This window comes from Microbacterium maritypicum MF109 (assembly GCF_000455825.1).
In the GTDB taxonomy this organism is placed as follows: Bacteria; Actinomycetota; Actinomycetes; order Actinomycetales; family Microbacteriaceae; genus Microbacterium; species Microbacterium maritypicum_A.
The window spans coordinates 110603-165719 of sequence record NZ_ATAO01000217.1 but is presented as its reverse complement, the minus strand read 5'-3'; the positions used below and the strand labels follow the sequence as shown (position 1 = coordinate 165719).

Sequence of the window (55117 nt, the reverse complement as noted above, 5' to 3'; positions counted from 1 at the left end):
GTGGCTCATCCTCGGGCAGGACGCGACACCGCTGCGGATGCTCGCCGTCGGGCTCGTGATCGCCGCGAGCGTCGGCACCACGCTCGGCGTACGGAGGGACCGTCGCGACGGCGGCCCCTCCGGCCCCTTCACCGCGCCGATACCGCTGCCCGACTGACCGCGGGCGTCGGCAGCGGGAACCGCCGCCGCAGGATGACACGCTGCACGAGCGTCCACACCACGGTGACCGTGAGATACAGCGCGGCAGCGAGCGGGACGAACGCGGCGAAGACGGCGGTGAGGTAGTGCATCGCCGAGACGACGCGCAGCATGGCGGGGGAGTTCAGCGGAGAGTCGTCGCCCTCCACCGGTGCCGGACGGAAGACGCGACGGGTGATCTCGGCGACGACGATCATCACCGCCAGCAGCACGCCGAAGACGAGGAACGTGGCAGGGGTCGCCGTGCCACCGAAGAGCGCCGACACCAGGCTCGTGCCGAGCGGCGCGCCGAACAGGTCGTGTGCGAGCAGCTCGTTCGGGTGCCCCGCGATCTCCGGTCGGAGGAACAGCGTGTAGAGGATGCCGACGACCGGAGCCTGCGCCAGCACGGGAAGCATCCCGGCGAACGGCGACGTGTTCTCGGCCTTGTACAGCGCCAGCGTCTCCTTCTGCAGGCGCTCGGGGTTCTTCTTGTGGCGGCGCTGCAGCTCACGCAGCTTCGGGGCGAGGCGCGCCCTGGTCTGCTCGGCCTTGGCCTGGGAGATGCCGACGGGAATGAGCAGCGCCCGCACCAGCAGAGTGACGAGGACCACCGCGAGGGCGGCCGCAGAGGCACCGGCGAGGGGGGTGAGGAGGTCGGAGAGCCCGGTCAGGGCGCCGTAGGCGGCGTCGAGGAGGGCGGCGAGAGGGGGGAAGGCGAAGATGTCCATGCGGGTGTCCGTTCGTGGCGTCGGGAAGGGTCGGCGAAAGCCGCGTGGTCCCGTCGTGTGAACGGACTACGCGGCGGTCGCGACTCCCGGCGCCCGAGGGCGCGGATGCCCGGCGGCATCGGGATCGCTCTGCGTGAGGAGGGTGCCGATGTCGATCGCGCGCAACGGATGCGGGGTGTCGGCTGTGGCTCCGGGGCGCACGCTCAGCACGATGGCGAGCGTGAGGGCGGTCACGGCCAGCAGCGCGATCGCGAGGCCGAGGGCCGCCGCATCCGGCATTGAGACGAGACCGAGCGCGGTCGCGACGAAGCTCAGCATCTGCCCGAACCACTCGCTCATGTGCGCGCTCCTCCCTGCGACGAGGATATCACCGGGGCCCGGGCTTCACCTCGGCTTCGAATCGCGCGAATCGTCGCATCGGCGGCTCGAATGCAACCGTTCGCGATTCGAACGGGGACGGTGCTTCCGCCGCGGGCGTAACGTCGAAGCATGAGTGACCTGCGCGCCCTGCTCGGCATCGATCATCCGATCATCCTCGGCCCCTTCGGCGGGCTCTCCTCGACGGCGCTCACCGCGGCCGTGAGCGATGCGGGCGGACTGGGCTCGTTCGGCCTGTACGGATACGACGGCGACCGCATCCGCGCGACCGGGGCCGAGCTGCGCTCCCTGACCGATCGACCGTTCGCGGTGAACATCTGGCTGCCCAGAGGCGATGAGGTCGAACCGAACCCGCAGCACACGGTGTTCGCGCAGGCGCTTCAGCCCTTCTACGAAGCCGTGGGGGCCGAGGTTCCCGGCAGACCCGAGCGCTATACCCCCTCCCTCGATGAGCAGCTCGACGCCATCTGGGAGATCGACCCCGCGGTGCTGAGCGTGGTGTTCGGGGTGCCCTCCGACGCGCTGGTGGAGGAGGCCCGACGTCGCGGCATCCGGCTCGTGGGCACGGCGACCACCGTGGCGGAGGCGGTCGCGCTCGCCGCAGCAGGAGTGGATGCCGTGGTCGCCACCGGCGCTGAGGCCGCCGGCCATCGGGTGTCGTTCCTGCGCCCTGCCGAGGAGTCGCTCGTCGGGACGTTCGCCCTGATCCCGCAGGTCGTCGATGCGGTCGACGTGCCCGTGATCGCCGCGGGAGGCATCGCCGACCGGCGCGGTGCGGCCGCGGCGTTCGCTCTGGGCGCCACCGGTGTGCAGGTCGGTACGGCCTTCCTCGCGACGGCGGAGTCGGCGGCGAACCAGGCGCACCGTGACGCGATCCGCTCGACCGCCGCCGACGAGACCGTGCTCACGCGCGCGATGAGCGGACGCCTCGCCCGGGGTGCGCGCAACCGCGTGGTGCGGGCGATCGAGGCGAGCGGCACGATCGCGCCGTTCCCGATGCAGAACTGGCTCACCGGACGTTTTCGCACGGCGGCCGGCGAGCAGAACCTGGGCGCGTTGCAGTCGCTGTGGATGGGGCAGGCCGCGCCGCTCGTGCACCATGGCGTCGCCGCGGACGTGTTCGCCGAACTGCTCGCGGGGGTTCCGGGGGCTCCTTGACGCTCGCTGACGCTCGCTCTGCGGCGTTCCGGTCGCAGTTCCTGCCGCGCTGACGGCCTCGGAGCGACAGGAAGTGCGACCGGAACCCTCGCGAGCCAGACGCTGCTCTACGAGCCAGACGCTGCTCTAGAGGATGACGGTGGACTTGCCGTGCACGATCACGCGGTCCTCGGCGTGCCACTGCACGGCGCGGGCGAGCACCAGGCGCTCGACATCGGCACCGCGGCTCTGCAGCTCGGCCGCCGACTCGGAGTGGGTCACGCGCGTGACATCCTGCTCGATGATCGGTCCTTCGTCGAGATCGGCGGTCGCGTAGTGCGCGGTCGCGCCGATGAGCTTGACGCCGCGATCCTTGGCGCGCGCATACGGGTTCGCCCCGATGAACGCGGGCAGAAACGAGTGATGGATGTTGATCACCGGGGCTTCGAGACGGGTGATGAAGTCGTCGGTGAGGATCTGCATGTAGCGGGCGAGCACGACCAGGTCGACGTTGCCGCGCAGCAGTTCGAGCTGTCGCTCCTCCATCGCGGACTTGTCGCCGGAGGGGATGTGCACGAACGGCACCCCGAACGAGCGGACGGCCTCCGCCAGGTCGGGGTGGTTGGAGACGACCATCGTGATGTCGATGTCGAGCTGTCCCCGCTGGGTGCGCCAGAGCAGCTCCATCAGGCAGTGATCGTACTTCGAGACGAAGATCGCGACGCGCTTGCGACGGGCGACATCATGCAGCGACCACTCCATGCGGAAGCGCTCGGCGACGACCGCGATGTCGGCCTCCAGCGCGGGACGCGCGGCCGCCAGCCCGTCGAGGTGGATGACCGTGCGCTGGAAGAAGCGGCCCCCCTCGGAGTCGGTCGAGTGCTGATCGAGCGAGATGATGTTCGCCCCGTGCTGCGCGAGCACGCCGGCCACGGCGGCGACGATGCCGGGCTGGTCGTCGCAGGCGATGAGCAGGCGGGCGGTATCGGGCTGAGACATGGGGGCTCCTCGAGGGTGTGCATCGATTCTGCCGTGGATGCGCCGAGCGGGCGAATCGCGAAAGATCACCCGCAGCGCGTCACCCGCGAGGCGGCGGGCTCACCTACCCTGAGAGCATGGAAGCGAGCGACCTCGGTCTGGTGCTGATCCCCCTGCTGGCGGTCGCCGCGCCGTTGCTCGCGCGTGGTGTGCGACCCGTGGTGCGGGTGCCCATCGTCGTGTTCGAGCTCGTGCTCGGCATCCTCGTCGGCCCGGCCGTGCTCGGCTGGGTCGAGCCGGGACCGCTGCTCGAGAAGCTCAGCGACTTCGGCCTGGCACTGCTGTTCTTCGTCGCCGGAACCGAGATCGACTTCAAGATGGTCGCAGGCAAGCCGCTGGCGCGCGCATCGCTCGGGTGGCTGCTCAGCGTCCTGCTGGGCATCGGGCTGGGGTTCTTCTTCGCGCCGGGGGAGGGCATGGTGGTGATCGGCATCGCGCTGAGCTCGACTGCGTTGGGCACGCTGATGCCCATCCTGCGCGATGCCCGCGAGCTCGACACCCCCTTCGGCCGTGCGATCAGCGCGATCGGCGCGGTCGGCGAGTTCCTGCCGCTCATCGCGATCTCGATCTTCCTGAGCACGCGGACGACGCCGATCGCCACCGTGATCCTCTTGACCTTCGTCGTGCTCGCCGGTCTCGCCGTGCTTCTCGCCAATCGTGTGCCGCATGGACGGCTGCACCGTATCGTGCGCGCCACGCTGCACACCTCCGACCAATTCGGCGTACGCTTCGTGATCCTCCTCATCGCCGCGCTCGTCGGCCTCAGCGTCATGCTCGACCTCGACATGCTGCTCGGCGCCTTCGTGGCAGGTGCGATCTGGCGCATCATCATGGCGCGCGCCCCGAAGAAGGACGCGGAAGAGGTCGAGAGCAAGATCGAGGCGATCGCCTTCGGTTTCCTCGTGCCGATCTTCTTCCTCTACACCGGCGTCACCTTCGACCTGCAGGCGCTGCTCACTTCGTCGTCCGCGCTCGCACTGGTGCCGATCTTCCTGGTCGCCCTGTTGGTGATCCGTGGATCGGCGGCGCAGCTCTCTGTTCCGCACGGTGCGAGCGTGCGCGATCGGGCGGCCCTCGGACTCCTCGCCGCGACCGGCCTGCCGATCATCGTCGCGGTGACGGCCATCGGTGTCGACCAGAAGATGCTCGACACCGGCACGGCCGCGGCGCTGGTCGGGGCCGGCATGCTGTCGGTGCTGCTGTATCCGCTCATCGGCATGACGCTCCGCGGCGATCGCGCCGAGGTCGTCGGGCCGACGCACGCCGCCGAATCCACGCAGGGAGAACTGTGACCACCGCATCCGCCCTCCTGACCCAGGCCGCGAAGGACCTGAAGGACGCTCCGAAGGAGGGCCTCGGCGAGCAGCGCGACTCCCGGTGGCGCGGGCGTCGCATCGTGCGGGTCGGCGCGGCCTGGCACCTGGGCGTGCTGCTGCTGACCGATACGCATGCGCTGGCCACGAATGAAGTGTTGCGCGCCGCCGACCCCGGCCGCCGCGGCTACACGGCCGAGTCGGCGAGGGAGCGCGCCGAGCGCCGTGCCGAGGCCCTGCGCGGCGGCTTCGACGAGGGCGACGTGGTGCACGTGGGGTGGAGCGTGATCGACGTCGATGCGGTGGATGCCGGCGGTTCCTCGGGGCCGCTCGCCCTCATCGATGCGGTGCCCTCCGTGCGGTGGAGCACCGCCGGTGGATTCATGCCGCTGGAGGCATACCTGCGCGAGCGCGTGGCGCTGCTGCGCGACTCCGCGTCGAGCTGACGCCGGCGAAGCGACTCCGGCGGACCGACTCAGGCGAAGGTCTCGGCGAAGCGGCGCAGGAGTGCTGCGCCCTCGGTGACGGATGCGGCGAGCACCTGCTGCTGAACCGCGTCGAACTCGTCGGGGTCGAAGTAGCCGGTGGTGCGGTAGAAGGTCATCCGGTCGGCGAAGTCGCGAGGGGTGGGCTCGGGGTGGAACTGCGCCGCATACAGGTGCGTGCCCACGCGGTAGGCCTGTACAGGGCAGACCTCGTTCGTCGCCAGCAGCACCGCACCGGGAGGCACGTTCGCCGCGCTCTCCTTGTGCGCGGTGAACACGGTGAGGGCGGAGCCGCTCGGACCGAAAACCGGGTCGAGCGCACCCTCGGGGGTCGTCTCGATCACGGTGGCGCTCGCGGGCTCGGGGGTGTCGGTCACGACGTCGCCACCGAGCATGCGGGTGACGACTCCGATGCTGAAACAGGTGAAGAACACCGCGATCTCCGCCGCCATCGCCGCATCGGCGAGAGTCCGCAGATCGGCTTCGACGCGCAGCTGCTCCGGGGCCTTCACGGCGTCGGAGACGTTGAAGGGCGAGCCGCCGACCACGACGCCGCGGTAGCCGCGCAGGCGCTCGATGTGCAACGGCGTCTGCAGCAGGTCGAGCCGGTCGACCACGTCCACGCCCAGCGCCCGCCGGAACGAAGCGTGCTCGGCATCCGCCGCCCCGATCTCGGGACGCACGCAGATGTAGAGAAGCGAGGCCATCAGGAGATTCTAACGAGCGTGCGGCGGTCGGCCGTCGCGGTCGTCAGCGCGAGGAGTTCGCCGTGCGGCCGCGGACGATGCCCACGAACGTCTCGACATCGGGCGTGGTGCGCTCGCGGGGCCAGACCAGGGCCACGGTCGAGGTCGGTCCGTCCGTGAGGATGCGGTGGTCGGCGTCCTTGCGGTGGTGCTTGCGGGCGAGCGACATCGGGACGATCACGATGCCGACTCCGGATGCTGCGGTCGCGATCGCGTCATCGGTGGGGAGCGCCGCGAACGTCGCCGGGAGTGCGCCCGGGAGATCGAGGGGACCGAGCACATCGTCGGTCAGCGCGATCACGATCTCGCCCTCCAGGTCTGCCGCCGTGAGGTCATCGGCCGCCATCAGATGCGAGTCCGCTGCGGCGACCACGACGGGGAGCTCGTCGTAGAGCGGGATGATGTGCAACGACTCGTCCAGGAGGGGCAGGCGCACCAGGGCGGCATCGAGATCGTCCAGCGCTGCCCGCGAGGACGCCGCCTCGATCTCCACGAGTTCGAGCGGAACGTGCGGCATCCGCTGCTTCCACGCATCGACCCACTTGCCCGGCGTCGCGCCGGGCACCGCGCCCAGACGGAAGGTGCGCGGTGCCTCGGGTTCGGGCTGCGGAGAGTCGAAGACCACCTTGGTGGTCTTCTTCTTCGGCTTCTGCGGGGGGAAGCGCTCGGCAGGAGCGGCCTTGTTCCGGCGAACCGGTGTGCCGCGGCTTGCGCCCTTCGCGGGCCGTCTTCCCTGATTCGCCATGGGGACCAGGCTACTCGGCGAGCGGCCCCGACACCTCCGGCGACGCAGCGGGGGTCGCGGCCGCGAGCTTGCGCTGCGCCCGGCGGATGAGTCCCGTGGCGCCGCCGACGAGCAGCAGCACGCCCGCGGTCAGCAGCAGGATCGTGATGATCGTGGGCGGGGTCAGAGTCAGGAGCGCGTCCGCGACCGCTTCGCGTCGGGCTTCGTCGGCGAGCGCCCAGAGGGCACCTCCCGCGATGGCGGCGAACAGGAGCCCCCAGATGATGGCGGCCCAGCGGGTGCGGGGCGGGGTGGTCGTCTCGGTGATCGTCGGCGTGCTCATCACTGGTCTTCCTTCGCGGGCTCGATGACGATGACGGCGATCTCGCCGCTGGTCTGATGGATGGTGACCGGCTGGACCGTGGTCGTCGAGGCGTTCTCCGCGGCGATCTTCACCGACACGGATGAGCGTCCGTCGCGTTCCTCGACGGGCCAGACGCCGCTGTCGACGATCCCGCCTCTCTCCTCGTCCTGCCGCGTCCAGGAGACAGTGGCCGTATCGACGGTGGCGCGCAGATCGAGCTCCACTCCCGGCTGCACGTAGATGAAGGTGTTCCCGGAACCCTTGTCCACGACGATCGACCGGGGGCCGTCGTCGTGCGGGTTCAGCGTGACGTACACATCTCCGAAGGGCTGGCGCACATGAGCGGGCGCGTTGTTGCCGATCGAGGCATAGCCGAGTGTGACGCCGGGGAAGGCCGAGAATGCACCGGCCACCAGTCCGCCCACCAGCGTGAGCACTGTCGCGAAGGCCAGGAAGCCGCTCCGCCGACGGAACGCCCCGGCGACGATCATCCCGAGGGCGAGGATGAGGGCGGCGGCGAGCAGGCCCAGTGCCCCGCCGAGGGCTTCCCCACCGGCGACGAGACCGACGGCGGCACCCGTGATGATGGCGAGGCCGATCATGGTCGCGGCGAAGGCGAAGCCCGCTCGCGGGTTCGATGCGCGGCGGATGCGGCGGCGCTCGGCCGCCTCCGCGGCGAACACGGCGGCCTCAGCCTGTCGCTCGCGGCGCAGCTGGTCACGGGCGGCCCGTTCGACATCCTGCTGCTGGCGGCGCCATGCCTGATCCTGCTCCTTCCAGGCGGCGTGCTGAGCGCGCCAGGCCTCGAGCGCGAGAGGGTCCTGGGATCCGGGCGGCAGCGGGGCCGGCGGCGCCGGCGGGGTCAGCCCGAGCCCGGCATCCGGTGCGGCGGGCTGCGTCACGGTGTCGGCAGCGGGGAGCGCCTGCGTGGAGAGAGTGGCGTCCGCCTCCTCGGCGGTACCCGAACCGTCGAGGGGAGCGGACGCGGCCGGGGCCGTCTGATCTGCAGACGCCATCGGCAGATCGGACGCGGAAGCACCCGGGGTGCGGCTGGCAGCACGCACGATCAGGAAGAGCAGACCGGCGACGAGCACCAGCCCGAGGATCCAGCTGATGAGGGACAGAGCGGACCAGCCGTCGTATCCGAGCCCGAACAGGCGGCCGGCGAGGGGCGCGGTCGGGAACAGGCCGATGACGGCCATCGCCAGGATGCCCCACTGCACGGGCTGGTAATCGCGGCGCAGGAGGTCGCGCACGTGCACACGTCCGTCGATGTCGGGCAGCAGTGCCCAGGCGGCGGCGTAGAGGAAGATCGTCGGCAGTCCGAACAGGGCCGCGACCACGAGCACACCCCGCACGATCAGCGGGTCGATGCGGAGGCGGGCGGCGATGCCGGCGGCGACACCGCCGAGCCAGCCCTCGGAACGGGCGACGCCGAGACCGGCGACCCAGAGCAGGAAGCGATCGGCACCGCGCGGGATGTCGGTGCCCGGAGCGCCGACGGCCGGAGCGGCGGGGTCGGCGGGGGGTGGGGGCGCAGTCGGAATCGTCATGCTTCGATCCTGGCGGCGACAGCGGGATTGCTGCCATGGGGGGAACCCCTGAACGGACCCTGATTCCGGGCAGGGGAGCCCCCGGAGTACACGTGCGGATGATTGGATTGCCACATGTCCTCTTCGGCGCACGTTCCCGCGCGACCCCCGCGTGCCGCGGCACCGCCGCGCCCGCCGTTGAGCCGCGATCGCGACTGCCTGGTCGCCGGCGTCAGCACCGGGCTCGCGCGTCATCTCGGCGTGCGGGTGTGGACCGTGCGGGCACTGTTCATCGCCCTCACCCTGTGCGGCGGCGCAGGAGTGCTCCTCTACGCCTGGTGCTGGATGTTCACGCCGTGGGAGCAGGGGGAGGGTGCGCCGACGAGGCGGATGCCGGTGGCCTGGCTGCTGCTCGCTCCCGCGGCCGTGGGAATGCTCGTCGTGCTGGTCTGGCGCGGGGGCAGCGACTGGTTGAGCGGATCGATCCCGCCGGACCTCGCCGCGTTGGTCGTGGGCGGTACGGCGGCGCTCGCGACGGGTGCCGGGCTCTGGGCCACGCTGATCGACCGCACGGACACGGCGCGAGGACCCCGGCACACCATGAGCATCCGGATCCTCTCGATCCTGCTGCTGGCTCTGCTGTTCACGATCCTGCTGTCCTGGCCCGTCGCCCGATCCGGCGTGGCACTCGTGCTCCTTCCTCTGGCCGGACTCGCGGCCGTGGTGTCGTCGACGTTGATCCCCCGATGGCGTGAGCTCTCGGGTGAGCGCGTGCGCCGCATCCGCGAGGAGCAGCGCAGCCAGATGGCCGCGCACCTGCACGACTCGGTGCTGCAGACGCTGGCGCTGATCCAGAACAGGGCGGGGGCCTCCAGTGAGGCCGCACGCCTCGCCAGGGCGCAGGAGCGCGAGCTGCGCGCGTGGCTGTACGACGGGGACGCCCCTGCCGACAGCGACCTTCCGACAGACCTGCGCGACTATGCGGGAGCGCTCGAGCTCGACTATCCGGTGCGCATCGACGTGGTCTCGGCCGGACTGTCGACCGAACGTGCGAGCGGGGAGCTCGCGGCGGCCGCCAGGGAGGCGATCCTGAACGCAGCCCGTCATGCGGGTGGCGAGATCTCGGTGTACATCGAGGGGAGCGCTTCGGGCGTCGACGTGTTCATCCGTGACCGAGGTGCAGGGTTCCGCCTCGACGACGTGCCCAGCGATCGGCTGGGCGTGCGGGAGTCGATCATCGGGCGCATGCGGCGTGCGGGTGGCAGCGGAGCGGTCCGCAGCGACGAGAACGGCACCGAGGTGCACCTGCGGATCATGACGGGCCCGCTCCAGGATCGCCCGGCCGCGCGGCCGGCACCCGCTCGGGAGGAACAACGTGGCTGACAGCATCCGGGTCGTGATCGTCGACGACCACTCGATCTTCCGCTCCGGCCTGCGTGCCGATCTCGACGCGGGCGTCGACGTGGTCGGCGAAGCGGCCGACGTGCCCTCCGCCATCACCGTGATCGGCGCGACACAGCCGGATGTCGTGCTTCTCGACGTGCATCTCCCGGGCGGAAGCGGCGACGATGCGGCCGGCGGTGAAGCCGTGATCCGCGGTTCGGCACCCACCGGCGCACGGTTCCTCGCGCTGAGCGTCTCGGATGCGGCGGCCGACGTGGTGCGGGTGATCCGTGCGGGGGCCAGGGGCTACATCACCAAGGGCTCGTCCGGCATCGAGGTCAGCAGCGCGGTGCGGGCGGTGGCCGAGGGAGACGCCGTGTTCTCGCCGCGACTCGCCGGCTTCGTGCTGGACGCGTTCGGGGCGGTCTCCGGAGAGACCGCCACCGCGACCGACGAGCTCGACCGGCTCTCGGCGCGCGAGCAGGAGGTCATGCGCCTCATCGCCCGCGGGTACGCCTACAAGGAGGTGGCGTCGGAGCTGTTCATCTCGATCAAGACGGTCGAGACGCACGTGTCATCGGTGCTGCGGAAGCTGCAGCTGTCGTCGCGGCACGAACTCACCGCATGGGCGTCGGAGCGGCGCCTGCTGTGAGCCGGCTCAGGGCTCGGCCGGTCAGGCCGCGAGCCACAGGCCCTTCTGGTCCGTCGCGATGGTGAGTCCCGCGGCGACCGTCTCGTCGTCGCCGATCCTGGCGCCGCGGACGATGCGCGCTCCGGCGCCGATGTCGGTGCGGACACCCACGTAGGCGTGATCGCCGATCGCCGCACCGTGGCCGACGTGCGCGTGCGCGTCGACGAACGCGCCTTCGCCGATCACGGCATCCTCGTCGATCCAGGCGCCGCGGGCGATGGTGGCCCCGGCGCCGACGCGCGCCCCCGGTTCGATATACGCACCGGCCTCGATGTGCGCTTTCGGGTGCACCTTCGCGCCGTGCGCGACGAGACCCCGGCCGTTCGCGTGCTTGCGATACCGCAGCGTCGCGCCCTGGTCGTTCTCGATGTCGACGTAGTTCTTGCCCACGATTCCTCCCGTGCTCCGGAGTTCTCCGGATATATCAACAACCACGGCAGGGGCGGATTCATTCCCGCGGATGGATGTGGTCAGCGCTGGCAGGAGGGGCACCAGAAGGTGACGCGCTCGCGGGTCGGATCGGCGCCCTGCTCGCCGCGTCGGATGAGGGTTCCGCAGCGTCGGCACGGGCGTCCGGCGCGACCGTATACCCAGGTGCCCTGACCCGGGCGATCGATGCCGGTGAAGGTGCGGTGGCGGCGGTCGCGATTGGCGCGGATGGTGCGGACGCCGAGATCGATGAGGGCGGACACATCGACGTCCGGCGTCGGCGTGGTCGGCAGGATTCCGCGTAGGAACAGGAGTTCCGCAGCGTACTCATTGCCGAACCCCGCGACGTTGCGCTGATCGAGGAGCGCGACATGGATGCTGCGCGTATCGGCCCGGAGACGCCTGACCGCTTCGGCCGCGTCCCAGCTGTCGGCGAGGGGATCCGGCCCCAGGTACCCCACGAGCTGGTCCTCGTCGCGCGTGGCGACGACCTCGATCTCGGCGATGTCGACGCCCACGGCTTCACTCCGCGGTGTGCCGACGACGGCGCGCACCTTGAACGCCGGGTGCCGCCACTTCTCTCCCGGGCGGTACGTGAACCAGGCGCCGTCCATGCGCAGATGCGAATGCAGCGTGCTGTCGCCGATGCGCATGAGCAGATGCTTGCCGCGGGGAACCACGCCGTGCACGGGCTGCCCGGTCAGATCGAGCGTGGCGAACCGGGGGACACGGAGGTCGAAGCGGGTGACCTCCGCACCGGCCAGTGCTTCGTCGAGGCGTCGGGCCGTGCGGAAGACCGTGTCGCCCTCGGGCATCAGGAAGCCCCGAGGGGCGCGGGCGGGGGCGGCGTCGGGGTCGTCGTCGTGGGCAGCGCAGCGGTTCCGGCGCGGGTGAGCATGTCCCGCGCGAGCATGGTGCTCCCGGCGACGGCGGCGGGCATGATCGCGACGGCGCCGCCGGGGATGAGGAAGCAGAGCTGGGTCGCGACACCGAAGCCGAGCACCCGTGCGCGGCTGCCGGAGAACAGCACGGCTCGGTCGGCGGGGCTGAGGTCGCGGGCGTCGAAGGCGCGGCCCGTCAGTTCGCGTGCGAGCAGTCGACCGGTGAGCACGACACCGGCGATGGGGCCGAGGAATCCGCCGACGGCCGGGATGAGGCCGATCAGCAGCACGAGGATCGCGATCAGGATGCCGAGCAGCACCAGTCGGAGCCCTTCGCCGAGGGCGCTCCAGAAGCCGCCGCCGTCGGCAGGGGGAGCGTCACCGAGATCGACCTCGACCGCGTGCCAGATGCGCTGATAGAACGGGTCGCCGATCGTCAGGGTCAGAGCGCTGAACACGACGCTGGCCAGGGCGAGCGCCGCCGCGACGATCACGAAGCTCACTGCGGACCGCAGCAGTCCGCGCCACGGTTCGAGCCACCCCTCGGCGAACGGCGTCAGCCAGGTGGAGACCGACGGCAGCGAGATGATCAGCGGCACGAGTGCGGCGGCGAGCAGGATCAGCGCGATGATCGCGGGGATCAGTCCGAGCACCATGAGGCCGGGCCGCGTGCGCCACAGGCCGAATCCCCGCAGCAGCGTACGGATGCCGGCGGCGAACTCTCGGATCATGGCTTCCAGCGTAGAGGCATCGCTCAGACGACCTTGCGGAGGGTGTATCCGCGCGGCGTCGCCACGAAGCCGGCCTCCTGCAGGGCGAGCGCGAGTGCGGTGCCGTAGACCCCCTCGCCGTTGATCTTCTCGACGGTGAGGGTATCCAGGCGTCGGCTGCGCGCGGTGGCAGCGAGGTCGGCGGTGGCGGCACGCAGCACGTCGACGTCATCGCTGAACGACAGCACCGTGCGGCCACCGCGTTCCAGGGAGAGCACCAGGGTGCCGTCGACCAGGACGACCAGACCTCCCGCCTTGCGCCCGGGGCGGTGCGACACCCCGTCGAGCTTGGGCCAGCCGAGAGCCGCACCGTAGGGGTTCGCGGGGTCGGTCGCGGCGAGGGTGACGGCCGTGCGGGGTGGTGGATCGGCGAGGCCCGCGTAGGTGCGCAGTCGGTCGACGGTGCCTGAGGCGGCGAATTGCGCGGCGCCGAGCTTCTCGATCACGTAGCCGCGGCGACAGTGCCCCGCCTCTTCGAAACCGGCGAGCACTCGATAGGCCTGCGCGAAGCCGCCGGGCACGCCTTCGGCCTGCACGGCGCCGCGGGTCACGACGCCGTAGCGGTCGAGCAGGAGGCCGGCGGTGACGGTCGCCCGACGGGAGGGATCGGTCTCGAGTGCGGGCAGCAGCGACCAGCGTCCGCCGATCGACGCGGGCCGCGGTGCGGCGGATCCGGTGAAGGACACGCCGCGGTAGGTGCGGGCACGGGGGGCGCGGCGCTTCACCTTGTGTGCCTGCGAGCCGCCGGCGAGAAGAGAGCGGATCGGGGCGAAGGTGTCGTTGGTGACGTAGCCCGACCACGTCAGCGACCACAGCGCCTCGAGCACGGACTGCTCGTTCTCGGCCGCGGCCATCTCTTTCAGCTGGCCGGCGAAGTAGGCGCCGCCGACGTCGAGGGCGATGAGGATACGTGATTCCAGGGAGTAGGAGGCGATCTCGGCGTCGCGTTCCGGGAGGGTGAAGGGCGCGATGTCGGCGGGATGCAGCGACACCCAGCCGTCGCGCCCCGGAAGCGTGCCGTGCCCCGACCAGATGACCTCGCCGGCGGCCGTCAGCTCATCCAGCATCCCGGGGGAGTAGTCGCGCACGCGGGAGGGGAGGACCAACGATTCCCAGGCGCTCGCGGGAATCGGAACACCGGCGAACTGCTCGATCACGCTGAGCACGCCGTCGACGCCGTCGAGGGGGCGACCGATGTGCTGCCAGTCGGGCAGGAATCGGGCGTACGCCTCGGGGGAGACCGGTTCGACCGATCCACGGATCGCGGCGAGCGAGCGCATCCGCAGGCGGCGCAGCACCTCGGTGTCGCACCATTCGATCGCATCGCCGCTGCCCGCCGCCTCCGGCAGGAAGTAGCCGCTCGTGATCCGCCCCGCGGTCTCGAGGCGCTGCAGGGTGTGCCGGGCCACCGCGGCGCCGAGTCCGAACCGGGCGGCGATGGCATCCGTCGTGAACGGGCCGTGCGTGCGGGCATGGCGGGCGATGAGGTCGCCGAGCGGGTCGGCGACGGGTTCGAGGAAGGCGACAGGGACACCGGTCGGGAGCGCAGCGCCCAGGGCATCGCGCAGGCGTCCTGCATCTTCGATCGCCGCGACCCGGCTCGTGCCGGCGATGGTCACGGGGATCGCCCGGCGCGCGGTGATCAACTCGTCGAGCAGGGCGGCTGCCGAGGTGTCGACGATCGAGTCGGGGTCGAGGCGGGCCGTCGCCTCGTCGGCGTCGAGGGGACCGAGCATCCGCAGCAGGTCGGCGACGCCCTCGAGTCCGCGCGCTCGGCGATCGGGATCGAGACGCTGCGCCTCGCGCTCGAACTGGGCGATCACGTCGGGGTCGAGCAGTTCGCGCAGCTCGACCGTGCCCAGCAGCTCGCCGAGCAGTGCGGGGTCGACCGAGAGAGCGGCCGCTCTGCGCTCGGCGAGAGGGGAGTCGCCCTCGTACATGAAGGCGCCCACGTAGCCGAACAGCAGGTCACGGGCATACGGCGAGGGCTGGCCGGGCTCGGTCTCGACGAGGCGGATGCGGCGGTCGGCGATCGACGTCGCGAGGGTGCGCAACGAGGGGAGGTCGTAGACGTCCTGCAGCACTTCGCGCAGGGTCTCGAGGATCACCGGGAAGGTCGGATGGCGCCTGGCCACCTCGAGCAGCTGAGCCGACCGCTGTCGCTGCTGCCACAGCGGGGTGCGCTTGTTGGGGTTCATGCGGGGCATGAGCAGTGCCCGCGCCGCGCACTCGCGGAAGCGGGACGCGAACAGGGCGGAGCCGCCCACCTCTTCGGTGACCAGGTGTTCCAGCTCGTCGGGCTCGAACACGAACAGCTCTGCGCCGGGCGGCTCGGCCTCGGCATCGGGGATGCGCACGATGATGCCGTCATCGCTCGCGACCGCCGACCCCTCGACGCCGAGGCGCTCACGCACCCGGGCATTGATCGCCAGCGCCCAGGGTGCGTGCACCTTCATGCCGTAGGGGGAATGCAGGATGACACGCCAGTCGCCGACCTCGTCGCGACCGCGTTCGACGGTGAGCGTGCGGTCGGTCGGGAGCGTGCCCGTCGCTTCGCGCTGCTCGGTCAGGTGCGCCATCAGGTTCGCTCGCGCCTGCTCGTCGAGTCCGGCGTCGATCAGTCTCTGCGCCGCCTTCTCGGGCGTGGCCGACGACACCTCGCGGGAGAACGCGCCCAGAGCCTCGCCGAGCTCGAATGGCCGACCGATCCCGTCGCCGTGCCAGAACGGCACCTTGCCCGGCTGCCCGTAGGCAGGGATCACGTTGACGCGGTCGTGGGTGATCTCCGCGATCCGCCAGCTCGTCGTACCGAGCGTGAACACGTCGCCCACCCGCGACTCGTAGACCATCTCCTCGTCGAGCTCGCCGACCCGCGCGCCCGTCGATTCGCCGGCCACGAAGACGCCGAACAGGCCGCGGTCCGGGATCGTGCCGCCACTGGTCACCGCGATCCGTTGTGCTCCCGGTCGCCCGGTCAGCGTGCCGGCATCGCGATCCCACACCAGTCGGGGGCGCAGCTCGGCGAACTCGTCGGACGGGAATCGACCGGCCAGCAGATCGAGCGTCGCCTCGTAGGCCGAACGCGGAAGAGCCTGGAAGGGCGCCGACCGGCGAACCGTCTCGAACCACTCCTCGACGCCGATGGCTCCGAGGGCGCTCGCGGCGACGGTCTGCTGCGCGAGGATGTCGAGCGGGTTGCGCGGCACCTGGATCGCCTCGATCTTGCCCGCGAGCATCCGCTCGGTGACGATCGCGGTGTGCAGCACGTCGCCGCGGTGCTTCGGGAAGAGCGCGGCGCGACTGATCTCGCCCACCTGGTGACCGGCGCGGCCCACCCGCTGCAGACCGGAGGCCGCCGAGGGCGGTGCCTCGACCTGGATCACGAGGTCGACCGCTCCCATGTCGATGCCGAGCTCGAGGCTGCTCGTCGCGACGACGCAGCGCAGCACGCCGGACTTGAGCTCTTCCTCGACCTGCGCGCGCTGCTCCTTCGAGACTGAACCGTGGTGCGCCTTCGCGAGCACGGGATCGGCACCTGCGGTCGCTCCGGCCTGCGCCATCATGGCGGCGGGTACGGTCGCCGCCGGAAGTTCGACGCCGATCCGCTCGGAGTAGATCTCGTTCAGACGCCCGGTGAGGCGCTCGGCGAGCCGACGGGAGTTGGCGAACACGATCGTCGAGTTGTTCTGCAGGATGCGGTCGACGATCGCCTCCTCGACGTGCGGCCAGACCGAGCCGGTGACCTCGGAGTACTCGGCATCGGCGGCATCCCCCGGCACACCGGGAGGGGGCGGCGGGTTGGTCATGTCATCCATCGGCACGACCACGCCGAGCTCGAAGGTCTTGGATGCGGGGGGCGCGACGATCTCGACCGGAGCCGAGCCGCCGAGGAACCGGGCGACCTCGTCGATCGGGCGGACGGTGGCCGAGAGCCCGATGCGCTGCGCGGGAGTCTCGATGCCGTTCGCGCGGCGCAGCGCGTCGAGGCGCTCCAGGCTCACGGCGAGGTGCGCGCCGCGCTTGGTGGCGGCGACCGCGTGCACCTCGTCGATGATCACGGTGTGCACGCCGCGCAGCGTCTCACCTGCGCGGCTCGTCAGCATGAGGTACAGAGACTCGGGGGTCGTGATGAGGATGTCGGGCGGGTCGGACACGAGCTTGCGTCGGTCGCTCGAGGTCGTGTCGCCCGAGCGCACGCCGACCGTCACCGCCGGCGCCGGGACTCCGAGCCGTCTGGCCGACTGTCCGATGCCGATCAGGGGCGAGCGGAGGTTGCGCTCGACGTCGACGCCGAGCGCTTTCAACGGAGAGATGTAGAGGATGCGCGTGCGTGGCTCGCCCTTCGCCGGAGGGGCGGTCTCCGCCATGCGCTCCCGGAAGACGCTGTCGATCGCCCACAGGAACGCCGACAGTGTCTTGCCCGACCCGGTCGGTGCCACCACGAGTGCGTGCTTGCCCGCGGAGATCGCATTCCAGGCGCCTGCCTGCGCCGGCGTGGGCGCGGCGAAGGCCCCCCGGAACCAGTCCTGCGTCGCGGAGGTGAAACGGTCGAGCACGTCGCTCATCACTCCATCTTCGTCGAGGCCGGGGACATCGGGGTCGTGACGATGTCGGCGGAAGGCGGGATGTTCGCATGCGCACACCTCCCGCGACCGCGAAGGGACGGCTTTCGGCAGAGGTCGTTCCCCCGCATCGCGGCGACGACGAGGCGTCGTACCTCGGTACGACGCCCCTCGACAGTGGGCACTCCGGGCCGACGCGACCGGGTTCCCTCCGCTCATACCGTCTCCCTATGCCCACCGAAAACACCGCCTCTCACCCTGCCGGGACCACTCTCCGCATCATCGCCTCGATCGTCGGAAGCCTGCTCGTCGCCGTCGCGCTGACCATCATCTGGGTCGCCCGTCTGAGCATCGACCGCGTCCTGTATGTGAGCGGACTCGGAGCCGACGGCGAGCCGACCGCGGGATGGTTCGAGCTCGCACTGCTGCTCCTCGTCACCGGTGGCTTCGCTGTGGCCTGGGCCTCGCGCGGGCTGCGTTCGACGGTGCCGTGGTTGAGCATCTGGTCGCCGTCGTTCTCGGTGGCGATGGCATCATCGCTGTTCCTGGTGGCCTCGCAGGTCACGTGCACGACCGGGTGCCCGCTGCCGGTGGGGCCCGCGTTCACCTGGCAGGATCTGGTGCACACCACGGTCGCCGTGCTCGCCTTCGCCCTGGCCGCGTTCGCGATGCTGCAGGTCTCCTTCGTCGAAGGTCGGCGCACGCTCCGGGTGCTCTCGCTCGGCGCGGGCATCTCGACGGCCGTGATCGCCGCGGCGGGAGGCATCCTCTCCCTGCTGCAGTTCCGCACGGACATCGGCAGCATCTTCGAGCTCGTCGCGACCACCATCGGCATGGGGTGGCTCGCGATCCTCGGAATGGACACGGCGGTCGCGCAGCGGCGTCGACGGGTGCGGCGCGAGACGTGGAAACCGGTGGCGCCGACCCTCGACCCGCATCAGAGCACCGCGCGTCGCACCGCGACGGGTGCGCTCGTCGCCGTCTCCCGCTGAGGAACCCGACGTGCGATGCGTAGAGTCGTCATATGCGAGAGTCAGCATCCGTCGGCGAGAGCGGGGTCCGGTCGGTGGACCTGCCGCGGCCGCCGGGGATTGTCCGGCGGTTCTGGGGAAACCACCCCTGGCTCTTCGACGGTCTGCTCGCCTTCGCCTACCTCGTCGTGAGCGTGTTCTGGGCGGTCGTCGCTCCCCTCTCCTCGGGCGACTGGTCCCCGCTCGCTCCGATCGTCGTCCCTATCGTGCTGGGCGTGCTCGCGGCGATCGGACTCCTCTTCCGCAGGTATCGACCGTGGCTCACGTTCGGGGTCTTCGCGGTCGTCGCGGTCGTGGCGCTCATCGCCGACACGCCTGCCGAGCCGATCGGCGTCGGCTTCGCCCTCTACGCGCTCTTCGTCTACCGCTCGAACCGCAGCGGATGGATCGCCTTCGCGGTGACGGTGCTGGCCGGGGTCGTGGTGCTCCCCGCTCTGGACTGGCTGCGCCGCGGTGCCCCCGATGGCGGCTTCACGTATGTGCCGGGCAGCCTGCTGTTCCTCGTCGTGATGTTGATCGCCGCGCTCCTCGGAGTCACCGTGGGTGACCGGCGGCGCTACATCGGGGCGATCCTCGACCGCGCCAACCAGCTCGCACGCGAACGTGACCAGCAGGCGCGGATCGCGACGCTGGCCGAGCGTGCGAGGATCACTCGCGAGATCCACGACGTCGTCGCGCACAGCGTGTCGGTCATGGTGTCGCTCGCCGACGGCGCCGGCGCGCTCGCGGAGAAGGATCCGCAGCGTTCGCGCAGCGCCATCCAGGAGATCGGCGAGGTCGGACGGCAATCGCTCGTCGAGATGCGCCAGCTGCTGGGCGCGCTCGGCGACGACGCGGACGACGGCGAGGAGCAGAGCCCGCTGCGCCCCAACCCCGGACTGACGGAACTCACGCCGCTGGTCGAGACCTTCCGCTCCGCGGGTCTGCCGGTGACGGTGCATATGCAAGGGGCGGCGCCCGGGGCACCGGCGCTGCAGAACACGATCCACCGCATCGTGCAGGAGGCGCTCACGAATGCGCTGCGCTATGCCAAGGACCCGCGTGAGGTGCTCGTGAGTCTCGATTTCCGTGGAGAGGTCCTCGTGATCGAGGTCACCGATGACGGCCGGCAGGGCCCGCCGGCGGTCTCGGTCGGATCGGGCCGCGGCCTCGTGGGCGTGCGGGAACGCGCGCGGCTGGCCGGCGGGACGGTCGACGCCGGTCCGCTCCCCGAGGGCGGATGGCGCGTGCGGGTGGAACTTCCCGAACAGGAGGAACAGGGATGACCGAGGAGAAGATCCGGCTGCTCATCGTGGACGACCACGAGTTGATCCGTCGCGGCATGCGGATGGTGCTCGATGCCGAAGATGACATGCAGGTGGTCGGGGAGGCCGTCTCAGGAGCGGAGGCCGTGCACCTCGCGGCCGATCTGCGACCCGATGTGATCCTGATGGACATCCGGATGCCGGAGATGGACGGTATCGAGGCGACCAGGCGCATCGTGCGGAGCACGCCGTCGAGCCGGGTGCTGGTGCTCACGACCTTCGACCTCGACGAGTACGCGTTCGGCAGCCTCCGCGCAGGAGCGAGCGGGTTCCTGCTGAAGAACACCCCGCCCGCGCAGCTGACCGCCGCGATCCGCGCGATCGCCGCCGGTGACGCCCTTGTCTCGCCGCGCGTCACACGGTCGATGCTCGACTTGTTCGCCACCCGTCTTCCCCGACAGGCCGAGGCGGTCGATTCACGGGTGGACGTGTTGACCGAACGCGAGCGGGATGTCTTCCTCGCGATCGCCAAGGGATACAACAACACCGAGATCGGCGAGAGCCTGTTCGTGTCGGAGTCGACGGTGAAGACCCACGTCGGCCGCATCCTGCTCAAGCTCGATCTGCGCGACCGCGTGCAGGCCGTCATCCTCGCCTACGAGGTCGGCCTGGTCTGACGGTTCCGGTGCGACGACGGCGCGCGCCGAGGAAACGGAGTCCCGGCGCGCGTCGTCGTCTTCCGCGCGTTGTCGTCCTCCCGCGCGTCACTGCTCCAGCGAGACCTCCTGGAGCGCGCCGTCGGCGTCGATCTGGAGTGTCAGATCGAGGTCGAGCCGCCGCAGGAACGCATCGTCGTGACTCACGATGAGCACGGCCCCGCGGTAGGCGCGGAGGGCGTCGACGAGTTGGTCGACCGTGTCGAGGTCGAGGTTGTTCGTCGGCTCGTCCAGCACCACGAGGTGGGGTGCCGGGTCGGCGAGCAGCAGCTTCGCCAGCGCGACGCGGAAGCGTTCGCCACCGGAGAGGGCGGCGACCGGTCGCTCGGCGGTGGCCCCTCGGATGAGGAACCGCGCGAGGCGGTTGCGCAGCTCCTTCTCCGGGACGTGCGGCGCCGCGGCCGCGATGTTCTCGAACACCGACCGCTCCTCGTCGAGGCCGTCGACCCGCTGCGGCAGGTAGCCGATCAGGTCGGTATGGGCTTCGGCATGCAGGGCTGGCCGTACGGAACTCAGGACCTCCGTCTCGGATCCGCTTCCTTCCCGCCCCTGCGGCCCGACGGGAGTCATTGCTCCTGAGCTGTGAACGCCGGTGGCGACCAACCGCTCCAGCAGCGTGGTCTTCCCCGCGCCGTTGCGTCCGATCAGCGCGACCCGCTCCGGCCCCTGGATCACCCACGCGCGTTCGTGATCGCCGACCGTCGCGATGCGGCGGCTGCGCGACACCTGCGGGTCGGGCAGCTCGATCTTCATCGACGAATCGGAGCGTACCCGTCGCCCGGCCTCGTCGAGAACCGAGCGCGCGGCATCCTCCTTCGCTCCCACCTCGGTGCGGAGCCTGCCGGCCGATACCTCGGCGGCCATCTTCCGGCCGTGCGCGACGATCTTCGGGACCCGCTTCTCGATCTCCGCCTTCTTCGCCGTGCGCGCGCGGTGGGCGAGCTTCACCTCGGCTTCGATCCGCTGCCGTTTCTCCTTGCGGAGCACCTGGGCGGCGGTGACCTCGGCCTGCTTCGCGGCATCCTGCTCGGCGTCCAGCCACGCACGCCATTCCGAATACGGACCGCCGAACACGCTCAAGGTCTGGGCGTAGAGCTCGGCGGTATCGTCCATCAGCTCGAGCAGCGACAGGTCGTGGCTGACGACGATGAGCGTGCCTTTCCAGGCGCGCACCATCGCCGCGAGCTTCGCCCTGGCGTCACGGTCGAGGTTGTTGGTCGGCTCGTCGAGGAGCGTGATCGGTGCGCGGCGCAGGCGGATGCCGGCGATCGCCACGAGCACGGCCTCCCCGCCGGAGAGCTCTCCGACCCTGCGGTCGAGGAAGTCCGGCGCGAGACCGGCCTCCGCCAGGGACGCCTCGGCGCGCGCCTCGATGTCCCAGTCGTCGCCGACCGCGTCGAAGTGGGCGGGATCGACGTCGCCGGCGCTGATCGCCCGCACGGCGTCGAGCGCCTCCGACACTCCGAGAAGCTCGGCGACGCGGCGGTCGACATCGAGAGTCAGCTGCTGCGGAAGGTACGCGACCTCGCCGGATGCCGTGACCATGCCCGAGGTCGGTTCGAGCTCGCCGGCCATCAGCCGCAGCAACGTCGACTTGCCCGCGCCGTTGCGACCGACCAGGCCGGTGCGTCCAGAGCCGAATGCGCCCGAGACGCCGTCGAGCGCGACCGAGCCGTCGGGCCAGGTGAAGGTGAGCCGGTCGAGGATGACCGACGCGTGAAGAGTGGTGGGAGTTGACATGAGTGTCTCCTGTCGAGTGCGAGGGTGCACTGACACCGAGCCCCTGCCGGGCCGTGACACGCGTCACAGGATGCGAGAGGAGAGGGTCTGCCGTGGAGTCGGCGATCGTCGGGTCAGCGCGCGGAAAGAAGAGCGCGGAGGCGACGGATCAGATCAAAGGACTTCCAGACACGGCGGACAGGACTCCCCGACGATACCCGGGGCTGTCAGGATCGCGCAACCCCCGGGCGTGTCGGACATCCGTCGTGCGGGGGATGCCGTCGAGCCTGCGGATCCGTACCGTGGAGTCATGGCAGATCAGGATCCGAGTCCGCAGGAGTCGCGTTCGCGCATGGGCCTGGGTGTGGGGCTCGCGCTCGGGGTGGCGATCGGAGCGTCGATGGGTGCCGCCCTGCAGAACTGGGCGCTCGGTATCGGGATCGGAGTGGCGATCGGTGTCGCGCTCTCCGTCGCCATCACGTCGGGCGGGGGTTCCCGCCCGGGAAGCCAGCCTGAGGGCGACCCTGACGACGGCCCTGACAGCGACGGCCCTGACGGCGACGACACCGACGACGGCCCTGACGGCGATCCCGGCGCTTCCGCGGAGAAGCCAGAGAAGAAGCCCGAGCTCTGATCAGCCGGTGGTGATCCCCTCCAGCCACTTCGTGAGGAACCGGTGCACGTCGGTCAGCTCCTCCTCGGAGATGCTGTGCGTGAGGCCGGTGTACACCCGTCCGGAAAGCTCGGAGTGCGCAGGCAGCCACTGCGCGGTGTGATCGATCAACGCGGGCGGGATGACGTCGTCGTGCGTGCCCCGACCCCAGAACACGTGCGGGCGCAGTTCTGCCAGCGACTCGTCGTTCGGCAGCTCGCCCGGTGCCGCGTAGCCGCTCAGGACCGCGACGGCTCCGAAGCGCTCCGGTGCCAGGCGCAGAGCCTGCAGCGACACCGCCGCGCCCTGAGAGAAGCCGAGCAGGGCGACCGAGGGAGCATCGACCGCCGCGGTGTCGAGCCAGCGCAGGAAGGCCTCCGCCGCGGCGGTCACGGCCTCGGAGCTGCGCCCGTCGAGCCCCTCGATCGGATACCAGGAGCGCCCGGGCATCGGCCACGGGGGTGCGAGGGGCGCAGCGACGGATGCGGCGGCGATGCCCTCGGGGAGGAAGGGGACGAGTCCGAACAGGTCGTGCTCGTCGGCGCCGTAGCCGTGCAGCAGGACCAGCAGTGGCATCCCCGCGCGGTCGGGGGACGACCATCGGGTCGCGGTGTCGTCGATCGTCAGGTTCTCGCTCACACCGTCATCCTGCCAGGGGCGACCGACGTGCGCGCGGTGTCGGTTCGCAGAAGCGGCTGGTAGAAAGGACACATGGCCGTCCGCACACCTGATCCCGATCCGGAGCCCGATGACGACGGTCTCGGTGACTTCCCGGATTCGAACCGGCCCGCGCCCGACGCGAATCCCGGCTGGCTGAGCGAGTTCGAGCTCGAAGAGGCTCGGCGCCGTCTGCCGATGCTCTACGTCGAGGCGATCCCGGTGCGCACCGACGGCTCCGGCCAGGTGATCGAGATCGGCATCCTGCTGCGCTCCACTCCGATGGGCGAGATGACCCGCACGATCGTGTCCGGTCGCGTCCGCTTCGGTGAGACGATCCGCGACGCCCTCTTCCGACACGTCGAGAACGACCTGGGCCCGATGGCCTTCCCGCTGCTGCCGCCGCAGCCGCTGCCGTTCACGGTGGCCGAGTACTTCCCGATCCCCGGGGTGAGTGCGTTCCACGACGATCGGCAGCACGCCGTGTCGCTGGCGTTCGTGGTGCCGGTGACGGGAACGTGCGAGCCGCGTCAGGACGCTCTCGAGGTCACCTGGTTCTCGCCGGAGGCCGCCGGTTCCGACGCGGTCGCCGCCGAGATGGAGAACGGCCGGGGCACGCTCATCCGACAGGCTCTCGCGAGCCTCGGTCTGCTGCGCTGACGTCCGCTGCGCTGACGTCCGCTGCGCTGACGTCCGCTGCGCTGACGTCTTCTGCGCTGACGCTCGCGGAGGGTCAGGCCGTGGTGAGGCGGGAGAGTTCGGCGACGAACGCGTCGACGTCCGCTTCCTCGGTATCGAAGCCGCACATCCACCGCACCTCCTTGCGCGCCGCATCCCAGTCGTAGAAGCGGAACGAGTCGCGGAGCTGGTCGGCGACGCCGTCGGGGAGCGTGGCGAACACGCCGTTGGACTGGGTCGGCTGGGTGAATCCGACGCCCCGGATGGAGCCGTCGGCGATGCCGGCCTCGATCTCGGAGCGCAGACGCGCAGCCATGGCGTTGGCGTGCTGGGCGTTGCGCAACCAGAGGTCGCTCTCGAGCAGGGCGATCAGCTGCGCCGACACGAACCGCATCTTCGACGACAGCTGCATGTTGAACTTGCGCGAGTACTTCAGTCCGTGGGAGGCCTCGGGGTTCAGCACGACGATCGCCTCGCCGAGCATGGCACCGTTCTTCGTCCCGCCGAAGGTGAGCACGTCGACACCCGCGTCACGGGTGAACGCGCGCAGCGGCAGGTCGAGGGCGGCAGCGGCGTTCGAGAGGCGTGCGCCGTCGAGGTGCAGCTTCATGCCGCGCTCATGCACGTGGTCGGCGATCGTGCGGATCTCTTCGGCCGTGTACAGCGTGCCGAGCTCGGTGGTCTGAGTGATCGAGACGACCAGCGGCTGCGCCCGGTGCTCGTCGCCCCAGCCCCAGGCCTCGCGGTCGATCAGCTCGGGGGTGAGCTTGCCGTCGTCGGTGGCGACCGTGAGCAGCTTGAAGCCGCCGATCTTCTCGGGCGCCGCAGCCTCGTCGACGTTGATGTGCGCGGTGGAGGCGGCGATCACCGCGCCCCAACGCGGCAGCATCGACTGCAGGCCGGTCACGTTCGCGCCGGTGCCGTTGAACACCGGGAACGCCTCCACGCCCTCGCCGAAGTGCTCCTGGAAGACCTCCTGCAGGCGCGCGGTGTACGCGTCCTCGCCGTAGGCGCTCTGGTGGCCGCCGTTCGCCGCGACGATCGCCGCAAGGATCTCGGGGTGGATACCGGAGTAGTTGTCACTGGCGAAGCCCCGGATCGCGGGGTCATGCTGGATGCTCACCTCCCCAGCCTAATTGTCCGGCCGGTGCTCGCGGTGCGACGACGATGCTCTGTCCGGAGAGGGGCTTCCGGATGTCGGAGGCCGGTCCTACCCTCTTAGGCATGCAGCGCACCGCAGCGAAGATGGCCTTCGCCAACGTCCTCGTCAACACGCTCATCGCGAACGTGACGACGAGCTTCCTGTGGTTCGCGCTCACGTTCTGGGTCTACATCGAGACGCAGTCGGTGCTGGCCACGGGCATCATCGGCGGTGCCTACATGCTGTTCGTCGCGTTCTTCGCGATGGCGTTCGGCACGATCGTCGATCGAAACCGCAAGCACACCGTCATGGTGATCTCGAGCGTCATCTCGGCTGTCGCTTTCCTGGTGGCCGGGGTGCTCTACCTCTGGCAGCCCGAGGCGGCCCTGCTCGACCTGGGAGGACCGTGGTTCTGGCTGTTCTCTGGCATCATCCTGTTCGGCGGAGTCATCGAGCAGCTGCGCAACATCGCGCTGTCCACGACGGTCACCCTGCTCATCCCCGAAGAGAGACGTGCGAACGCCAACGGCCTGGTCGGCACGGTGCAGGGCATCGCCTTCCTCGTCACGAGCGTGTTCTCGGGACTCTCGATCGGCTTCCTCGGCATGGGGTGGACGCTCGCGATCGCGATCGCCGCCATGGCGCTCACGTTCGTGCATCTGCTGTTCGTACGCATCCCCGAGGGCAATCCGGAGCCCGACCCGAACGCGTCGAGCGCGCTCGACTTCCGGGGGAGCGTGCGGGCCATCCGGCTGGCTCCCGGCCTCTTCGCACTGATCATCTTCTCCACGTTCAACAACCTCATCGGCGGCGTCTACATGGCGCTCATGGATCCTTACGGGCTGACGCTCTTCGACGCCCAGACCTGGGGATTCGCCCTGGCGTTCGCGTCGACCGGATTCCTGGTCGGCGGGGGACTCGTGGCCAAGTTCGGTCTCGGTCCGAAGCCGATGCGCACGATGCTGCTCGTGGTCATCGCGATGGGGCTGCTGGGCTCCGTGTTCATGCTGCGGGAGTGGTGGCCGCTGTATGTGGTCGGCATGTGGGTGTACATGGCGCTGGTGCCTCCGGTGGAGGCGGCCGAGCAGACCGTGATCCAGAAGGTCGTGCCGTTCGAGCGGCAGGGGCGCGTGTTCGGAGTGGCCGCCGCGATGGAGGCGGCAGCGGCCCCGATCACCGCATTCCTGATCGCACCGATCGCCGAGTTCCTGATCATCCCGTACATGGACACGGCGCAGGGGCAGCGGCAGTGGGGGTGGCTGCTCGGCGAGGGAGAGGCTCGAGGCATCGCGCTCATCTGCCTGTTCGCCGGACTGATCATGGTCGTCGCCGCCACCCTGGCCTTCTTCACCCGCTCGTATCGCAAGCTCACAGAGCTGTACGCAGAGGCTCCGGAGCAGGAGGTCGCGGGGGCGGAGGAGGAGATCTCGGACCGGACACCGGACGATGACGAGACCGAGCCCGTCGTGACCCGGCGTGCGGACGCACCGCCCGTCGTGCCGGGGATGCCCCCCGAATCCGGGGGACCGCGTCGGTGATCCCGGGCGGAATCAGGCCACGTCGAACACCCGGTCATTGAGCTCGGCGGCGTCCGCATCCCACAGCGCGACGATCCGTGCAGCGAGCACCTCGGCGTCGAGCGCCTGGGCGCGGAACACGACGGATGCGGCCCGCAGTGGCTCCCCGGCCTCGCGCGACGCCTTGGCATACCCCTGAGCGACCGCTCGGGCCCAGGCTTCGCTCGCGGCCTTGACGGCGGCGTAGTTCGCCCCGCCGGCGAGGGGACGTGCGACGGCGGTCGAGGAGACGATCGCGAAGCGTCCGGCCGCGGAGGCGCGCAGGGCAGTGTCGAACGCCCGGCTCGTGGCGCGCACCGCTTCGAGTGCCGGCAGCAGGGCGGCGAAGTCAGCGTCGGATTGCCCGGCCAGCCCTCCACCACCGCGCCAGCCGCCGACCAGCGGGACCACCGCATCCACGGGGCCGATCCGCGAGGCCACGGCGGTCATCGCGTCGAGGGAGGTCGCATCGGCGACCTCGACCTGAGCCCCGGCATCTGCGAGTTCCCGCAGGCGCTCCGCGGAGCGGCCGGTGGCGATGACACGGGCATGCGCGGCGACCAGTGCGCGTGTGGCGGCGAGGCCGGCGGCGCTGGTCGCTCCGGCGAGGACGACGGTGCGTCCGGCGGCGTTCGAATCGGTGCGTTCAGCCATGTGTCCACTCTTCCGCGTCGTCGGGGCTTCTGCGGCCGGAACCCGCGGAGAGATCCGCAGAACAGGTTCCGGCCGCAGCGCGGTGCGCCCCAGCGTCACACTCGGAACGCGCGCGGTGCGCGCGTGGTCTTCATCCTCAGTCGTCGGTACCGCGGATGCCGACAGTCGACTCGATGACCGGCTTCATCTTCTTGTCGAGGGTCTCGAAGAACATCGACAGCGGGAACTCGTCGTCCATCACGGCGTCCGTGTAGCCCTTCGGCGCACCGGCGAGGATCTCGTCCGAGAGCCCGCGAGCCCACTGCGATGCCGGGTGCGGGGTGAGCGTGCCGCGCACCAGTTCGTATGCGGCGAGCCAGTGCGCGACCTTCGGGCGGTCGATCGAGTGCCAGTACAGGTCGTCGATCGCATCGCCCAGAGCCACCACGGCATCGGGCACGTTGTCCCAGTCGAACGCCAGAGCGGTGTCGGTCCAGTGCAGCACGCCGCGCTGGTGCAGCCATGCGAACAGCAGCTGCCCGCCGACCGCGTCGTAGTTGCGGGTGCGGGTGCCCGTGATCGAGAAGCGGAAGATGCGGTCGAAGATCACCGCGTACTGCACGAGGTGCGCGTAGTCGTGCATCTCCTGCTCGGTCGCAGTGAGCTCCTCGCCGGCGTCGATGCGTGCCGCGAGGGCGCGCTCGATCTTCACGGACTCGCGGAACGCCGTCATGTCGCAGCGCATCTCCTCGAGCGAATAGAGGAAGAACGGCATCCGCTGCTTGATCATGAACGGGTCGAACGGCAGGTCTCCGCGCATGTGGGTGCGGTCGTGGATGATGTCCCACATCACGAACGTCTTCTCTGCCACCTGCTGATCGTCCAGCATCGCGGCCGCGCGCTCCGGCAGGTCGAGGTTGGTGATCTCGGCAGCGGCACGGGTGACGCGACGGTAGCGGGCCGCCTCGCGGTCCTGGAAGATCGCGCCCCACGTGAAGGACGGGATCTCGCGCATCGCGACGGTCTCGGGGAACAGCACGGCCGAGTTGGTGTCGTATCCGGGCGTGAAGTCGACCAGACGCAGCGAGACGAACAGCTTGTTGCCGTAGTCGCCCGCTTCGAGCGCCGCGATGAACTCCGGCCAGATCGTCTCGACGATCAGCGCTTCGACCAGGCGGTCGCTGGATCCGTTCTGCGTGTACATCGGGAACACGACGAGGTGACGGATGCCGTCGACGCGGTGCTGCTGCGGCTGGAAGGCCATGAGCGAGTCGAGGAAGTCCGGCACGCCGAAGTCCGAGGCGGACCAGCGGTCGAAGTCGACCACGGAGGCGGCGAGATACTCGGCGTCGTGCGGGAAGGCCGGGGCGAGCGCGCGGATCGCGGCGGTGATGGCGCCGACCAGCTCGCGGGCGGCGGCATGATGAGCGGCGTCCGGGATCGAGCCGTCCTTGATCTGCATCTCGCGGATCGCGATCGCCGCGTCCTTGAGCTGTGCCCAGGCGGTCGACTGCTCGGCGATCGATGCGTCCTCGACGACCTCGGGTTCGCCGACGATGGCCTGAACAGCGGAACTGTTGGCGGAAAGAAGGGACATCGGGACCTCCGATCGGAGTTTTTGACGGAAAGATTCCTGCACAAACGGAATCCTGACGATAATCTTACAGCCATGGATGACTCTGTCGACCGCGCGATCCTGACCGCGATCTCCCGTGACGGCCGTGCCACGCTCTCCCAGCTCTCGGATGCCGTGGGGCTGTCGGTCTCGGCGGTGCAGTCGCGCCTGCGTCGGTTGGAGACGCGGGGAGTCATCGCCGGATACCAGGCGATCCTCGACCCCGAGCAGGTGGGCACGCCGCTCTCGGCGTTCATCGAGATCACCCCGCTCGACCCGGCGCAGCCCGACAACGCGCCCGAGCTGCTCGAGCACCTGGACGCGATCGAGGCATGTCACTCCATCGCCGGCGATGCCAGCTACATGCTCTTCGTGCGGGTTCCGTCACCGCGTGCGCTCGAAGAACTGGTGCGCGACGTGCGGCTCTCGGCGAACGTCAGCACCCGCACGACCGTGGTCCTGCAGACGTACTACGAGCACCGGCCGATCATCCCGGTGGGCTCCACCGAGTAGTCGGACGAGCGGGCGTCAGAGCATCGCGCCGACCATCGCCTCGCCCAGCGGCGTGCGCAGATGCAGCATCCTGGCGCCGTCGCGTTCGCTGGCGATGAGACCGCCGCCCCGCAGCACCGAGAGGTGGTGCGATGCCGTCGATATCGCGATGTCGCCATCGCGTGCCACCTGCGAGGTCGTGCGGGCCGTGCCGGCGCCGAGCAGGATGGCCGCTCGGGCCGGCCCCAACAGGGCGCCGAGGGCGTCGGCGATCTCGGTGGCGTCGCGGGCCCATCCGGCCGTGACTCCCCGGGCGGGATAGAACAGGGTGGGCTGTGCCGGCGGCTCGGTGAGCACCATGCATCCCCATGACGACATGACGGACGGGACCAGGACCAGGCCGCTTCCCCGGCAGTCGACCTGTTCGCTGTGGCGGCGCAGCGAGACGCGAACGGCACCGGACCCCCAGGTCACCTGTCGGTGCAGATCGCCGGCCATGCCGGCGATGCCCGCGCTCGCCATCCTGCGTGTGCGGACGGCGATGTCGGCGCGCAGCAGCCGGTCGAGCTGCGGCCACACCGGGGCGAGTGCGGCGTCCCACACGGCGCTCCACGCGTCGGCGATCAGGCTGCGGGCGCGGGCGGGGTGATCCCGCATCTCGCGAAGAGCCTCTCGCCGGGCTCCGCTCGACCGCGCCACCATCTTGCCGAAGTCGACGCGCATCGGGTCGAGGGATGCGGCACGCAGTTCGTCGAGCTCGATCTCGGGCGTGAGGTCCCAGCGGGGTGTGGTCGTCAGGAAGTCGGGCAGGTAGCCGTCGTCGCCGATCACGGTGGCGAGCAGCGCGACGTCGTCGCGGGGGAGGCGCTCGCGCACGGAACGCAGCCACCCCCATTGCAGGGGGTGGGCGGTCGGTCGCCGTAGTACACGTACCGCGTGCGCGAGCTCGTGTCCGGGCGAGATGCCGAACCGCACCGCCTCGACGTCACCCGGGCTCAGATGGAACTCGACGCGGTGATCGGGGTGCTCGACGCCCTCGATCGGGCCGGAGTTTCGATCCACGTCGAAACTCTAGGGACTCTTCGCGCGTCTGTCGAGACTGGTGCCATGAACAGCACATCACCATCGAACGGGGTCGTCTCCGGGGCGGACATCCGCATCGGTACGGGCGGCAGCCGCAGGTTCGTGGGAGCCGAGCACGGCGCCGAGGTGTCGTACTTCTTCGTCGAGAACCAGCCGGGGGAAGGGCCGGGGCTGCACTGGCATCCCTATCCTGAGACCTGGGTCGTGATCGAGGGCATTGCCTCGATCGCGGTGGGCGAGGAGACTTTCGTGGCCGGGGCGGGAGACACGGCCACCGGGCCCGCCTTCATCCCGCACCGCTTCACCAACGTGGGGGACGGGGTGCTCCGCATCATCGGCATCCACGCCTCCGCCACCATCATCCAGACGTTCCTCGATGAGGACTGACCACAGGAGCACCGATGTCCTTCCAGGCATACCTCGACAACATCGAGACCAAGACCGGCCTCACCCCGCGGCAGTTCATCGCGCTCGCGACCGAGAAGGGGTTCGACCGCACCACCAAGGCGACGCCGATCGTCGCGTGGCTCAAAGAGGACTACCAACTCGGTCAGGGGCACGCCATGGCGCTCGTGCACGTGATCACCAAGGGCCCGCAGATCAGCGACAAGCACGTGGGCACGGGCGGTGCCCACGCAGACGCGTCCGACACTCTGTGGCTCGACGGCAAGGACAGCAACCCGAACTCCTGATGGGCCCTCACGCTGAGGTCGGGCATCGCCCCGGCCAGTAGGATTCCCTGCGTGGCAGCATCCTCCCAGCGCAAGAAGAAGACCCCGACCGCGAAGCGCACCCCGGTCCGCACGAGCGGCAACCCGGCGAAGCGTCCGGCGATCGAAGCGGGCCCCGTGACGGCCTCCGACTGGATCGGGGCCGCGCGTCTTCGCACCCTTCCTCTCGCGATCGCGCCGGTCGTGATCGGCACGGGAGCCGCGCGCAGCACCGGGCCCGAGTTCCACTGGGTCATCGCGCTCGCCTGTCTCGCCGTCGCGGTGCTGCTGCAGATCGGCGTGAACTTCACGAACGACTACAGCGACGGCGTGCGCGGCACCGATGCCCACCGGGTAGGGCCCGCGCGCCTGACCGCATCCGGGCGGGTCGCGCCGCGCACCGTCCTCATCATCGGGCTGGTGTTCTTCGCGCTCGCCGCGCTCGTCGGGCTGGCGATCGTCGTGCGTACCGGACAGTGGTGGATGCTCGCGGTGGGCGCCGCCTGCATCGTGGCCGCCTGGTTCTACACCGGCGGCAAGCGGCCCTACGGCTACTACGGCCTCGGCGAGGTCTTCGTGTTCGTGTTCTTCGGGCTCGTCGCCACCCTCGGCACGACCTGGGTACAGATCTTCGCGCTGCCGCAGCAGGCGTGGCTCGGTGCGATCGCGACCGGCCTTTTCGCCTGCGCCGTGCTCCTCGCGAACAACCTGCGGGACATCGATCAGGACCGCGAAGTGGGAAAGCGCACGCTGACGGTGCTGATCGGACGCCGGGCCACCCAGGTGCTGTTCACCCTCTTCGTGATCGCGCCGTTCGGGATCGCGGCCTTCCTGGCGTTGGCGTTCCCGATCGCATGGATCTCGCTGCTGGCGCTGCTCGCAGGGCTCCCGGCGATCGCGATCGTGTGGTCCTACCGGCAGCCCAAGGAACTCGTGACCGCTTTGGCGCTCACGTCGCTGACGTCGCTGCTCTACGCCGGCGCCCTCTTCTGGGCGTTCGTCGGCTGAGCGCAGCCGGGGCGCTCAGGCCCTGGCGTCGCCGTCGATCGGGTCGTTCGACTCGTCGATGACCTGGTCCTCGGCGTCCGCATCGGCCTGTCCGGCGGACGAGCGGCTCTCGCGGCGTTCCTGCAACCGGGCGGAGGCGTCGGTGAGGGGCGTACGCAGGAACAGCATCGAGATGCTCATGCCGATCAGCGCGGCGAAGATCGCGGCGAGCCACCAGAACTCTCGGAAGATCGGGAAGAACACCCAGAGGATGGCGAGCGGGACGAGGAACGCCAGCAGCCGCAGCACGGTGTAGACGAGGAAAGGCGCGGGCTTCTTCACCCCTCCAGTCTACGTTCGCTGCGGACGGCCTCCGTCGCGGGTGCTGTCGTCGGTCCCGTCGTCGGTGCTGCGGGGGATGCCGAGTCGGGGGAAGGGGATGCCGCGCACCACGCGCCGCCACGGATGCTCGCCGAGCGACCACAGCAGTCCCGCCTCGAGGTCGAGGGCGAGGTCTTCGCATCCGACCGGCAGCGGCACCGGAGTCGGCGCGAGCGCCTCGCGCCGGCCGCTCCAGAGCGTACCGGGGTGCATACGGTCGGATTGCGACACGAAGTGCCGATCGCCCCAGCGGACGGCCCCCTGCATCCGCGGGATGCCCGGGGTGAAGCGATCGACCTCGGTGAAGTCGTCCTCGGCGCTCGCGGGGACGATGAACTCGCCGATCCGGCCGCTGTCATCCGTGCGGTGCTCACCGATGAGCACTCGCGGCAACGACGCGCCAGCGTCGTCGAACACGCGGCCGAGGTACGAGCAGCGCAGCGCGATCGGATGCGCGCGGGTGCGTACCGCGATGAGCGCCGTCGTGCGTCCACTGCGACCGCGTGCCCCGGCCAGTCGCTGAGCGAGTGCGCCGTGCACCTGACGGATGTCGGACATGTCGAATTCCCAGACACCGCGTCCTGTGGCCGCGGCGAACAGGCGATCCCCGAACCAGGCGAGCCCGCCGGCGTGGATCCGCGCCGGTTGCAGCTCGCCCTCGTCATCGGTGACCGCGAGCAGGATGTCGATGTGGCGCGAGCGCTCCAGATCGACGAGCGTGACGCGGGAGGCGAGGTGCTCCCCGGAGAGCTCCTGACGGAACCAGCTCACGGCCAGGGTGCGTCGCCCGCGCCACTCGCCGACGTCGACGCCCTGCGGGTACCAGCGCCTGGTCCACGTCCTCGCGCTGAGCCATCGCAGATCGACGGTGTCGCGACGACGCTGTCGCACGGGACGCCAGGTCGATCCGAAGGGCCAGAGCATGCTCCCATCGTCGTCGATGCGTCGCGCGGGTGCGAACCGAACCTCGAAGAGCGCGGCATCGCGGCGCGCAGATTCCATCATGCTGGCATGTATTATGTTACCGGAGGTCGATTTCGTCTCTGGGAACGAATGCGACGACGAAGAACGTCTCGGGGGAGTCTGATGGGGGTCAGACGACCCCGTGGCCCGCGGGGTCGTATCTGCGATCCTGCATCCCGAACGTGTCACGTTCGGCAGTGCGATGCACTGGGAGGTGTGGTTCCGTTCGGGTGCGGGACCACACCTCAGTGCTCGTCTCCGTGGACACCCATCGTTCACCTCCGCGTCGCCATCCGGCAACGACCGCCTGGCACCATTCCCGGACACCGTCCGTCTCCGGGAGTCCTGTGCGCACACCCTTCGTCACCGTCATCCTGCCCGCGAAAGACGCCGGCGAGTACATCGGGACGACGCTCGAAACGCTCACCCGCCAGTTCGACGATGCCGGAGCGGTCAAGCTCGTGGCCATCGACGACGGGTCCCGCGACGACACCGGCGAGCTCATGCAGAAGTACGCGCAGTGCTTCGATCACGCCGAGGTGCTCCGGAATCCGACGGCGCGCGGGCTCGCGACGGCCCGCAACCAAGGCCTCGCGCATGTCGAGGGCGACGCCTTCTGCTTCCTGGACGGCGACGACTGGATGCAGCCGCGGCGGCTCGAGGTACTGCTGTCGCGTATGCGGGAGCTCGGCTGCGACTTCGTGCGCACCGACCACGTCACGGTGACCGACGGACAGCGGGCGCTCGTCCGCGCACCGCACCCGTGGCGGGAGCGGGTGACACCGCCGCGAGAGGCGATCCTGCCCGAGAACGAGTCGACGATGGTCGACTATCCCTACGCCTGGGCAGGGCTCTTCCACCGCCGGATCATCGACAGCGGTCTCGCGGCGTTCCCGGAGGGCCTGTTCACAGCGGAGGACCGTCCTTGGATCTGGCGACTGCACCTGCAGGCCCGAGCGTTCGCTGTGGTCGATGCGCCTGCCCTGCTCTACCGCCGAGGCGTCGCCACATCGCTGACACAGGTGCACGATCGGCGGCAACTCGACTTCGCCAGGGCCATGAATGAGGTCGTCTCAGTGGTCGAGCAGGACGCGGAGGCGGAGCGCTTCCTGCCCAAGGTCGTCTGGACCGCACTCGCCCTCAGCTCCCACCACCTCGTGCGCGCACGGCGGATGAGCCCACAGCTGCGCACGGAGATGCGATCCGGGATCCGCGACATGCTCCGCCGGCTCCCCACTGATGAGGTGACTGCGGTGCTGGGGCGCTTCGACGGGCCGCGCCGCCGCGTGCTCGCGCGCATCCTCCGACAGGCAGGGAGTGCGGCATGACGCAGATCTTCGCGCTCCACAGCGCCTATGGCCTGGTGACGGCCGTCGCCGGGATCGATTCCGGACTCCTCGACGCGTCCGTCGGCGAGCGCCTCCTGGTTCCCTTCACCTCGTCTCGAGTGCCCGAGACGGTGGTCGGGATCGCGCACGACCCGGCGCTCGGATCTCTGCGTGCGCGGTTCGACCGTATCGAGCCGTGGGAAGACCTGCTCGGGCCCATGCATCCGAGTTCGTGGGAGCCGGCCGATTCCGACCTGCCGATGCTGGAGCGGCTGTTCGCACGCGCGTGGGATCTGGATCCTCACGATCTCGAACTGTTCGTGCAGAGTCCGCAGGTCGCGCCGGCCCGCACACTGATGGCGTTGTTCCCGCAGGCGCGCATCACGATCATCGGCGATGGTCTGATGACGTACTCGCCGATGCGGGTGCGGATCCCCTACTCCGTCGCCGCACGCATCGAACAGGTCGTCTACGCCGATGTCGTACCGGGGGTCCGACCGCTCGTCGGGTCACCCGGTGCACAGGTCGTGCCGGTGCCGCCGCGGGTGTTCGCCGCCGCCCTGCGCGAGACGGATGCCGGTTCCCCCGAGCCTCGGGACGAGGCCGGTCCGACGGTGCTCGTGCTCGGACAGTATCTGTCGGCGCTCGGACTGATGACGGCGGCTGCCGAGATCGATCTGCAGACGCGCCTGGTCGACCGCGCGGCGCAGTGGGGACCGCAGTGCATCGTGTTCAAACCGCATCCGGCCGCTCCGCCGCTGGTGACCGCCGCCGTCGAAGGGGCAGCGGCCCGTCGCGGCATCGACTTCGAGGAGTATCGCGGCCCCCTCCCCGCGGAACTGCTCGCCGAGCGACTGGACGCGGTGGCGGTGGTCGCCGGGTTCTCCACCGCGCTGCCGACCGTGCATGCGCTCTTCGGCCGGGCGATCGGTTCGGCGGGAAACGACACCGTGCTGGCCGCCCTGACGCCTTTCGAGAACAGCAACCGGATTCCCGTCACCCTGGTCGACGCCCTCACGCGTGAGGACTCGCCCTATGCCGATCCTGCCCGACTGCAGCTGCTCATCGACGCGGTCGGCTATGCGATGCAGCCGGAGATCGCCGGCCACCTGCGGGGTCGGGCCGAGGAACTGCTGCGTGGCCTCGACGCCGACGAGCGTGCTCGGTACTTCACGCCCCGACGGCTCGCCGAGCTGCGGCTGCCCGGTGCGCCGGCGGAGAACGCCCTGCGTCGTGCGCTGCGTCCTGCCGGGGGAGTGGGCAGGATCGAGGAGTGGCGCCTTCACGCCCTCGGGGCCAGGAGGCGGGCAGGGCGTGCGTGGCGGGCGCTACGCGGACGATGACGATGGCGACGACGAGGATGTGGACGATGGACGAGCGGAAGCCCCTCACGGTGGCGATCATCCCGGCGCGCGGGGGATCGAAGCAGGTGCCACGCAAGAACCTGCAGCGCGTCGGCGGTGTGCCCCTGGTCGAGCGTGCGGTCCGCGCCGCGGCCGCCGCACCCGGCATCGATCTGGTCGTCGTCTCGACAGACGATGACGAGATCGCTGCGGTGGCGACGTCGGCCGGCGCGCGGGTGGTCCGTCGCCCCGCGGCGCTCTCCGGTGACACCGCGACCTCGGAGAGCGCGATCCTGCATGCATTGGACGACCTCGAGGTGAACGGAGCCGCCGTCGGCATCGTGGCGTTCCTGCAGGCGACCTCGCCGTTCATCCCGAGCGATGCGCTCGCTGACGCCGTGGAGGAGATCCGCGCCGACCGCGCCGACAGCGTCTTCTCGGCTCACGAGACCTATGCGTTCCTGTGGCGGGAAGGGGAGGGGAGCGAGGCGGTGGCGATCAACCACGAAGCCGCGCACCGCCCGCGCCGACAGGACCGCGAGCCGCACCACCTCGAGACCGGCGCGTTCTATGTGTTCCGTGCCGCGGGCTTCCGCGAGAACAGGCACCGCTTCTTCGGCAGGACCCGCATCGCGGCGGTGCCGGAGTGGACGGCGATCGAGATCGACGATGCGGATCAACTCCGCGTCGCCCGTGCGCTCGCCCGCCTGCACGAGGCCCCCACGCCCATCGTGGTCCGCGCGGTCGTCACCGACTTCGACGGCGTGCACACCGACGACACCGCGATCATCGACGCCGACGGCGGTGAACGGGTGCGGGTCAGCCGGGAGGACGGCATGGGCGTCGCCCTGCTGCGCCGAGCCGGCGTGCCGCTGCTGATCCTGTCGACCGAGGTGAATCCGGTGGTCCGCGCTCGCGCCGACAAGCTCAGGGTCCCCGTGCTGCACGGCATCGACGACAAGGAGACGGCGCTGCGCAACTGGGCGCGCGACAACGAGGTGCCTCTCGGCGACATCGCCTACCTCGGCAACGACGTCAACGACCTGCCGGCGATGCGGATCGTGGGGTGGCCGGTCGCGGTCGCGAACGCGCATCCGCTGGTGATCGAAGAGGCCCGTGTCGTGCTGCGTCGCAGAGGTGGAGAGGGTGCGGTGCGGGAGCTGATCGAGCGGGTGTTGTCGAGCTGACCGATGCCGGTAACCCGGCGGTCGCCCGGTGTTCATCCTCGGCCCGTATCCAGGAAGGAGGGGTAGCACCAACGCTCGAACACCGGAGGAATCATGACTGTCAGCATCGGCTCACGAGTGATCGGCGGAGGGCGTCCTGCCTACGTCATCGCAGAGATCGGCCTGAACCACAACGGCGACGTCGACATCGCGAAGAAGCTCATCGACGTCGCGGCCCGAGCCGGTGCCGATGCCGTGAAGTTCCAGAAGCGCACTCCGGAGATCTCGACGCCGGAGCACATGCGCGACGTTCCGCGCGAGACGCCCTGGGGTGTGATGAGCTACCTCGACTACCGCCGTCGTGTCGAGTTCGGGCGCGACGAGTACGTCGAGATCGGCGACCACGCCACGATGCTCGGCCTGGACTGGTTCGCCTCGCCGTGGGACGTTCCCAGCGTCGCGTTCCTCGAAGAGTTGAACGTGGTGGCCCACAAGGTCGCCTCGGCCAGCCTCACCGACACCGAACTGCTGATCGCGCTGCGGGAGACCGGCAAGCCCGTGATCCTCTCCACCGGCATGTCGACCATCGAGCAGATCGACCGGGCGCTCGACACGCTCGGCACCGATCGGGTGGTCCTCATGCATGCGACGTCGACCTACCCGCTGGAGCCGGAAGAGGCGAACCTGCGGGTGATCGCGACGCTGCGCGACCGCTATCCCGGCGTGCCCGTCGGCTACTCGGGTCATGAGCGCGGACTGCAGATCTCTCTCGCCGCCGTGGCCATCGGAGCCGTCGCTGTCGAGCGCCACATCACCCTGGACCGCACGATGTGGGGATCCGACCATGCGGCCTCGCTCGAGCCGACGGGCCTCGAGCACCTCGTACGCGACATCCGTGTGATCGAGCGTGCGACCGGCGACGGAGTCAAGCGGGTGTTCGACAGCGAGCGTGCGCCGATGGCGAAGCTGCGCCGCGTTCCGGCATGACGGCGGCCACCGGCATCCGCGTCGTCGCCATCGCGGATGCCGACTCGTTCGTGAAGTGGGCCGCCTCCCTTCTCGGTTCCGTGCCGGGTGTGCGCCCGCACCTGCTGCTCGTGCGCACACCGCTCACGGCCAGCGCCGAGCAGCAGCGCACGGCTCTCGCCGGCACGACGCTCAGACCGGATGACGTCACCCGCATCGGGTTCGCGCAGACGGAGGCCTGGCTGGCCGGACAGCGCCCCGACGTGGTCCTGCTCGCGGGGCGCGGACCGTTCGTGCGGCTGATGGGACGCGTGATCGACGCGTTGGAGCATCGACCGGTCACGGTCTCGGGACTGCCCGGCATGGCGATCCCCGCCCAGCGCGGGGCGCTGGATTATCGCCGCCACACCGATCTGCTGGTCGTGCATTCCCACAGGGAGGTGCGGGCCTTCGAAGAACTCGGCCGCCGCATCGGGGTGCAGACGCCGGCGGCGCTCGCCACCCTCCCGTTCGCCCGGCGGCGGCAGCGCATGCTGCGTCCGGAGCGCGTCGGCATCGATGCGGTGGCGGGTCGGCGAGCCGGTCTTGCCGCGCGGGGCGGTGGCGTCGCGGTCGCCGAGCGCCCTCCGCGGCCTGCCCCGGTCAAGCCACCGGCGACCGACGTCGTCTTCGCCGCGCAGGCCCTCGTTCCGCTCGCGAAAGACCAGCGGGCCGAGATCGCGGCCATGCTCGTGCGGGCGGCCGAGGCCGAGCCGGGTCGCCGTGTGGTGGTGAAGCTGCGTTCGCGGCCGGGGGAGTCGGAGACCCACCTCGAGCGCGAACCGTATGCGGGGCTGCTGCCGTCGCGCCTGCCGCCGAATCTCGTCTTCTCCTACGACTCGATGAGCACCGCGCTCGAGACGGCCGCGGGCCTCGTCACGGTGAGCTCCACCGCCGCCATCGAGGCCACGGCTCTCGGTGTGCCCGTGATCGCCCTCGACGCGTTCGGGGTGAGCAAGAACCTGCTGAACACGGTGTTCGTGGGAAGCGGGCTGCTCGGCGGTCGTAGCGAGGTCGTGGCGGGGCGCTTCCGGCATCCGCACCCTGACTGGCTGCGCGACAACTACTTCCACCCCGATGGCGAGTCGACGTGGTGGGAGCGGGTCGAGCAGCTCGTGGCGCTGCGGCGTTCCGGGGCACTGCCGGCGCGGCGGGTGCCGTCGGCCCGCGGCGGATCACTGCACGAGGCCTGGCATCGGGCGAGTGTGCTCGGCGCGGAGGATCGCACGATACGAGGGACGGTGGCGCTGGCCATGGGCGCGCCGGCGACCCGAGCGCTGGCCGCGGTGCGCGGACGCCGACTGCCCGCCGACGGGGGAACCTGGGCGGACGCGTTGACCGACTACACGTTGGAGCCGAACCCGTTCGACGACTCCCTGCGCCGTTGAGCCGCGGTCCTCAGGCGCTGCCGAAACCCAGACGCTTCGTTCCACCGTCGGGGTGTCGCGCCACGACGCGCGGATGATGCGCCACTGCGTCTGGGTTTCGGCATGCCCGCAGCGGCGCACCATCGGGCGCGGTCAGTTGCTGCGACGGATCGCGCGCACTCCGACGATCAGTCCGACGACCGCGACGGCGAGCGCCGAGACCCAGCCCCACAACACGGTGACATCGCCGAGGTCTCCCGCGAACAGGGCACGCTCGGCCTGGACGACCCAGTTGACCGGGTTGACCGAGGCGACGACCCGCATCCAGTCGGGTGCCGCGTCCAGGGGCAGCAGCATGCCGGAGAGGATCAGCAGCGGGAAGATCAGCGACTGCTGCACACCCCAGAACAGCCACTCCCGATCCTTCGTCGCGAGAGCCAGCGAGTACGACAGCGAGCCGAGACCCACTCCGAACACGGCAAGCAGTGCCAGGCCGATGAGCAGACCGGGGATGTCGGCCGCGAATCCGAACGGCCAGGCGATCAGCACGATCACCAGAGCCTGCACGACGATCGGTGCGATCTCCTTGAGGGCGCGTCCGACCAGCAGCGAGGACCGGGCGAGCGGGGCGACCAGGGTGCGCTCGTGCGATCCGGTCATCATCTCGTACTGCAGGTTCGACCCGGTCGACCCGGTGCCGAACAGCACGATCATCACCAGCACGCCCGGCACGAACCACGCCAGCGTCTCACCGGCCGGTTGACCCGAGTCGCCGATCAGCAGGGGCGCGAACAGCCCGAGGAAGATGAGCGGCTGCAGCAGGCTGAAGATCAGCGTGAACGGGTCGCGGAGCACGGGCTTGAGTTCGCGCGTCAGCACGTTCCGGGTGTCGCGCGCGAGGTTCGGGCGCACGAGGGTGTCGTTGGTGATCATGAGAGGACTCCTGTCGTGCGGTTCTCGGAGGCGGCGCTGTTCTCGGGGGTGCCGGGAGCGGATGCTTCGCCCGTGGCATCCGCTCCTTCTCCGGCATCGCGGAGGGTGCGGCCGGTGAGGGCGAGGAAGACGTCATCGAGCGTCGGCGGTACTCCTGTGGCCCGACGGACCAGGATCCCGGCGGCGTCGAGTTCGCGCACGATCACCGGGAGCAGCCGGTCGCCGTCCTGCACGGCGAGGGAGATCGATTGCCCGTCCGCGGTCACCGGCGCCGGGCTGAGACGGGCGACCACGGCGCGGGCGCTCGCCGCCTCGGCGGCATCCGCGAATCCGAAGGTCAGCACGTCGCCGGCAAGAGTCGCCTTGAGGGAGTCGGCATCGTCGTCGGCGATGATCCGCCCCTTGTCCATCACCATCACCCGCTCGGCGTAGCGGTCGGCCTCTTCCAGATAGTGCGTGGTGAGGAAGACGGTCGTGCCGTGCTGGGTGCGTAGATCCAAGATGTGCTCCCACAGGTTCGCCCGGCTCTGCGGGTCGAGTCCGGTGGAGGGCTCGTCGAGGAAGATCAGCGGCGGCGCGTGCATGAGTCCGAGCGCGATGTCGAGTCGGCGCTTCTGTCCGCCGCTGAGCTGCTGCACACTGCGGGTCGCGAAGGACGTGAGATCGAGGGAGTCGATGAGCTCGTCCGCTCGCCGGGCGCTGTCCCGACGCGACATGCCGTAGAAGGCGCCCTGGCTGAGCAGCTCGTCGCGTACGCGCTGCGAGAAGCTACCGCTCGTGAGCTGACCGACATACCCGATGCGTGCGCGTACCCCGGCCGCGTCGGAGCGGATGTCGTGGCCGACGACCCGCGCATGGCCGGAGGTGGGCGGGATCAGGGTGGTCAGCATCCGCAGAGTCGTCGATTTGCCGGCGCCGTTGGGACCGAGGAAGGCGACAAGCTCTCCGCGCACGGCGGTGAAGGAGACATCGGTCACGGCGTGGACCGGCGTCTTCTTGACGGTGAAGACCTTGGTCAGGCCTTCGGTCTCGATGAGGGATTCGTTCATGGGAGCGAGCGTAAGAACCAATGCGGACAGATCCTGTCCGCATATTCTGACAATCTGAGACGCATGACCGACACCACCTCCCGTGCCCTCGCTCTGCTCAACCTGCTGCAGACGCACCGGCACTGGCCGGGGACGGAACTCGCCGCCCGGCTGGGAGTGACCGAGCGCACCGTGCGCCGCGACGTCGATCGGCTGCGCGAACTCGGCTATCGGGTCGAGTCGACGCCCGGTGCCGCCGGCGGATACCGGTTGGAGGCGGGGAGCGCCGTGCCTCCGCTGCTGCTCAACGACGACGAGGCGGTGACCATGGCGATCGGACTCCGCATCGCCGCCACGCAGCAGCTGGTCGGCGGGCCCGACGTGACGCTCACGGCGCTCGCCAAGCTGGAGCAGGTGCTTCCATCGGCGCTGCGGCAACGGGTGAACGCGCTCGCCGCATCGGTGCAGGCGCCGCGCATCGGAGAAGGGCCGGTGGTCTCACCCGAGGTGCTGGGGGAGATCGCGCTCGCCACCCGCGACACCGAGCGGCTGCGCCTGCGGTACCTCGACGGGGAAGGGCGCGAGAGCGTGCGCCGCGTCGAGCCGCATGCCCTGGCCCCGGCCGGTCGCAAGTGGTTCCTGTTGTGCTGGGACCTCGATCGGGACGACTGGCGCACGTTCCGCGTCGACCGCATCGCCGCGGTGGAACACACGCGTGTGCTGTTCACCCGTCGCGAGATCATGGAGGACGAGATCGAGGAGCGCGTGCTCGTCGCCTCGTCGTGGTCGCCGCAGAAGGTCGAGGCGGCCGCCGTGATGGAGCTGCCGCTCGCCGAGATGCAGGAGCGCTTCGGGCCGTGGTGGCAGGGCGCGACCGCTGTGGGGGAAGAGCACACGCGCTGGCCCGTCGGCGGGTCGGACTGGCGCGAGGCCATGTACGCGCTGCTCTGGATCCCCGAGGGCGTCGAGTACGCGGTGGCGCTCGCCGAACCGCACCGGAGCGAGTTGCGCGAGGCGGTCGCACGGCTGATGCGTGCCCTCGACGCCCCGGAGCCGGATGACGCCGGGTGACGAAGAGGCGTCATCCGCAGACTCATAGGGTTATCCCAGGCAACCATCCTGGCGGGGAAGATCACGGCCGGGTAACGTCATTCCCATCGCGGCGATCCGGGCGGTCCCGGGCCTCAGTTCATACCTGAAGGCGTTGCGGGTTCGACTCCCGCCGTCGCGTCCACTTGAAGCCATCTCACCCGTTCCGGTCGCAGTTGCTGCTGCCTCGACGCACGCAGAACGGCAGGAACTGCGACCGGAACACGACGGGGTTCCCGGGGAGGATCCGCCTCACAGCCCCAACTGGTCCAGTCTCTCCTCGAAGCGCACCTGCACGTCTTCCGGCTCATCGCCCTCGGACTCGGCCCAGATCGCGTCCAACTCCTTCTGCACCGACTCGGGCAGGGCGGCGAACTTCTCGTCCCACGCGACGACCGGCGTCCAGTAGCCGACGACCTTGAAGCGGGTCGCGGGCAGGCCGAGCTCCTTGCGCAGGTACTTGCGCACGTCGCGCAGTGCCACGGTCTCACCGGCCGCCCAGACGTAGCCCTCGTCGAGCGGAAGCCGGTCGTCGACGATGCCGCGCACGAGCGGACCGAGCGCACTGGGCCCGTGGTTGTTGCCGCCGACCACCCAGGTGACCTCGACGTCGGCGCCCACCTCGAGAGCGACGCGGTCCGCCTCGCTCGGCACTTCGAGCACGACCCGCGTGCGCACGCCCTCCGGGGCCTCGGCGATGATGCGCGCCACGGCCGGAAGCCCGGTGAGGTCGGCGACGAGCACCTGCCACGTGATGCCCTCCGGCGGCGAGTACAGGCCCGTCGGGGAGTTGAACCCGAGCACGTGCCCCGGCTCCGCCCGCGCGGCCCAGGGGCCCGCGACACCTGCCTCGTGGATCACGAAGTCGATGTCGAGTTCGCCGGCGTCCGGGCGCACGCCGCTGATGGTGTACGTGCGCATCGGGGCCTCGGGCGCACCCTCGGGCGTCTCCCACCAGTCGCCCGCCGGCACCGGCAGCGACACCTCCTTCGGGTCGTCGCCGTGCGGGAAGAACACCCGCACGTATTCGTCGCCGATGCCGGTGCTGAGGAAGTCGGCGACGCCCTCGCCGCCGAGCGTGACGCGGACCAGGGTCGGGGTGAGGGTGGTCGTGCTGCTGACGATGCCGCGGTGGATGCTCACGGAGTCTCCGTCTCTGTAGGGCGAATCTCTTCGGTGGGGGATGGGTCGGTGGGGGCCGGGTGGGATGTGCTGCGGGTCTGGGCGAGCCAGGAGTCGCGGTAGGGGCCGTCGGTCGCGAGGAGCTCCTCGTGGGTGCCGCGCTGGGTCGCCCTGCCATCGGCGAACACCACGATCTGCTCCGCGGTGACGGCCTGCTGCAGCCGGTGCGCGATGAGCAGAGCGGTCCGTCCCTTGCGCAGTGCGGCGATCGCCTCTTCCACGGCGTCCCGGTGCTGGAGCCCGACATCGGCGGTGGCCTCGTCGAGGATCACCACATCCGGGTCGGCGAGGAAAGCCCGCGCGACCGCGAGCTGTTGGATGCGTCCCTCGTCCATGGGCGCGACAGTGTCTGTGGAAGCGCCTTCGCTCTCGCGGATCAAGGCCTCGACCGCCCACTGCGCCCCGACCGCCCGCAGCGCCGCCACCATCTCCTCGCCGCTCGCTTCGGGGGCGACGAGGCGCAGGTTGTCGGCGATGCTGCCCCGGAAGTGGTGCAGCTCCTGCGACAGGTAGTACGGGGCGTCTGTGCGGGATGCCAGGTGCACGCTTCCCGACGTCGGCGGGTGATGCCCGGCGATGACGCGCGCCAGCGTGCTCTTGCCCGACCCCGAGGTGCCCACCAGCGCCGCCGTGGTGCCGTGGTCGACCCGCAGGTTCACGCCGCTGATCCCCCGGCCGGTGGTGGGGTAGTGGAACGTCACGTCCCGCACCTCGATGCCCGCGGATACCGGTGGTGCAGCTTCCGTCTCCGGGCTCTGGGCGGCCGGCGCGGGCGCGAGATCGATGACTCCGACGAGTCGCGCGAGACCGATGGCTGCCCGCTGGATGTCGTCGAGTCCGAAGATCAGCTGTCCGACCGGGCCGAACAGGCGATGGAACAGCAGCGCAGCAGTGGTGACCGCGCCTACCGTGACAGCGCCGGCGGACTGCAGCAGGAATCCGGCGCCGAGGATCGCGGCCAGCCCGACGAGCTCACCGCCGTTGATCCAGCGGAACAGGCGATTCGTCACCCGCACGCCCTCGATCTGCATGTGGATCGACGCCACCGCGCGCTCGCGCACCCGCTCGAGAGCGGGCTCCTGCTCGTTGAACGCGGTGAGGGTCTCGATGCCCTCCACCGCGTCGAGCACGGCCTGGCTGCGCGCGGCCTCGCGCACCCGTACCTCGCGGAACACCACGCGGGACTTCCGCAGAAAAGCGCGCGTACCGAGGATGTAGAACGGCGCGGAGGCGAGGCCCGCGAGTGCCAGCCAGGGATCCAGAACGGTCAGCGTGACCACCGAGACGCCGATCGCGAACCCCGCCGACAGCAGGGTCGGAGCGACGTTCCCTCCGGCTTCGGCAACGGCATCGACGTCACCGGTCACGCGGGAGAGCAGGTCGGCGCTCTCGCCGTCGTCGACCTCGCTGACCGGCAGTCGCATCGCCGAGGCGAACACGTCTTCACGCAGGCTCGCGAGCATGTCCTGCACCAAGCCGGTGAGCACGCGCACGGCCCACAGCATCACCACAGCGGCGCCGATGGCGCCCAGACCCGCCCCGGCGACCCAGCCGGCGATGGTCGCGAAGCCCGCGTCGGACGACACGGCATCGACGATGCGCCCCAGGCACGCGGGCATCACGATCCCGAGAGCGGATGCCGCGAGGAACAGCGTGGCGACAGCGGCGGTACGACCGGGATGCTGTCGCAGCAACCCACCCACGACGGCCCGCACACGGGAGCCGGAGGCGATCGGGAGCAGCGCGGCGGTCGAGGTCGAGTCACTCATGGCGTGTATCCGATCGTTCGGAGGGAAGCTCGACGACCCGGTCGCACGCCCCGAGCAGCACCGGAGAGGTGGTGATCACGATCACGGTCTCGGTGTGCTCTGCAAGGGCGCGGGCGATGTGCGCCTCGGTGATGGCGTCGACGGCCGAGGTGGGCTCGTCGAGCACGAGCACGTCGGCCTCCGCGTGCAGGGCTCGGGCGATGCCGATGCGCTGGCGCTGTCCGCCCGAGAGGCGTCGCCCGGCCTCTCCTACCTGTGACTCCCACCCTCCGACCTGCACCACGGTGTCGTGCAGCGCCGCCATCTCGATGAAGGGCGCGTGCGGCTGGTCCTCCACGCCGTGGCCGCGCACGGCCTCGCGCAGGGAGCCGCTCACGATCGTCTGCCTGTGCGGAGGGGCGACGACCCGACGCCGATACTCGACCGGGTCGAGGTCGGTCAGATCGTGCAATTCACCGTCGATCGCGAGCGCGACCCGGCCGCGGTCGGGTCGGGTGTGCAGACCGAGCAGGCGCGAGAGGGCACGGGCCGTGTCGCTGTCGGCGGGACGGATGCCGAGCAGTTCGCGCTCGCGCACCTCGACGGGCGCGGAGGCGGATCCCGCGCGGAAGGTCAGGACGACGTCCTCCGCCGGTCGTACCGGGGCGGCCGCCGCGACGGGCGCATCGAGCAGGTCGTCGGCGTCGATCACCTCGGCGAGTCGCTTGGCCGAGGCGAGCTTGTGGATCCAGTTCGAGGGGAAGGAGCCCGCATACGCGAGGTAGCCGCTGATGAACTGAGCGAGCCCGAGCACCGTGACCAGCTCGCCGATGCTGATGCGGCCCTCGGAGGCGAACCAGGCCGACATACCTGCCAGCGCGGTGGTCGCGATCGCCGCCAGCGTGCCGCTCACCGCCTCGTATGACGCGAGGGAGCGACCTGCCGCGGTCGCCGCCCGCCGAGAGGTGTCGCTCGCGGCGATGTAGCGGCGCACGGCCTCCTCGCGGGCGCCGATGCCCACGAGCACCCGGAATCCGCTCATGAAGTCGGCGGCGACCGCCCCGGCCTCGGTGGCCGCCTGCTGCTCGACGAGGCCACGGCGTTCCAGCGGGCGCGACACGACCTGCATCACGAGCATCATCGCGATGGTCGAGCCGAATACGACGAGCGTCGCGACGGGCGAGATCACCAGCATCGCGAGACCGGCTCCGATGATCGCGGCGATCGTGGAGCACTGCTGTGCGACCGACCAGGCGACGCCGGCGACCCGATAGGTGTCCGACGTGACGAAGGTGAGTGCCTCGCCGGGGGTCACCGTGCGGCGGGAGAGCCGGGGGCGCAGCATCCGAGAGAGCGTGAGGTGGCGCAGCGCCTGCTCGCCGTAGCCGTAGATCGACACCATGAGGTGGGACGCCGACTGGTAACTCGCCGTCAGCACGAGGAACGTGCCGACCAGGGCGCCGAGCCAGAGGGCGAGTGCTGCGGGGTCGGCGGGGAGCACGGCGCGGTCGATCGTCGCACCGATGATGACGGGGATCGTCGCCTCGGCGAGCGCATGCACGATGAGCAGCGCGGTCGCTCCGGCGAGGGCGATGCCACGCCCCTCCGACTTCAGCGCGATCCCGAAGAGCCTCCGCGGCGTGGGCGTCACGGTGTCCGCCGACCGAGCGGGAGCACCAGCGGCGTCCCGGAGACGGGGTCGGTGATCACACGACACGGAAGGTCGTACACGGCGTGTACGAGCTCGGCCGTGATGATCGCGCGCGGGTCGCCCTGCGCCACGATGGCCCCGTCGCGCATCGCCACGAGGTGCGTCGCGTAACGGGCCGCATGGTTGAGGTCGTGCAACACGGCGACGAGCGTGGTGCCGCTGCGGTGCAGGTCGGCGAACAGCTCCATCAGGTCGATCTGGTGCGCGATGTCGAGGAAGGTCGTCGGTTCGTCGAGCAGCAGATGCGTGGTCTGCTGGGCGAGGGCCATGGCCACCCAGACGCGCTGCCGCTGCCCACCGGAGAGCTCGTCGACCAGGCGGCGCGACAGGTCGGTCACCCCGGTCGCGGCCATGGCCTCGGACACGGCGCGTTCGTCGGCGCTGCTCCACGTGCGCAGGGCGCTCTGGTGCGGGAAGCGTCCGCGCCCGACGAGATCAGCGACCGTGATGCCGTCGGGGGCGATGGACGACTGCGGAAGCAGTCCCAGCTTGCGGGCGACTTCTTTCGGCTTGAGCGAACGCAGTTCGTCGCCGTCGAGCAGCACGGCGCCGGTGGTCGGGCGCAGCAGCCGGGCGAATCCGCGCAGCAGGGTCGACTTGCCGCACGCGTTGGGTCCGATGATGATCGTGAACGAGTTGTCGGGAACCTCGAGAGTGAGGTCGGAGATGATCGGGGTGTCCCCGTAGCCCAGCGTGATGTCGCGGGCCCGCAGCGAAGCGGTCATGGGTGTTCCTTTCAGGTGCGGCGCGCGTACTGGGCAGCGAGCAGCCAGGCGAGATAGAGGCCGCCGACCGACACCGTCACGACGCCGACCGGCACAGCGACGAGCTGGGCCACGGCGTCCGACACCACGACGAGGGCGGCGCCGGTCAGCATCACGGGCACCGTGCCCATCGGGGTGTTCGAGCGGGTGAGGCGCTGCGAGATCTGCGGGGCCGCGAGGGCGATGAAGGAGATGGGGCCGGCCGCGGCGGTCACCAGCGCGACCAGGGCGACGCCGAACACCATCGCTGCGAGACGGGTGCGACCGGGACTGATACCGAGGGCGGTCGCCGCGTCGTCGCCCATCTCGAGCACGGGAAGCGTGCGGGCGAGGGGGAGGGAGAGCAGGGTCACGATCGCGAACACGATCGCCGCCGGGATCAGCTGGTCGAAGCCGAGCGAGGCGATCGAGCCCGCACCCCAGGTCGCCGCCATCATGGCCTTCTCGACGCTGACCGAGATCAGGATCCACGAGGTGAGGGATCCGAGTCCCGCCGAGACGCCGATGCCGACGATGATGAGCCGGAACGACGACATCGTGTTCTTGCTGGCGAGCACGTAGACGAGCAGCGCGGTGAACAGGCCTCCGACGAGCGCACCCGCCGCCTTGAACATGTAGGTGTTGAGCTCGAAGACGATCATGACCAGCGTCACACCGAACTGTGCGCCGATGCCGAAGCCGATGATGTCGGGGGAGCCGAGCGGATTGCGGGTGAGGGACTGGAAGATGCCGCCGGCGAGGGCGAGGGCTGCTCCGCACAGCACCGCGAACAGCACGCGCGGCAGGCGCCATTCGAACACCACCTGGCGGATGTCGGGGTCGGATGCGGGGTCGAAGATCGCTCGGATGACGGCCGCGAAGTCGACCTCGTAGGCGCCGAGAGTCATGGAGAACAGGCCCGCGCCGATGATCACGACGACCAGCAGGAGGCTGACGATGACGGATCGCACCGGGATGAGCGTGGCGATCCGCGCGGTCTCGATCCGGAACAGGCGTCGACCGTGATCGACCGGGGTGAACGCGGCGGGCGATGCCTCAGTGTGGGGCGCGGTGCGGGTCTTCTGGTCGATGCTCACAGCCCGCTCACCCGCTTGCGACGCACGAGCATGATCAGGATGGGGGCTCCGAGGAGTGCGGTGACGATGCCGACGCGCATCTCCCCGTTCGGGAGCACGATGCGGCCGAGGACGTCGGCGAACAGCAGGAAGGCGGGGCCGATGATCATCGAGTACCCGAGCACCCAGCGCTGGTCGGGGCCGGTGAACCAGCGGACGATGTGCGGGATCATGAGCCCGACGAAGGCGATGGGTCCGGCGGCGGCGACGCTGGTTCCGGCCAGCAGGGTGACGGCGATGATGACGAGGATGCGGGTCACGCGCACGCGTGCACCGAGGGCCTGCGCCAGGTCGTCGCCGAGGGCCAGGGCGTTCAGGGAGCGCGCGCACAGGAGCCCGATCAGGAGACCGGCGACGATCAGGGGCACGGCCCAGGTGAGCTGGTCGAGGGTGCGTCCACCGATCGAGCCGACGCCCCAGAACCGCATCACCTGCAGGGTGCTGTGGTCGCGCAGCACGATCGCTGTGGTGAAGCCGGTGAAGGCCGCGCCGAGGGCGACGCCGGCGAGGGTGAGCTTCATGGGGGTCGCCCCCGAGGCTCCGAACGAGCCCAGTATGTAGACGAGCATGGTGAGGACGAAGGCTCCGCCGAGGGCGAAGGGCACGTAGGCGCCGGGGGCGGTGAGGCCGAGCACACCGACGGCGAACGTGACGGCGAAGGATGCACCGGCGTTCACACCGAGGATGCCGGGGTCGGCCAGCGGGTTGCGGGTGAAGGCCTGGATCAGGCCGCCGCACACCGCGAGAGCGGCACCCACGACGATGCCGAGCAGGGTGCGCGGCACACGCAGCTCCATGACCATGAGGTGCAGCGGGTTCTCGTCGTCGTAGGAGAAGAGGGACTGCAGCACGGTGACGGGGTCGATCGCGCGGGCACCGACGGCGAGCGAGGCGATGGCGGCGATGGCCAGCACCACGACCGAGATGACCAGTCCCGCCACGAGCGTCCCGTTACGGTGCGGGGAGTCGACTGCACGACTCCCCGCACCCGTGTTCGAGACGTCCGTGCCGTCATCCGTCGCCAGGGACATCTCTCGGATCACTTGCCGGTGATGGTGGGCTCGCCCTGGAGCGCCCCGGCGAGGTCGTCGACGTACGTCGGCAGGATGTACTTCAGCGAGAGCACGGTGGGCGCGCTGATGGCCGAGGCCTCGGCGTCGTCGGCGTAGATCACGTACGAGCCGTTGGCGATCGGGTTCCAGCGCGACACGACCTTGTTCTCGACCGTGTACGTGCCCTCGTCGGCGCTGCCGCCCCAGGCCGCGAACAGATCGGCCTCCACGTCGTAGAGGTTCTCGAGGCTGACGCCGGTGTACCAGTTGTCGCCTTCCGCGGTCTGGAGGAAGGTGTCCATCGCCGGGGTCGAGGTGAATCCGAGGGCTTCGGTGATGCGCACGCGGGGGTCGTACTCGAGGTAGACGCCGAGGTCGGTGCCGCCCTCGTTCAGGGTCAGACCCCAGACGAAGGTCTTGTCCTCGAACTCGGGGTGCTCGCCGGCCAGGGTGGTGATCTGCTTCTCGGTCTCGGCGATCAGCTCATCGGCTTTGTCCTCTTCGGACAGTGCCTTGCCGACCGTGCGGGTCATGTCCTCCCAGGTCCCCGGGTTCCAGGGGCCTTCGATGTAGGGGACGGTCGGGGCGATCTCGGTCAGGCGCTCGTACTCGATGTCGGAGACGCCGGAGTAGAGGCTCAGGATCAGGTCGGGCTTGAGCTCCTTGATGGCCTCGTAGTTGGGGCCGTCTTCGAGGAAGGGGATGATCTCGGGGGTCTCGCCGTACTCCTCGGTGACATAGTCCTCGAACCAGGGCTGGTAGCCGCTCTCGCCTGCGCCCCAGACCTCCTCCATGCCGACGGGGTTGGTGCCGAGGGCGGCGACGATGTCGGCCGTCATCCAGCCGAGGGTGACGATGCGCTGCGGCTTCTCCGGGATCACGGTCTTTCCATGGCCGTGCTCGATCACCACGCCGTCCGTTGCGGTCGAGGCGGAGCTCGATTCCTCAGGGGTGGACGAGCACCCGGCGAGGGCGAGGGCGGCGGCGACGGCCGCGGCGACGAGGGCCGAGCCTCGGCGGATCTTCGGGCGCGCAGAAGCGAGCGACATGGTTCTCCTTCGGGAAGGGGGGAGGGTGTTGCCGCGTCGACGCGGCGAGAAGTTAGGTAAGCATGCCCTAACAGAACGATGCTAGAACGCGGATCCTGCGCTCAGTGTCGCGGGAGCGACGACTTGTATCGCGGAACCGACAACGACGGTCGGATTCGCCGTCAGGGGATCAGGATCGCCCCGCCGTCAGCGCCAGTACAGCTGGTGCGCCGCGTCGGCCTGCACGCGCGCCACGTGCTGCCGGGGAGTGAGCCCGAAGCGCTCCTTGAACGCGGCGGAGAAGGCGCTCGTCGTGGCGTAACCGCAGCGGTGCGCGGCCGCACCGATCGGAGTGCCGTCGACGATCAGGCGCGCCCCGAGGGTCATCCGCACGCCGGTGCGCCACCGCCCGAAGCTCATGCCGACGTCGTTCTGGAAGATGCGCAGGACTGTACGCTCGTGGAGCCCGTGCGCGAGGAACAGCTCGATCGCACTGCGGGGGTCGCCGGGGTCGGCGAGAACGGCCTGCACGAGCGCGGCGACCCGCTCATCCGCCGGCATCGGCACCTCGCCCCATTCGCTCGCGGCCTCGGGAAGCGGCTGCTGCAGCATCTCGATGAGCACCGACTGGATGCGCACGCGCAGGTCGGTGGGCATGTCGTTGATGCCGAGGTGGAGCAGCATCTCCTGCACCGCGCGCGGCACGAGCACCCGAGTGATGTCGTCGATCGGGGCGATCAGCGATGAGTCGGGGATGTAGGTGTAGCAGCCGGTCGAGTCGGGCTCGTGGTGGGCCGTGTGCGGCGTGTGCGCGGGGATCCACACGCCCTGACCGGGGGCGAGGCGCCACCGTGCGTCCTGCAGGTGCACCCACACCGTGCCGCGGTAGCACCAGGCGAGCATCGGGTCGGCGTGGCTGTGCGGAGGGGAGAGCGGGCGGGTGCCGGTGTCCTCGGCGGTGACCACGCCGGTGCCCATCAGGTACGGCTCGTTCACGGTCGACGGATACGACGGGCTCGCCGCCCAGTCGTCCTGCCGGTAAGAGTTCATTCGTGCTCCGCGTGAGGCGGCGCCGACTGCGCGGGAAAACAGGTCCTGCCGCCCTCGCCATGCTATCCGGGTGAGCTGCGAGCGCCCCGCGAGGCCCGATGATGGACACATGCCTTCTGCCCATCGCCCCGGTCTGCGGGTCTCGTCGGGTCTCACGATCCCCGAGGCCGAGTTGTCGTGGCGCTTCTCGCGGTCATCCGGGCCGGGGGGACAGGGCGTCAACACCGCGGATTCCCGCGCTGAACTCGTCTGGGATGCGGCGAACTCCGCGGTGCTCTCGCCGCATCAGCGCGAGAGGCTGCTCGACCGATTGAGTGGTCGCCTGGTCGATGGAGTGCTGACGATCGCCGCGTCCGAGCATCGTGCCCAGTTGCGCAACAGGGATGCGGCGCGGGAGCGGCTCGTCGCCCTCGTCGCAGAGGCTCTGCGCCCGCCGGCACCACCGCGACGGCCGACGAAGCCGAGTCGGGGGTCGAAGGAGCGCCGGCTGAAGGCCAAGCAGCGGCGCACCGACGTCAAGAGTCTGCGACGACGCCCTCGCGACGACTGACCCGGCGCCGGAGAATCACCTGGCGAGACGCTCTTCGACAGGGTCCCAGCCACTCGCGAGCACCCGGAATCCCGCGTCCACCGTCTCGAGTGGATCTTCGCTGTCGTTGATCAGCAGTTGCATCTGCAGGACGAATCGGGCGTAGACGCGGATCTCGGCGACCGGCTCGGCGAGCCCGAGCTCGTCGGCGATGGCCGCGGCGAGGGCATCCTCGTGTCGGAGCCACATCTTCGCGGCATAGTCGCGCAGGGCGGGTGTCTCGTTGAGGAAGCGCATGAACACGCGGGTGACGTCATCACCGTGCTCGTCGAAGTTCGCCCTGATCTCGGCGGCGAAGAAGTCGTGGATCGCGCGGTTGATCGTGCGTCCGGCGGGCCGGTCGCGCACGGCCGAGACCAGACGGTCGCGCTGTTCGTCGTCCTCGTCGAAGACGAGAGCCTCCTTCTGCGGGAAGTGCGCGAACACGGTCGTAGGGGAGACGTCCGCCGCATCGGCGACCTCGCGGATGCTGACGTTGTCGAAGCCGCGCTCGAGGAACATCATCGTCGCGACGTCGGAGATCGCCTTGCGGGTCGCGGCCTTCTTGCGCTCGCGGCGTCCGAGGGGCTCTGGGTTCGTCATGACAGCAGTCTATCGTGGACCGACTACAAACCTGGCTTGACACCAAAACTGGTATCGGTACACTTTCGGTATGACTTCACCCAACGTCCTCACGCGACGGGATCAGAACCGCGCGTGGATCATGCTCATCGTGCTCACGATGCTCACCGTCATCGGTATGACGGTCGTCCTTCCCGTCCTGCCCTTCGTCGTGCTGCAATACGTCTCGCACGAGAGCGACCTCGCCATCTGGGTGGGCGTGCTCGAGGCCGTCAACGGCCTCTGCGCCTTCCTGGTCGCCCCCTTCCTCGGCCGGCTCTCCGACCGCTTCGGTCGTCGACCCGTCATCATCGTCGCCGCGTTCGGCGCCGCATTCTCGATGGCGCTGTTCGGCATCGGCGGTGCGATCTGGGTCCTCGTGCTCGCGCGCATGATCCAAGGCCTGACCGCGGGAGATCTCCCCGCCCTCTTCGCCTACCTCGCCGACATCACCCCGCCGGAACAGCGGGCGAAACGCTTCGGTCTCCTCGGCGCTCTCACGGGAATCGGCACCATGGTCGGCCCGGGGATCGGTGGTCTGCTCGCCGCGGTGAGCATTCAGCTTCCCGTCTTCCTCACCTCCGCCGTCGCCCTCACGATCGCGATCCTCAGCATCTTCCTGCTTCCGGAGAGCCTCAAGCCCGGCAATCGCATCAGCGCCATCCGGCTGCGTGACGTGCAGCCGTTCGCGGTCTTCAAAGAGGCGTTCGGGCGCAAGGAGCTGCGCGGACTGATGATCGGCTTCGGTCTGCTCGCCCTGCCGTTCGGCTTCTTCGTGAACAACTTCAGCGTCCTCGCGCTGGACTCCATCCAGTGGGGGCCGACGCAGATCGGACTCCTGACCGCGGCCGTCGGCATCATCGACATCCTCATCCAGGGTGTGCTGCTCGGCATCCTGCTCCCGCGCATCGGTGAGCGCGGCGTGATCATCAGCGGCATCGTCGCGCAGATGGTCGGTCTCGCGGCGCTCGCCATCGTCGCGTCGATCTTCGCCCAGCCGTGGGTGTTCATCGTCGGTGCGCTCATGCTCGCTGCCGGCCAGGGAGCATCCCAGGCGGCGATGGACGGTGCCATGTCGAACGCGGTGGGCGACGACGAGCAGGGCTGGCTCGGCGGAGCGACGCAGTCACTGAATGCGGCCATGGGCACGGCCGCCCCGCTCATCGCGGGGGCGCTCTACGCGCTGGTCAGCCACGCCGCCCCGTACTGGCTCGGGGTCGCACTCATGATCGTCGCCGTGATCGTGGTCAGCCGCGCACACATCGCGAACACCGCGAAGCGCCCGGTCACCGATGGCGTGGGAGCGCCTCCGGTCGAAGCCGTCGAGACCGTCGGCTGAGCATCAGGTTGCGGGAGCTGCCGGACGCGGCAGCTCCCGCAGCCGCGTGATCGAGGCGAGCAACTCCTCCGGCGTCGTGCC

General features: G+C 70.0%; 55 protein-coding genes and 1 tRNA gene (2 of these 56 cut by a window edge). 25 read left to right on the top strand and 31 right to left on the bottom strand.

From position 1 onward, the window contains the following. On the top strand, positions 1-157 hold the end of the coding sequence (locus tag L687_RS38635) for an EamA family transporter (RefSeq protein ID WP_029259985.1). The gene continues 761 nt to the left of window position 1, outside the view; 157 of the gene's 918 nt are visible here — the last part of the coding sequence; its start codon lies beyond the left edge, outside the window; it ends in the stop codon at positions 155-157. Here the strand turns inward: L687_RS38635 and L687_RS38630 are convergent. Both L687_RS38630 and L687_RS38625 read right to left on the bottom strand, forming a co-directional pair. Continuing rightward, on the bottom strand, positions 129-908 hold the full coding sequence (locus tag L687_RS38630; protein ID WP_021201200.1) for a YidC/Oxa1 family membrane protein insertase: 780 nt from the start codon (positions 906-908) through the stop codon (positions 129-131). The genes L687_RS38635 and L687_RS38630 overlap by 29 nt on opposite strands. A 66-nt stretch (positions 909-974) precedes the next feature. Beyond that, the gene (locus L687_RS38625; protein WP_021201199.1) at positions 975-1247 is read right to left on the bottom strand and encodes a DUF6412 domain-containing protein; all 273 of its coding nucleotides are present in this window, start codon (positions 1245-1247) and stop codon (positions 975-977) included. Between the two features lie 150 nt (positions 1248-1397). Here L687_RS38625 and L687_RS38620 point away from each other — a divergent pair, with 150 nt between their 5' ends. Further along, positions 1398-2444 (top strand): NAD(P)H-dependent flavin oxidoreductase, encoded by a 1047-nt coding sequence (locus L687_RS38620; RefSeq protein WP_021201198.1) that lies wholly within the window; start codon positions 1398-1400, stop codon positions 2442-2444. A 126-nt stretch (positions 2445-2570) separates the two neighbouring features. Here the strand turns inward: L687_RS38620 and purU are convergent, their stop codons facing one another. Then, the gene (gene purU / locus L687_RS38615; RefSeq protein ID WP_021201197.1) at positions 2571-3422 is read right to left on the bottom strand and encodes a formyltetrahydrofolate deformylase; all 852 of its coding nucleotides are present in this window, start codon (positions 3420-3422) and stop codon (positions 2571-2573) included. A 116-nt stretch (positions 3423-3538) separates the two neighbouring features. On the opposite strand from purU, the gene L687_RS38610 reads away from it, so the two are divergent. Further along, positions 3539-4753, top strand: a complete 1215-nt coding sequence (locus L687_RS38610) for a cation:proton antiporter (RefSeq protein ID WP_021201196.1) — start codon at positions 3539-3541, stop codon at positions 4751-4753. After that, entirely contained in the window at positions 4750-5220 is a 471-nt protein-coding gene (locus L687_RS38605) for a hypothetical protein (RefSeq protein ID WP_021201195.1), read from the top strand. Before L687_RS38610 ends, L687_RS38605 begins: the two co-directional genes overlap by 4 nt. Positions 5221-5249: 29 nt before the next feature. Here L687_RS38605 and L687_RS38600 read toward each other — a convergent pair whose 3' ends face one another. Genes L687_RS38600 through L687_RS0122050 form a run of 4 tightly spaced genes read right to left on the bottom strand, consistent with a single transcriptional unit; the run spans position 5250 to position 8646 of the window. Then, complete coding sequence (locus L687_RS38600) at positions 5250-5966, bottom strand: glutamine amidotransferase-related protein (protein ID WP_021201194.1); 717 nt, start codon at positions 5964-5966, stop codon at positions 5250-5252. Between the two features lie 43 nt (positions 5967-6009). Further along, positions 6010-6750, bottom strand: coding sequence for a LysR family transcriptional regulator substrate-binding protein (locus L687_RS38595; protein WP_021201193.1), 741 nt, complete (start codon positions 6748-6750; stop codon positions 6010-6012). Between the two features lie 10 nt (positions 6751-6760). Next, complete coding sequence (locus tag L687_RS38590) at positions 6761-7072, bottom strand: hypothetical protein (protein WP_021201192.1); 312 nt, start codon at positions 7070-7072, stop codon at positions 6761-6763. Beyond that, positions 7072-8646 (bottom strand): PspC domain-containing protein, encoded by a 1575-nt coding sequence (locus tag L687_RS0122050; protein WP_031208012.1) that lies wholly within the window; start codon positions 8644-8646, stop codon positions 7072-7074. Before L687_RS0122050 ends, L687_RS38590 begins: the two co-directional genes overlap by 1 nt. A 114-nt stretch (positions 8647-8760) precedes the next feature. Here L687_RS0122050 and L687_RS38585 point away from each other — a divergent pair, with 114 nt between their 5' ends. Together L687_RS38585 and L687_RS38580 are read left to right on the top strand one after the other, a co-directional pair. Continuing rightward, a complete protein-coding gene (locus L687_RS38585; protein WP_021201191.1) occupies positions 8761-10008 on the top strand; it encodes an ATP-binding protein in 1248 nt (415 codons plus the stop codon). After that, a complete protein-coding gene (locus tag L687_RS38580; protein ID WP_021201190.1) occupies positions 10001-10660 on the top strand; it encodes a LuxR C-terminal-related transcriptional regulator in 660 nt (219 codons plus the stop codon). Before L687_RS38585 ends, L687_RS38580 begins: the two co-directional genes overlap by 8 nt. A gap of 21 nt (positions 10661-10681) precedes the next feature. On the opposite strand, the gene L687_RS38575 is transcribed toward L687_RS38580, so the two are convergent. The 4 genes from L687_RS38575 to L687_RS38560 all read right to left on the bottom strand — a co-directional run bounded on the left by L687_RS38575 (position 10682) and on the right by L687_RS38560 (position 17344). After that, positions 10682-11089 (bottom strand): DapH/DapD/GlmU-related protein, encoded by a 408-nt coding sequence (locus L687_RS38575; protein ID WP_017829277.1) that lies wholly within the window; start codon positions 11087-11089, stop codon positions 10682-10684. Between the two features lie 80 nt (positions 11090-11169). Then, the gene (locus L687_RS38570) at positions 11170-11943 is read right to left on the bottom strand and encodes a DNA-formamidopyrimidine glycosylase family protein (protein WP_021201189.1); all 774 of its coding nucleotides are present in this window, start codon (positions 11941-11943) and stop codon (positions 11170-11172) included. Continuing rightward, complete coding sequence (locus tag L687_RS38565; RefSeq protein ID WP_021201188.1) at positions 11943-12740, bottom strand: EI24 domain-containing protein; 798 nt, start codon at positions 12738-12740, stop codon at positions 11943-11945. Before L687_RS38565 ends, L687_RS38570 begins: the two co-directional genes overlap by 1 nt. 23 nt (positions 12741-12763) lie before the next feature. After that, complete coding sequence (locus L687_RS38560) at positions 12764-17344, bottom strand: ATP-dependent helicase (RefSeq protein ID WP_021201187.1); 4581 nt, start codon at positions 17342-17344, stop codon at positions 12764-12766. Between the two features lie 227 nt (positions 17345-17571). Between L687_RS38560 and L687_RS0122045 the strand changes: the two genes are divergently transcribed. From L687_RS0122045 to L687_RS38550, 3 genes are read left to right on the top strand one after another with little or no spacing between them, the layout of a single operon-like run. Further along, entirely contained in the window at positions 17572-18333 is a 762-nt protein-coding gene (locus L687_RS0122045; protein ID WP_200861074.1) for a DUF998 domain-containing protein, read from the top strand. Between the two features lie 32 nt (positions 18334-18365). Next, the gene (locus L687_RS38555) at positions 18366-19637 is read left to right on the top strand and encodes a sensor histidine kinase (protein WP_021201185.1); all 1272 of its coding nucleotides are present in this window, start codon (positions 18366-18368) and stop codon (positions 19635-19637) included. Then, a complete protein-coding gene (locus tag L687_RS38550; RefSeq protein WP_021201184.1) occupies positions 19634-20293 on the top strand; it encodes a response regulator in 660 nt (219 codons plus the stop codon). Before L687_RS38555 ends, L687_RS38550 begins: the two co-directional genes overlap by 4 nt. An 87-nt stretch (positions 20294-20380) precedes the next feature. Here L687_RS38550 and L687_RS38545 read toward each other — a convergent pair whose 3' ends face one another. Further along, on the bottom strand, positions 20381-22072 hold the full coding sequence (locus L687_RS38545; RefSeq protein WP_021201183.1) for an ABC-F family ATP-binding cassette domain-containing protein: 1692 nt from the start codon (positions 22070-22072) through the stop codon (positions 20381-20383). 289 nt (positions 22073-22361) lie between these two features. On the opposite strand from L687_RS38545, the gene L687_RS38540 reads away from it, so the two are divergent. Then, entirely contained in the window at positions 22362-22685 is a 324-nt protein-coding gene (locus L687_RS38540; RefSeq protein WP_152525970.1) for a hypothetical protein, read from the top strand. Here L687_RS38540 and L687_RS38535 read toward each other — a convergent pair whose 3' ends face one another. Beyond that, positions 22686-23342, bottom strand: a complete 657-nt coding sequence (locus tag L687_RS38535) for an alpha/beta hydrolase (protein WP_021201181.1) — start codon at positions 23340-23342, stop codon at positions 22686-22688. A gap of 72 nt (positions 23343-23414) precedes the next feature. On the opposite strand from L687_RS38535, the gene L687_RS38530 reads away from it, so the two are divergent. Next, positions 23415-24020, top strand: coding sequence for an NUDIX hydrolase family protein (locus L687_RS38530; RefSeq protein ID WP_021201180.1), 606 nt, complete (start codon positions 23415-23417; stop codon positions 24018-24020). A gap of 73 nt (positions 24021-24093) precedes the next feature. On the opposite strand, the gene L687_RS38525 is transcribed toward L687_RS38530, so the two are convergent. Continuing rightward, a complete protein-coding gene (locus L687_RS38525; protein ID WP_021201179.1) occupies positions 24094-25161 on the bottom strand; it encodes a threonine aldolase family protein in 1068 nt (355 codons plus the stop codon). Between the two features lie 101 nt (positions 25162-25262). Here L687_RS38525 and L687_RS38520 point away from each other — a divergent pair, with 101 nt between their 5' ends. Further along, positions 25263-26717, top strand: a complete 1455-nt coding sequence (locus L687_RS38520) for an MFS transporter (protein ID WP_021201178.1) — start codon at positions 25263-25265, stop codon at positions 26715-26717. Between the two features lie 12 nt (positions 26718-26729). On the opposite strand, the gene L687_RS38515 is transcribed toward L687_RS38520, so the two are convergent. Then, entirely contained in the window at positions 26730-27389 is a 660-nt protein-coding gene (locus tag L687_RS38515; RefSeq protein ID WP_021201177.1) for an SDR family NAD(P)-dependent oxidoreductase, read from the bottom strand. A gap of 136 nt (positions 27390-27525) precedes the next feature. Next, positions 27526-28965, bottom strand: a complete 1440-nt coding sequence (locus L687_RS38510; RefSeq protein ID WP_021201176.1) for a DUF6421 family protein — start codon at positions 28963-28965, stop codon at positions 27526-27528. Positions 28966-29037: 72 nt separating this feature from the next. Here L687_RS38510 and L687_RS38505 point away from each other — a divergent pair, with 72 nt between their 5' ends. Beyond that, entirely contained in the window at positions 29038-29496 is a 459-nt protein-coding gene (locus L687_RS38505) for an Lrp/AsnC family transcriptional regulator (protein ID WP_021201175.1), read from the top strand. A gap of 15 nt (positions 29497-29511) precedes the next feature. Here the strand turns inward: L687_RS38505 and L687_RS38500 are convergent, their stop codons facing one another. After that, positions 29512-30537 carry an ArsR/SmtB family transcription factor gene (locus L687_RS38500; RefSeq protein WP_021201174.1) on the bottom strand — a complete coding sequence of 342 codons (1026 nt, stop codon included), beginning with the start codon at positions 30535-30537 and terminating at the stop codon, positions 29512-29514. Positions 30538-30582: 45 nt separating this feature from the next. On the opposite strand from L687_RS38500, the gene L687_RS38495 reads away from it, so the two are divergent. From L687_RS38495 to L687_RS38485, 3 genes are read left to right on the top strand one after another with little or no spacing between them, the layout of a single operon-like run. Then, on the top strand, positions 30583-30945 hold the full coding sequence (locus L687_RS38495; protein WP_021201173.1) for a cupin domain-containing protein: 363 nt from the start codon (positions 30583-30585) through the stop codon (positions 30943-30945). A gap of 14 nt (positions 30946-30959) precedes the next feature. After that, positions 30960-31250: a DUF4287 domain-containing protein gene (locus tag L687_RS38490; protein ID WP_021201172.1), complete on the top strand. Its 291-nt coding sequence runs from the start codon at positions 30960-30962 to the stop codon at positions 31248-31250. 51 nt (positions 31251-31301) lie between these two features. Beyond that, positions 31302-32276 (top strand): 1,4-dihydroxy-2-naphthoate polyprenyltransferase, encoded by a 975-nt coding sequence (locus L687_RS38485; protein ID WP_021201171.1) that lies wholly within the window; start codon positions 31302-31304, stop codon positions 32274-32276. Positions 32277-32291: 15 nt separating this feature from the next. Here L687_RS38485 and L687_RS38480 read toward each other — a convergent pair whose 3' ends face one another. After that, a complete protein-coding gene (locus tag L687_RS38480; RefSeq protein ID WP_021201170.1) occupies positions 32292-32597 on the bottom strand; it encodes a DUF4229 domain-containing protein in 306 nt (101 codons plus the stop codon). Between the two features lie 9 nt (positions 32598-32606). Continuing rightward, positions 32607-33641, bottom strand: coding sequence for a hypothetical protein (locus L687_RS38475; RefSeq protein WP_021201169.1), 1035 nt, complete (start codon positions 33639-33641; stop codon positions 32607-32609). A 305-nt stretch (positions 33642-33946) separates the two neighbouring features. Here L687_RS38475 and L687_RS38470 point away from each other — a divergent pair, with 305 nt between their 5' ends. From L687_RS38470 to L687_RS0122035, 5 genes are all read left to right on the top strand, one after another. Then, the gene (locus tag L687_RS38470) at positions 33947-34927 is read left to right on the top strand and encodes a glycosyltransferase family 2 protein (RefSeq protein WP_021201168.1); all 981 of its coding nucleotides are present in this window, start codon (positions 33947-33949) and stop codon (positions 34925-34927) included. Continuing rightward, positions 34924-36270, top strand: coding sequence for a polysialyltransferase family glycosyltransferase (locus L687_RS38465; RefSeq protein WP_021201167.1), 1347 nt, complete (start codon positions 34924-34926; stop codon positions 36268-36270). The genes L687_RS38470 and L687_RS38465 overlap by 4 nt, the downstream gene beginning before the upstream one ends. 26 nt (positions 36271-36296) lie before the next feature. Continuing rightward, positions 36297-37457, top strand: a complete 1161-nt coding sequence (locus L687_RS43040; RefSeq protein WP_031208005.1) for an acylneuraminate cytidylyltransferase — start codon at positions 36297-36299, stop codon at positions 37455-37457. 93 nt (positions 37458-37550) lie between these two features. Next, positions 37551-38423 carry an N-acetylneuraminate synthase family protein gene (locus L687_RS43035; RefSeq protein WP_021201165.1) on the top strand — a complete coding sequence of 291 codons (873 nt, stop codon included), beginning with the start codon at positions 37551-37553 and terminating at the stop codon, positions 38421-38423. Next, positions 38420-39829 (top strand): DUF6716 putative glycosyltransferase, encoded by a 1410-nt coding sequence (locus L687_RS0122035; protein WP_052514725.1) that lies wholly within the window; start codon positions 38420-38422, stop codon positions 39827-39829. Before L687_RS43035 ends, L687_RS0122035 begins: the two co-directional genes overlap by 4 nt. A gap of 132 nt (positions 39830-39961) precedes the next feature. Here L687_RS0122035 and L687_RS38450 read toward each other — a convergent pair whose 3' ends face one another. Next, positions 39962-40741: an ABC transporter permease gene (locus tag L687_RS38450; protein WP_021201164.1), complete on the bottom strand. Its 780-nt coding sequence runs from the start codon at positions 40739-40741 to the stop codon at positions 39962-39964. Next, the gene (locus L687_RS38445; protein WP_021201163.1) at positions 40738-41790 is read right to left on the bottom strand and encodes an ABC transporter ATP-binding protein; all 1053 of its coding nucleotides are present in this window, start codon (positions 41788-41790) and stop codon (positions 40738-40740) included. Before L687_RS38445 ends, L687_RS38450 begins: the two co-directional genes overlap by 4 nt. A 63-nt stretch (positions 41791-41853) precedes the next feature. Here L687_RS38445 and L687_RS38440 point away from each other — a divergent pair, with 63 nt between their 5' ends. Next, complete coding sequence (locus L687_RS38440) at positions 41854-42840, top strand: helix-turn-helix transcriptional regulator (RefSeq protein ID WP_021201162.1); 987 nt, start codon at positions 41854-41856, stop codon at positions 42838-42840. Between the two features lie 87 nt (positions 42841-42927). Further along, positions 42928-43003: transfer RNA gene (locus tag L687_RS42590), tRNA-Met, on the top strand. A gap of 107 nt (positions 43004-43110) precedes the next feature. On the opposite strand, the gene L687_RS38435 is transcribed toward L687_RS42590, so the two are convergent. From L687_RS38435 to L687_RS38400, 8 genes are all read right to left on the bottom strand, one after another. After that, positions 43111-44001 carry a siderophore-interacting protein gene (locus L687_RS38435; RefSeq protein WP_021201161.1) on the bottom strand — a complete coding sequence of 297 codons (891 nt, stop codon included), beginning with the start codon at positions 43999-44001 and terminating at the stop codon, positions 43111-43113. Further along, a complete protein-coding gene (locus L687_RS38430; protein WP_021201160.1) occupies positions 43998-45809 on the bottom strand; it encodes an ABC transporter ATP-binding protein in 1812 nt (603 codons plus the stop codon). Before L687_RS38430 ends, L687_RS38435 begins: the two co-directional genes overlap by 4 nt. After that, positions 45802-47439: an ABC transporter transmembrane domain-containing protein gene (locus L687_RS38425; RefSeq protein ID WP_021201159.1), complete on the bottom strand. Its 1638-nt coding sequence runs from the start codon at positions 47437-47439 to the stop codon at positions 45802-45804. The genes L687_RS38430 and L687_RS38425 overlap by 8 nt, the downstream gene beginning before the upstream one ends. Continuing rightward, positions 47436-48224 (bottom strand): ABC transporter ATP-binding protein, encoded by a 789-nt coding sequence (locus L687_RS38420; RefSeq protein ID WP_021201158.1) that lies wholly within the window; start codon positions 48222-48224, stop codon positions 47436-47438. Before L687_RS38420 ends, L687_RS38425 begins: the two co-directional genes overlap by 4 nt. 11 nt (positions 48225-48235) lie before the next feature. Continuing rightward, positions 48236-49339: a FecCD family ABC transporter permease gene (locus L687_RS38415; RefSeq protein ID WP_021201157.1), complete on the bottom strand. Its 1104-nt coding sequence runs from the start codon at positions 49337-49339 to the stop codon at positions 48236-48238. Then, positions 49336-50409 carry a FecCD family ABC transporter permease gene (locus tag L687_RS38410; protein WP_021201156.1) on the bottom strand — a complete coding sequence of 358 codons (1074 nt, stop codon included), beginning with the start codon at positions 50407-50409 and terminating at the stop codon, positions 49336-49338. Before L687_RS38410 ends, L687_RS38415 begins: the two co-directional genes overlap by 4 nt. 8 nt (positions 50410-50417) lie before the next feature. Beyond that, positions 50418-51479: an iron-siderophore ABC transporter substrate-binding protein gene (locus tag L687_RS38405; RefSeq protein ID WP_021201155.1), complete on the bottom strand. Its 1062-nt coding sequence runs from the start codon at positions 51477-51479 to the stop codon at positions 50418-50420. A 186-nt stretch (positions 51480-51665) separates the two neighbouring features. Continuing rightward, on the bottom strand, positions 51666-52508 hold the full coding sequence (locus L687_RS38400; RefSeq protein ID WP_021201154.1) for a helix-turn-helix transcriptional regulator: 843 nt from the start codon (positions 52506-52508) through the stop codon (positions 51666-51668). Between the two features lie 109 nt (positions 52509-52617). Between L687_RS38400 and arfB the strand changes: the two genes are divergently transcribed. Next, on the top strand, positions 52618-53058 hold the full coding sequence (gene arfB / locus L687_RS38395) for an alternative ribosome rescue aminoacyl-tRNA hydrolase ArfB (RefSeq protein WP_021201153.1): 441 nt from the start codon (positions 52618-52620) through the stop codon (positions 53056-53058). 15 nt (positions 53059-53073) lie between these two features. Here the strand turns inward: arfB and L687_RS38390 are convergent, their stop codons facing one another. Further along, a complete protein-coding gene (locus L687_RS38390) occupies positions 53074-53679 on the bottom strand; it encodes a TetR/AcrR family transcriptional regulator (RefSeq protein ID WP_021201152.1) in 606 nt (201 codons plus the stop codon). A gap of 70 nt (positions 53680-53749) precedes the next feature. On the opposite strand from L687_RS38390, the gene tet(42) reads away from it, so the two are divergent. Continuing rightward, the gene (gene tet(42) / locus L687_RS38385) at positions 53750-55036 is read left to right on the top strand and encodes a tetracycline efflux MFS transporter Tet(42) (protein ID WP_021201151.1); all 1287 of its coding nucleotides are present in this window, start codon (positions 53750-53752) and stop codon (positions 55034-55036) included. A 3-nt stretch (positions 55037-55039) separates the two neighbouring features. Here the strand turns inward: tet(42) and L687_RS38380 are convergent, their stop codons facing one another. Then, positions 55040-55117 carry the end of a nucleotidyltransferase domain-containing protein gene (locus L687_RS38380; protein WP_031207988.1) on the bottom strand. It continues 738 nt past the right edge of the window, so 78 of the gene's 816 nt are visible here — the last part of the coding sequence; its start codon lies off the right edge, out of view; the stop codon is at positions 55040-55042.

What these genes read in the sequence shown, in the direction of transcription:
- L687_RS38585 (WP_021201191.1), top strand. Translation starts at nt 8,761, where the DNA reads ATGTCCTCTTCGGCGCACGTTCCCGCGCGACCCCCGCGTGCCGCGGCA.
- L687_RS0122050 (WP_031208012.1), bottom strand. Translation starts at nt 8,646, where the DNA reads ATGACGATTCCGACTGCGCCCCCACCCCCCGCCGACCCCGCCGCTCCG.
- L687_RS38590 (WP_021201192.1), bottom strand. Translation starts at nt 7,072, where the DNA reads ATGAGCACGCCGACGATCACCGAGACGACCACCCCGCCCCGCACCCGC.
- purU (WP_021201197.1), bottom strand. Translation starts at nt 3,422, where the DNA reads ATGTCTCAGCCCGATACCGCCCGCCTGCTCATCGCCTGCGACGACCAG.
- L687_RS38570 (WP_021201189.1), bottom strand. Translation starts at nt 11,943, where the DNA reads ATGCCCGAGGGCGACACGGTCTTCCGCACGGCCCGACGCCTCGACGAA.
- L687_RS38405 (WP_021201155.1), bottom strand. Translation starts at nt 51,479, where the DNA reads ATGTCGCTCGCTTCTGCGCGCCCGAAGATCCGCCGAGGCTCGGCCCTC.
- L687_RS38630 (WP_021201200.1), bottom strand. Translation starts at nt 908, where the DNA reads ATGGACATCTTCGCCTTCCCCCCTCTCGCCGCCCTCCTCGACGCCGCC.
- L687_RS43040 (WP_031208005.1), top strand. Translation starts at nt 36,297, where the DNA reads ATGGACGAGCGGAAGCCCCTCACGGTGGCGATCATCCCGGCGCGCGGG.
- L687_RS38420 (WP_021201158.1), bottom strand. Translation starts at nt 48,224, where the DNA reads ATGACCGCTTCGCTGCGGGCCCGCGACATCACGCTGGGCTACGGGGAC.
- L687_RS38510 (WP_021201176.1), bottom strand. Translation starts at nt 28,965, where the DNA reads ATGTCCCTTCTTTCCGCCAACAGTTCCGCTGTTCAGGCCATCGTCGGC.
- L687_RS38625 (WP_021201199.1), bottom strand. Translation starts at nt 1,247, where the DNA reads ATGAGCGAGTGGTTCGGGCAGATGCTGAGCTTCGTCGCGACCGCGCTC.
- L687_RS0122035 (WP_052514725.1), top strand. Translation starts at nt 38,420, where the DNA reads ATGACGGCGGCCACCGGCATCCGCGTCGTCGCCATCGCGGATGCCGAC.
- L687_RS38490 (WP_021201172.1), top strand. Translation starts at nt 30,960, where the DNA reads ATGTCCTTCCAGGCATACCTCGACAACATCGAGACCAAGACCGGCCTC.
- L687_RS38595 (WP_021201193.1), bottom strand. Translation starts at nt 6,750, where the DNA reads ATGGCGAATCAGGGAAGACGGCCCGCGAAGGGCGCAAGCCGCGGCACA.
- L687_RS38505 (WP_021201175.1), top strand. Translation starts at nt 29,038, where the DNA reads ATGGATGACTCTGTCGACCGCGCGATCCTGACCGCGATCTCCCGTGAC.
- L687_RS38445 (WP_021201163.1), bottom strand. Translation starts at nt 41,790, where the DNA reads ATGAACGAATCCCTCATCGAGACCGAAGGCCTGACCAAGGTCTTCACC.
- L687_RS38475 (WP_021201169.1), bottom strand. Translation starts at nt 33,641, where the DNA reads ATGATGGAATCTGCGCGCCGCGATGCCGCGCTCTTCGAGGTTCGGTTC.
- L687_RS38440 (WP_021201162.1), top strand. Translation starts at nt 41,854, where the DNA reads ATGACCGACACCACCTCCCGTGCCCTCGCTCTGCTCAACCTGCTGCAG.
- L687_RS38515 (WP_021201177.1), bottom strand. Translation starts at nt 27,389, where the DNA reads ATGGCTGAACGCACCGATTCGAACGCCGCCGGACGCACCGTCGTCCTC.
- L687_RS38550 (WP_021201184.1), top strand. Translation starts at nt 19,634, where the DNA reads ATGACCGAGGAGAAGATCCGGCTGCTCATCGTGGACGACCACGAGTTG.
- L687_RS38560 (WP_021201187.1), bottom strand. Translation starts at nt 17,344, where the DNA reads ATGAGCGACGTGCTCGACCGTTTCACCTCCGCGACGCAGGACTGGTTC.
- L687_RS38530 (WP_021201180.1), top strand. Translation starts at nt 23,415, where the DNA reads ATGGCCGTCCGCACACCTGATCCCGATCCGGAGCCCGATGACGACGGT.
- L687_RS0122045 (WP_200861074.1), top strand. Translation starts at nt 17,572, where the DNA reads ATGCCCACCGAAAACACCGCCTCTCACCCTGCCGGGACCACTCTCCGC.
- L687_RS38620 (WP_021201198.1), top strand. Translation starts at nt 1,398, where the DNA reads ATGAGTGACCTGCGCGCCCTGCTCGGCATCGATCATCCGATCATCCTC.
- L687_RS38430 (WP_021201160.1), bottom strand. Translation starts at nt 45,809, where the DNA reads ATGAGTGACTCGACCTCGACCGCCGCGCTGCTCCCGATCGCCTCCGGC.
- L687_RS38600 (WP_021201194.1), bottom strand. Translation starts at nt 5,966, where the DNA reads ATGGCCTCGCTTCTCTACATCTGCGTGCGTCCCGAGATCGGGGCGGCG.
- arfB (WP_021201153.1), top strand. Translation starts at nt 52,618, where the DNA reads ATGCCTTCTGCCCATCGCCCCGGTCTGCGGGTCTCGTCGGGTCTCACG.
- L687_RS38465 (WP_021201167.1), top strand. Translation starts at nt 34,924, where the DNA reads ATGACGCAGATCTTCGCGCTCCACAGCGCCTATGGCCTGGTGACGGCC.
- L687_RS38610 (WP_021201196.1), top strand. Translation starts at nt 3,539, where the DNA reads ATGGAAGCGAGCGACCTCGGTCTGGTGCTGATCCCCCTGCTGGCGGTC.
- L687_RS38390 (WP_021201152.1), bottom strand. Translation starts at nt 53,679, where the DNA reads ATGACGAACCCAGAGCCCCTCGGACGCCGCGAGCGCAAGAAGGCCGCG.
- L687_RS38555 (WP_021201185.1), top strand. Translation starts at nt 18,366, where the DNA reads ATGCGAGAGTCAGCATCCGTCGGCGAGAGCGGGGTCCGGTCGGTGGAC.
- L687_RS38540 (WP_152525970.1), top strand. Translation starts at nt 22,362, where the DNA reads ATGGCAGATCAGGATCCGAGTCCGCAGGAGTCGCGTTCGCGCATGGGC.
- L687_RS38495 (WP_021201173.1), top strand. Translation starts at nt 30,583, where the DNA reads ATGAACAGCACATCACCATCGAACGGGGTCGTCTCCGGGGCGGACATC.
- L687_RS38410 (WP_021201156.1), bottom strand. Translation starts at nt 50,409, where the DNA reads ATGTCCCTGGCGACGGATGACGGCACGGACGTCTCGAACACGGGTGCG.
- L687_RS43035 (WP_021201165.1), top strand. Translation starts at nt 37,551, where the DNA reads ATGACTGTCAGCATCGGCTCACGAGTGATCGGCGGAGGGCGTCCTGCC.
- L687_RS38450 (WP_021201164.1), bottom strand. Translation starts at nt 40,741, where the DNA reads ATGATCACCAACGACACCCTCGTGCGCCCGAACCTCGCGCGCGACACC.
- L687_RS38400 (WP_021201154.1), bottom strand. Translation starts at nt 52,508, where the DNA reads ATGAACTCTTACCGGCAGGACGACTGGGCGGCGAGCCCGTCGTATCCG.
- L687_RS38565 (WP_021201188.1), bottom strand. Translation starts at nt 12,740, where the DNA reads ATGATCCGAGAGTTCGCCGCCGGCATCCGTACGCTGCTGCGGGGATTC.
- L687_RS38545 (WP_021201183.1), bottom strand. Translation starts at nt 22,072, where the DNA reads ATGTCAACTCCCACCACTCTTCACGCGTCGGTCATCCTCGACCGGCTC.
- L687_RS38520 (WP_021201178.1), top strand. Translation starts at nt 25,263, where the DNA reads ATGCAGCGCACCGCAGCGAAGATGGCCTTCGCCAACGTCCTCGTCAAC.